Annotated in this window: 57 protein-coding genes, 1 pseudogene and 1 riboswitch (2 of these 59 cut by a window edge); of the genes and pseudogenes, 13 read left to right on the forward strand and 45 right to left on the reverse strand. The window is 70.9% G+C overall.

Annotation, left to right across the window (positions count from 1 at the left end; translation table 11 throughout):
- Positions 1-246: the 5' portion of a class I SAM-dependent methyltransferase gene (locus GKS42_RS12905; protein ID WP_154794195.1), read on the reverse strand. It extends 561 nt beyond the left edge of the window; only the first 246 of its 807 coding nucleotides appear in the window; it begins with the start codon at positions 244-246; its stop codon lies off the left edge, out of view.
- A 171-nt stretch (positions 247-417) separates the two neighbouring features.
- On the opposite strand from GKS42_RS12905, the gene GKS42_RS12910 reads away from it, so the two are divergent.
- The 3 genes from GKS42_RS12910 (at position 418) to GKS42_RS12920 (ending at position 3,157) form a co-directional block, all read left to right on the forward strand.
- Entirely contained in the window at positions 418-942 is a 525-nt protein-coding gene (locus GKS42_RS12910) for a pyridoxamine 5'-phosphate oxidase family protein (RefSeq protein ID WP_232848043.1), read from the forward strand.
- Positions 943-1,087: 145 nt separating this feature from the next.
- A complete protein-coding gene (locus GKS42_RS12915; RefSeq protein WP_232848044.1) occupies positions 1,088-1,816 on the forward strand; it encodes a class I SAM-dependent methyltransferase in 729 nt (242 codons plus the stop codon).
- Positions 1,817-2,149: 333 nt separating this feature from the next.
- A complete protein-coding gene (locus tag GKS42_RS12920) occupies positions 2,150-3,157 on the forward strand; it encodes a GlxA family transcriptional regulator (protein WP_154794197.1) in 1,008 nt (335 codons plus the stop codon).
- 22 nt (positions 3,158-3,179) lie between these two features.
- On the opposite strand, the gene GKS42_RS12925 is transcribed toward GKS42_RS12920, so the two are convergent.
- Positions 3,180-3,731, reverse strand: a complete 552-nt coding sequence (locus tag GKS42_RS12925) for a GNAT family N-acetyltransferase (protein WP_354002712.1) — start codon at positions 3,729-3,731, stop codon at positions 3,180-3,182.
- Between the two features lie 316 nt (positions 3,732-4,047).
- Between GKS42_RS12925 and GKS42_RS12930 the strand changes: the two genes are divergently transcribed.
- The 3 genes from GKS42_RS12930 (at position 4,048) to GKS42_RS12940 (ending at position 6,547) form a co-directional block, all read left to right on the forward strand.
- Positions 4,048-4,596 (forward strand): GrpB family protein, encoded by a 549-nt coding sequence (locus GKS42_RS12930; RefSeq protein WP_210769370.1) that lies wholly within the window; start codon positions 4,048-4,050, stop codon positions 4,594-4,596.
- Positions 4,597-5,173: 577 nt separating this feature from the next.
- Entirely contained in the window at positions 5,174-5,566 is a 393-nt protein-coding gene (locus GKS42_RS12935) for a YunG family protein (protein WP_232848045.1), read from the forward strand.
- 90 nt (positions 5,567-5,656) lie between these two features.
- Positions 5,657-6,547, forward strand: a complete 891-nt coding sequence (locus tag GKS42_RS12940; RefSeq protein WP_154794201.1) for a carbohydrate kinase family protein — start codon at positions 5,657-5,659, stop codon at positions 6,545-6,547.
- A gap of 34 nt (positions 6,548-6,581) precedes the next feature.
- Here the strand turns inward: GKS42_RS12940 and GKS42_RS12945 are convergent, their stop codons facing one another.
- Entirely contained in the window at positions 6,582-7,160 is a 579-nt protein-coding gene (locus tag GKS42_RS12945) for a dihydrofolate reductase family protein (protein WP_154794202.1), read from the reverse strand.
- Between the two features lie 88 nt (positions 7,161-7,248).
- On the reverse strand, positions 7,249-7,860 hold the full coding sequence (locus tag GKS42_RS12950; RefSeq protein ID WP_154794203.1) for a hypothetical protein: 612 nt from the start codon (positions 7,858-7,860) through the stop codon (positions 7,249-7,251).
- A gap of 616 nt (positions 7,861-8,476) precedes the next feature.
- Between GKS42_RS12950 and GKS42_RS12955 the strand changes: the two genes are divergently transcribed.
- Positions 8,477-8,962 (forward strand): GNAT family N-acetyltransferase, encoded by a 486-nt coding sequence (locus GKS42_RS12955; RefSeq protein ID WP_168217830.1) that lies wholly within the window; start codon positions 8,477-8,479, stop codon positions 8,960-8,962.
- A gap of 39 nt (positions 8,963-9,001) precedes the next feature.
- Here GKS42_RS12955 and GKS42_RS12960 read toward each other — a convergent pair whose 3' ends face one another.
- From GKS42_RS12960 to GKS42_RS26525, 8 genes and pseudogenes are all read right to left on the reverse strand, one after another.
- On the reverse strand, positions 9,002-9,409 hold the full coding sequence (locus GKS42_RS12960; RefSeq protein ID WP_154794205.1) for a VOC family protein: 408 nt from the start codon (positions 9,407-9,409) through the stop codon (positions 9,002-9,004).
- Entirely contained in the window at positions 9,406-9,690 is a 285-nt protein-coding gene (locus tag GKS42_RS12965) for an ArsR/SmtB family transcription factor (protein ID WP_174791075.1), read from the reverse strand. Before GKS42_RS12965 ends, GKS42_RS12960 begins: the two co-directional genes overlap by 4 nt.
- A 32-nt stretch (positions 9,691-9,722) precedes the next feature.
- Positions 9,723-10,079 (reverse strand): annotated as a pseudogene (locus GKS42_RS12970) (NUDIX domain-containing protein); the annotation flags it as partial.
- A gap of 227 nt (positions 10,080-10,306) precedes the next feature.
- A complete protein-coding gene (locus tag GKS42_RS12975) occupies positions 10,307-10,693 on the reverse strand; it encodes a VOC family protein (RefSeq protein ID WP_154794207.1) in 387 nt (128 codons plus the stop codon).
- 101 nt (positions 10,694-10,794) lie between these two features.
- Positions 10,795-13,173 carry an ATP-binding cassette domain-containing protein gene (locus GKS42_RS12980; RefSeq protein ID WP_154794208.1) on the reverse strand — a complete coding sequence of 793 codons (2,379 nt, stop codon included), beginning with the start codon at positions 13,171-13,173 and terminating at the stop codon, positions 10,795-10,797.
- A gap of 18 nt (positions 13,174-13,191) precedes the next feature.
- Positions 13,192-13,605, reverse strand: a complete 414-nt coding sequence (locus tag GKS42_RS12985) for a VOC family protein (RefSeq protein ID WP_154794209.1) — start codon at positions 13,603-13,605, stop codon at positions 13,192-13,194.
- 5 nt (positions 13,606-13,610) lie between these two features.
- Positions 13,611-14,054, reverse strand: a complete 444-nt coding sequence (locus tag GKS42_RS26520; protein WP_232848046.1) for a helix-turn-helix transcriptional regulator — start codon at positions 14,052-14,054, stop codon at positions 13,611-13,613.
- Positions 14,055-14,113: 59 nt separating this feature from the next.
- Positions 14,114-17,122 carry a hypothetical protein gene (locus GKS42_RS26525; RefSeq protein ID WP_232848047.1) on the reverse strand — a complete coding sequence of 1,003 codons (3,009 nt, stop codon included), beginning with the start codon at positions 17,120-17,122 and terminating at the stop codon, positions 14,114-14,116.
- A gap of 120 nt (positions 17,123-17,242) precedes the next feature.
- Between GKS42_RS26525 and GKS42_RS12995 the strand changes: the two genes are divergently transcribed.
- Complete coding sequence (locus tag GKS42_RS12995; RefSeq protein ID WP_154794211.1) at positions 17,243-17,947, forward strand: alpha/beta fold hydrolase; 705 nt, start codon at positions 17,243-17,245, stop codon at positions 17,945-17,947.
- Positions 17,948-17,950: 3 nt separating this feature from the next.
- Here GKS42_RS12995 and GKS42_RS13000 read toward each other — a convergent pair whose 3' ends face one another.
- Entirely contained in the window at positions 17,951-18,742 is a 792-nt protein-coding gene (locus tag GKS42_RS13000) for a putative protein N(5)-glutamine methyltransferase (RefSeq protein WP_435529672.1), read from the reverse strand.
- A gap of 15 nt (positions 18,743-18,757) precedes the next feature.
- Entirely contained in the window at positions 18,758-19,216 is a 459-nt protein-coding gene (locus tag GKS42_RS13005; RefSeq protein ID WP_154794212.1) for an Hcp family type VI secretion system effector, read from the reverse strand.
- 257 nt (positions 19,217-19,473) lie between these two features.
- Between GKS42_RS13005 and GKS42_RS13010 the strand changes: the two genes are divergently transcribed.
- The gene (locus tag GKS42_RS13010) at positions 19,474-20,130 is read left to right on the forward strand and encodes a hypothetical protein (protein WP_154794213.1); all 657 of its coding nucleotides are present in this window, start codon (positions 19,474-19,476) and stop codon (positions 20,128-20,130) included.
- A gap of 109 nt (positions 20,131-20,239) precedes the next feature.
- On the opposite strand, the gene GKS42_RS13015 is transcribed toward GKS42_RS13010, so the two are convergent.
- Complete coding sequence (locus GKS42_RS13015; protein WP_154796707.1) at positions 20,240-21,181, reverse strand: aldo/keto reductase; 942 nt, start codon at positions 21,179-21,181, stop codon at positions 20,240-20,242.
- Positions 21,182-21,388: 207 nt separating this feature from the next.
- On the opposite strand from GKS42_RS13015, the gene GKS42_RS13020 reads away from it, so the two are divergent.
- Positions 21,389-21,736, forward strand: a complete 348-nt coding sequence (locus GKS42_RS13020; protein WP_154794214.1) for an RNA polymerase-binding protein RbpA — start codon at positions 21,389-21,391, stop codon at positions 21,734-21,736.
- Here the strand turns inward: GKS42_RS13020 and GKS42_RS13025 are convergent.
- From GKS42_RS13025 to GKS42_RS13065, 9 genes are all read right to left on the reverse strand, one after another.
- Positions 21,712-22,464, reverse strand: coding sequence for a polyprenol monophosphomannose synthase (locus tag GKS42_RS13025; protein WP_154796708.1), 753 nt, complete (start codon positions 22,462-22,464; stop codon positions 21,712-21,714). The two genes, GKS42_RS13020 and GKS42_RS13025, sit on opposite strands and share 25 nt — an antisense overlap.
- A 68-nt stretch (positions 22,465-22,532) precedes the next feature.
- Entirely contained in the window at positions 22,533-24,254 is a 1,722-nt protein-coding gene (gene lnt, locus GKS42_RS13030) for an apolipoprotein N-acyltransferase (protein ID WP_232848049.1), read from the reverse strand.
- A gap of 420 nt (positions 24,255-24,674) precedes the next feature.
- Positions 24,675-27,473 (reverse strand): DEAD/DEAH box helicase, encoded by a 2,799-nt coding sequence (locus GKS42_RS13035; protein ID WP_154794215.1) that lies wholly within the window; start codon positions 27,471-27,473, stop codon positions 24,675-24,677.
- A 10-nt stretch (positions 27,474-27,483) separates the two neighbouring features.
- The gene (locus tag GKS42_RS13040) at positions 27,484-28,425 is read right to left on the reverse strand and encodes a diacylglycerol/lipid kinase family protein (protein WP_154794216.1); all 942 of its coding nucleotides are present in this window, start codon (positions 28,423-28,425) and stop codon (positions 27,484-27,486) included.
- 46 nt (positions 28,426-28,471) lie between these two features.
- Positions 28,472-29,296: a twin-arginine translocase subunit TatC gene (gene tatC / locus GKS42_RS13045; RefSeq protein ID WP_354002654.1), complete on the reverse strand. Its 825-nt coding sequence runs from the start codon at positions 29,294-29,296 to the stop codon at positions 28,472-28,474.
- Positions 29,297-29,302: 6 nt separating this feature from the next.
- The gene (gene tatA / locus GKS42_RS13050; RefSeq protein WP_154794217.1) at positions 29,303-29,587 is read right to left on the reverse strand and encodes a Sec-independent protein translocase subunit TatA; all 285 of its coding nucleotides are present in this window, start codon (positions 29,585-29,587) and stop codon (positions 29,303-29,305) included.
- Positions 29,588-29,650: 63 nt separating this feature from the next.
- Entirely contained in the window at positions 29,651-29,983 is a 333-nt protein-coding gene (locus tag GKS42_RS13055) for a hypothetical protein (RefSeq protein WP_232847644.1), read from the reverse strand.
- A 10-nt stretch (positions 29,984-29,993) separates the two neighbouring features.
- Positions 29,994-30,980 carry a helix-turn-helix transcriptional regulator gene (locus GKS42_RS13060; RefSeq protein WP_154794219.1) on the reverse strand — a complete coding sequence of 329 codons (987 nt, stop codon included), beginning with the start codon at positions 30,978-30,980 and terminating at the stop codon, positions 29,994-29,996.
- Entirely contained in the window at positions 30,980-31,984 is a 1,005-nt protein-coding gene (locus GKS42_RS13065) for a helix-turn-helix transcriptional regulator (protein ID WP_154794220.1), read from the reverse strand. Before GKS42_RS13065 ends, GKS42_RS13060 begins: the two co-directional genes overlap by 1 nt.
- Before the next feature lie 31 nt (positions 31,985-32,015).
- Here GKS42_RS13065 and GKS42_RS13070 point away from each other — a divergent pair, with 31 nt between their 5' ends.
- The 3 genes from GKS42_RS13070 (at position 32,016) to GKS42_RS13080 (ending at position 33,834) form a co-directional block, all read left to right on the forward strand.
- The gene (locus GKS42_RS13070; protein WP_154794221.1) at positions 32,016-33,131 is read left to right on the forward strand and encodes a DUF3866 family protein; all 1,116 of its coding nucleotides are present in this window, start codon (positions 32,016-32,018) and stop codon (positions 33,129-33,131) included.
- A gap of 80 nt (positions 33,132-33,211) precedes the next feature.
- A complete protein-coding gene (locus GKS42_RS13075) occupies positions 33,212-33,457 on the forward strand; it encodes an AbrB/MazE/SpoVT family DNA-binding domain-containing protein (RefSeq protein WP_207632292.1) in 246 nt (81 codons plus the stop codon).
- Positions 33,454-33,834, forward strand: a complete 381-nt coding sequence (locus GKS42_RS13080; RefSeq protein ID WP_154794222.1) for a type II toxin-antitoxin system VapC family toxin — start codon at positions 33,454-33,456, stop codon at positions 33,832-33,834. Before GKS42_RS13075 ends, GKS42_RS13080 begins: the two co-directional genes overlap by 4 nt.
- Before the next feature lie 38 nt (positions 33,835-33,872).
- On the opposite strand, the gene GKS42_RS13085 is transcribed toward GKS42_RS13080, so the two are convergent.
- The 21 genes from GKS42_RS13085 to pyrR form a co-directional block, all read right to left on the reverse strand.
- Positions 33,873-34,319: a PH domain-containing protein gene (locus GKS42_RS13085; RefSeq protein ID WP_154794223.1), complete on the reverse strand. Its 447-nt coding sequence runs from the start codon at positions 34,317-34,319 to the stop codon at positions 33,873-33,875.
- A gap of 11 nt (positions 34,320-34,330) precedes the next feature.
- Complete coding sequence (gene hisG, locus GKS42_RS13090) at positions 34,331-35,176, reverse strand: ATP phosphoribosyltransferase (RefSeq protein WP_154794224.1); 846 nt, start codon at positions 35,174-35,176, stop codon at positions 34,331-34,333.
- An 80-nt stretch (positions 35,177-35,256) separates the two neighbouring features.
- A complete protein-coding gene (locus GKS42_RS13095) occupies positions 35,257-35,520 on the reverse strand; it encodes a phosphoribosyl-ATP diphosphatase (protein ID WP_154794225.1) in 264 nt (87 codons plus the stop codon).
- A 9-nt stretch (positions 35,521-35,529) separates the two neighbouring features.
- Positions 35,530-36,552: an ABC transporter substrate-binding protein gene (locus tag GKS42_RS13100; RefSeq protein ID WP_154794226.1), complete on the reverse strand. Its 1,023-nt coding sequence runs from the start codon at positions 36,550-36,552 to the stop codon at positions 35,530-35,532.
- Positions 36,543-37,280, reverse strand: coding sequence for an ABC transporter permease (locus tag GKS42_RS13105; protein ID WP_232847645.1), 738 nt, complete (start codon positions 37,278-37,280; stop codon positions 36,543-36,545). Before GKS42_RS13105 ends, GKS42_RS13100 begins: the two co-directional genes overlap by 10 nt.
- 84 nt (positions 37,281-37,364) lie before the next feature.
- Positions 37,365-37,497, reverse strand: a riboswitch (FMN riboswitch).
- Between the two features lie 117 nt (positions 37,498-37,614).
- Complete coding sequence (gene rpe, locus GKS42_RS13110; RefSeq protein ID WP_154794228.1) at positions 37,615-38,280, reverse strand: ribulose-phosphate 3-epimerase; 666 nt, start codon at positions 38,278-38,280, stop codon at positions 37,615-37,617.
- Positions 38,281-38,306: 26 nt separating this feature from the next.
- A complete protein-coding gene (locus GKS42_RS13115) occupies positions 38,307-39,869 on the reverse strand; it encodes an RsmB/NOP family class I SAM-dependent RNA methyltransferase (RefSeq protein WP_154794229.1) in 1,563 nt (520 codons plus the stop codon).
- Positions 39,862-40,812: a methionyl-tRNA formyltransferase gene (fmt, locus tag GKS42_RS13120; protein WP_154794230.1), complete on the reverse strand. Its 951-nt coding sequence runs from the start codon at positions 40,810-40,812 to the stop codon at positions 39,862-39,864. Before fmt ends, GKS42_RS13115 begins: the two co-directional genes overlap by 8 nt.
- A 10-nt stretch (positions 40,813-40,822) precedes the next feature.
- A complete protein-coding gene (locus tag GKS42_RS13125) occupies positions 40,823-41,452 on the reverse strand; it encodes an HAD family hydrolase (RefSeq protein WP_154794231.1) in 630 nt (209 codons plus the stop codon).
- A gap of 35 nt (positions 41,453-41,487) precedes the next feature.
- A complete protein-coding gene (locus tag GKS42_RS13130; protein WP_232847646.1) occupies positions 41,488-43,617 on the reverse strand; it encodes a primosomal protein N' in 2,130 nt (709 codons plus the stop codon).
- 80 nt (positions 43,618-43,697) lie between these two features.
- Entirely contained in the window at positions 43,698-44,903 is a 1,206-nt protein-coding gene (gene metK, locus GKS42_RS13135) for a methionine adenosyltransferase (RefSeq protein WP_154794232.1), read from the reverse strand.
- A gap of 44 nt (positions 44,904-44,947) precedes the next feature.
- Positions 44,948-46,186, reverse strand: coding sequence for a bifunctional phosphopantothenoylcysteine decarboxylase/phosphopantothenate--cysteine ligase CoaBC (gene coaBC, locus GKS42_RS13140; RefSeq protein ID WP_154794233.1), 1,239 nt, complete (start codon positions 46,184-46,186; stop codon positions 44,948-44,950).
- A gap of 8 nt (positions 46,187-46,194) precedes the next feature.
- Positions 46,195-46,458 (reverse strand): DNA-directed RNA polymerase subunit omega, encoded by a 264-nt coding sequence (gene rpoZ / locus GKS42_RS13145; RefSeq protein WP_154794234.1) that lies wholly within the window; start codon positions 46,456-46,458, stop codon positions 46,195-46,197.
- Positions 46,459-46,504: 46 nt separating this feature from the next.
- Positions 46,505-47,119, reverse strand: a complete 615-nt coding sequence (gene gmk, locus GKS42_RS13150; protein WP_154794235.1) for a guanylate kinase — start codon at positions 47,117-47,119, stop codon at positions 46,505-46,507.
- The gene (gene mihF, locus GKS42_RS13155) at positions 47,112-47,423 is read right to left on the reverse strand and encodes an integration host factor, actinobacterial type (protein ID WP_133108129.1); all 312 of its coding nucleotides are present in this window, start codon (positions 47,421-47,423) and stop codon (positions 47,112-47,114) included. Before mihF ends, gmk begins: the two co-directional genes overlap by 8 nt.
- Before the next feature lie 104 nt (positions 47,424-47,527).
- On the reverse strand, positions 47,528-48,430 hold the full coding sequence (gene pyrF / locus GKS42_RS13160) for an orotidine-5'-phosphate decarboxylase (protein WP_154794236.1): 903 nt from the start codon (positions 48,428-48,430) through the stop codon (positions 47,528-47,530).
- A gap of 56 nt (positions 48,431-48,486) precedes the next feature.
- Positions 48,487-51,810, reverse strand: coding sequence for a carbamoyl-phosphate synthase large subunit (gene carB, locus GKS42_RS13165; protein ID WP_154794237.1), 3,324 nt, complete (start codon positions 51,808-51,810; stop codon positions 48,487-48,489).
- The gene (gene carA, locus GKS42_RS13170; RefSeq protein ID WP_154794238.1) at positions 51,810-53,042 is read right to left on the reverse strand and encodes a glutamine-hydrolyzing carbamoyl-phosphate synthase small subunit; all 1,233 of its coding nucleotides are present in this window, start codon (positions 53,040-53,042) and stop codon (positions 51,810-51,812) included. Before carA ends, carB begins: the two co-directional genes overlap by 1 nt.
- A gap of 35 nt (positions 53,043-53,077) precedes the next feature.
- Positions 53,078-54,418: a dihydroorotase gene (locus GKS42_RS13175; protein WP_154794239.1), complete on the reverse strand. Its 1,341-nt coding sequence runs from the start codon at positions 54,416-54,418 to the stop codon at positions 53,078-53,080.
- On the reverse strand, positions 54,415-55,401 hold the full coding sequence (locus tag GKS42_RS13180) for an aspartate carbamoyltransferase catalytic subunit (protein WP_154794240.1): 987 nt from the start codon (positions 55,399-55,401) through the stop codon (positions 54,415-54,417). Before GKS42_RS13180 ends, GKS42_RS13175 begins: the two co-directional genes overlap by 4 nt.
- Positions 55,398-55,916, reverse strand: partial view of a bifunctional pyr operon transcriptional regulator/uracil phosphoribosyltransferase PyrR gene (gene pyrR, locus GKS42_RS13185; RefSeq protein ID WP_232847647.1) — the 3' portion only. Its footprint extends 39 nt past the window's final position; the window shows 519 of its 558 coding nt (coding positions 40-558); the start codon falls outside the window, past its right edge — the gene reads right to left on this strand; it ends in the stop codon at positions 55,398-55,400. The genes GKS42_RS13180 and pyrR overlap by 4 nt, the downstream gene beginning before the upstream one ends.

The raw sequence follows: 55,916 nt of genomic DNA on the forward strand, positions 1-55,916 counted from the left end.
CAGAGCGGAGCTGCCGTCGACGCCGTCGACGCGCGCACCGCCGGCGGTGAGCAGCCCGGCGAGCCACCCGTGCCCGCAGCCGAGGTCCCAGATCCGCTGGCCGGTCGGGTCGCCGATCTCCTCGGCGAGGAACGGTTCGAGCCGGCGGTAGAAGGAGTCCGCGTGACCGCCGACCAACGATGCGTACGAGGCAGCTATCGCGTCCCATCGGACACGGTCGGCGCGGGCGTCGGCTGACATCATCATGAGGCTACTCCCAGGCCGGACGTCCCACCGTGCCGATGGATCCCCGCAACCATGGGTGGCGCGGGCTCGGGGCTGCCGCGGGCCGCGCGGATGTCGAGAATGGGAGGCTGGTTACGTCCCAGGTACACGGCGGCCACGAAGGGACCGCTCCGACGAAGTAGGAGATCGACCATGACGACGCCGCGGATCATGCGACCGAACGAGATCACCGAGGTTCTGAACCGACCGATCAGCCAGGCCCTGCTGGCCCGGGACCTGACCCGACTGGCCTACGTCGCGAAGGACGGCACACCCCGCAACGTTCCGATCGCGTTCACCTGGAACGGCGCGGAGATCGTCATCTGCACGACAAAGAACGCCCCGAAGATCCCGGCCCTGCGCGCCAACCCGGCGGTTGCCCTGACGATCGACACCGAGGTGCACCCACCCAAGATCCTGCTCATCCGCGGGCTTGCCGAGCTCGACTTCGTCGATGGCATCCCGGACGAGTATCTGCGGCCGACCAGCACCTACGAGATGACCGCCGAGCAACGGGTCGAGTGGGAGGCGGAGGTGCGCTCGCTCTACCGAGACGGCATGGTCCGGATCGTCGTGACCCCGAACTGGGCGAAGCTGATCGACTTCGAGACGACGCTGCCGAGCGCGGTCGAAGAACTCGCCCGACAGCGCGAGCAGCGTCAGGCGGAAGGTGTGTGAGCGCCCGCGACAGTCCTGGGCAGGCCGACGATCACCGATCCGAGCGGTCGCCAGGCTTGGGACGCCGTCACCGACGACTATGTTCTGTGTCGTGGCGGTGACAGATGGACCTCAGCACCCGACGAGTGCTCACAGGGCACGTGGGGTGGACTCGAGCCAGCCGTGGCTGGAGCTCGCTCCGGACTACGAGCGGGCCCGAGCCAAGGAGGACTCGCTGGATCGGCTGGTCGAGTGGCCCGCGCAGCGAACTGTTCTGGGTGATGTGACCGGGCGGTCGGTGCTCGACGTCGGTTGCGGCAACGGTGGCAAGGTCGCCGAACTGGTTCGGGACGGTGCAACCGACTCGGTCGGTGTCGATATCAGTGGCAACTTCCCCAGTGCCCAACTTCCTGGGCTGGAACTGCTCCAGGGCGATCTCTCCGAGTTGGAATCGGTGCCCGGGCTCGCGGGCCGCACGTTCGATCGGATCCTGTTCCTGCAGTCCTTCGGCTACGCCAAGGATCCCGTTCGCACTCTGCAGGCAGCGCGGGCAATGCTGGCCGACCACGGATTCATCCTGCTGACCAGGACGCAACCGATCCGATACGCCCTCGAACGGGCACATAAGAACGGGACGTCATTGGGGGAGGAGTACTTCTCGACTGCCCAGTTCTCCTACGCCACGGGCTGGAACGACGAGATCACCCTCTCCAAGCGGCCCTACACGGTCTCCGACCTCATCAATGTGTTCAGTGCGGCAGGACTGTACATCGAGTCGGCTACCGAGCCTCAGCTGTCCGAGGACGCCCGACTCCGCTATCCGCACAAGCAGGCGTGGATGGACAAGTACCTCGGCATCCTGATCTTCAAGCTCCGGCCGCATCGCAACCAGTGATCGCATCCCGAGCCCCGGCTCGCCGGGTTCGGGATCGCGGTGCCGTGCCCATCGGTCGGTCGGCGGGTTGATCGGCGCCGTGATGAATCGTCTCGTTACCGTCCTGGGAGACGTCGCCGGCGGCTTCTGGGGCGTGCAGCCAAGCGGCCGCCGTGGACCGCGCCCACCGCTCGGCGTCTCCCGAGAGCAGTCGGTCGGTCAGCCGGCCGACCGCGAGGAGCACGCCGATCGCACACACGTAGACGAGTAGTTGGAGGGCCATGCCTCTCAGTCTCACGAGACCTACCCCGGCCCGCCAGTGGCAGTAATGTCACTATCCGATAGATTATTGCCATGGATGAGCCTGGCGCCCGTCGGCATCGTGTCGCAGTACTGGCCTTCGACCGGGTGCACAGCTTCGACTTGGCGATGCCGCTCCAGGTATTCACCACGGCGCACGCAACCAAGAGGGCACCTGGCGAGCTCTTCGGCGACCGGCTCTACGACGTGATGGTCTGCGGCGACGGTGAAGGCCTCGCCATCACCGGCGTCGGTGACATCGAGCTGTACCGCTACACGCCGGCCCGGCCGCTTGTCGACGCGCTGGAGGCCGACACGATCGTGGTGATCGGTAGGCCGCGCCTGCAGGACCCGCCGGAGTCGGTGCTCGCGCTGCTCAGGGAGGCGCACCGACGACAGATCAGGATCGCCTCGATTAGCGCCGGCGGTGGCCAGGTGATGGCCGCTGCCGGACTGCTCGACGGGCGTCGGATCGCTACCCACTGGTCCCGCGCCGACGTGTTCGCCGCGCAGTTTCCCGAGGTGGTGGTCGACGTCGACGTCCTGTACGTCGACCACGGTGATGTCCTCACCTGCGCCGGGGGAGCCAGTGGTATCGACCTCTGCCTGCACATGATCCGTCAGGACTTCGGTGCGGCGGCCGCGGCCGAGGTCGCTCGCCACATGGTGGTGCCACCGCAACGGAGCGGCGGGCAGAAGCCGTACGTCGTGCACTCCGAACCGGAGGACGATCGCGGTGTACTGGAGCCGACCCTGCGGTGGCTACGGGATCGACTGGACCAGCCCGTGACGCTGGCGCAGATCGCCGCTCGGATTGGTGCCAGTCCGCGGACCGCGAATCGGATGTTCAAGGAACAGACCGGCACGACGCCGGTGCAGTGGCTGTTGCGCCAGCGTGTGACGCACGCGCAGGAACTGTTGGAGACCACGGACCTGCCTATCGAGTCGATCGCGTCACACTGTGGATTCGGCACGGCGATATCGATGCGACAGCATTTCGCCCGCCACGCCGGGACCTCACCAATGGCGTACCGACGCACCTTCCGGACTCCTGCGTCGTAGAGCACGGCGCTCGGGGGAGGGGTCAGGCCGGCTGGACCGTGCGACGCATGACCGTGTTCTTCAGGCCCTTGGAACGGACGAACTCGAAGCCGGCCTGCTCGTACATCGTGCGTGTTCCGTTGTAGACGAACGAGTTGTTCATCCGCTTCTCGCCGATCTCGTGCGGGTACCCCTCGACCACGCCGCCGCCCTGCGCCGCGATCAGATCGAGTGCACCGGCGAGGGCCTCCTTGGCGTAGCCCTGCTTTCGGTGACGCTTGTCCACGAAGATGCATGTGATGCGGTAGTCGGGAATGACGTCGGCCTCGGCGAGGTACTGCTTACGGTGATGGATGGTCGGCAGCTCATCCGGGGTGCCGTACTCCGCCCACGCAACCGCCTCGTCGCCGACGATCACCAGCGCCGCATGAGCCTGTCCGTTCTCGACCAGCCGCTTCTTCATCGCGCGGCTGCCCTCGTACCCCGGCTCCCGCTCGGCACAGTCGGGGTGGAAGTAGGTGCACCAGCAGCCACCGAAGATCCCGTTGTGTCGCTCCACCAGGGCGGCGAACGCGTTCCACGTGTGAACAGTCAACGGCTGGATCGTGTGCTCACCTGTCTCCATGCCACCAATCGAAGCACCGGACACGGACGATCTACGTCCGCATCGTCGGAATGCACCGGTCGGCTCTCGTGTCTGATGTATCGGGGGTGCACGGCGACTTCCGCAGCGACAATGTGTGCGTCGTCGGCTACGCGGGGGAGCGCGATCCCCGGGGCGCCCGTTCGGACGGCTCTTTGCGGGACGCCATGCGGCCGGTGCGCCATCAGCCCTCTTCCGAGGCATGCGGGTGTCCTGGACGACCGTGGCCACGGCGCCTCGGCCAGCGTGGCCGTGGGACGCTGTAGGGGTGAACGACGGGGCGCCCTTGATCGCCGACTACGACCCGCGCTGGCCCGCGGAGTTCGCTGAACTGGCAGGGAAGTTGCGTGCCAGTCTGGGTGGGCGTGCGCTCCGCATCGACCACATTGGATCGACCGCCGTGCCGAGGCTCGCAGCCAAACCGATCCTCGATGTCCAGATCTCCGTGACAACCCTGGAACCAGTCGACGCTTATCGTGAGCAGATCGAGCAGTGCGGATTTGAGTGGCGTTCGGCCAATCCCGAACGGACCAAACGGTACTTCCGCGAACTGCCCGGTCGGCGCAGGACCCATGTCCATGTGCGTCGGGCCGGCAGCTTCTCGGAGCAGTTTGCACTCCTCTTCCGCGACTACCTGCGGGCGCACCCGAAACGGGCGGATGTGTATGCGGTCGAGAAGCGTCACCTGGCACCGCTACTGCGGGTTGACCGCGGGTTGTACGTCAAGGAGAAGGACCCCATCGTCTGGGACATCATCCGCCTCGCGGACGCCTGGGCGCAGAGCGCAGGCTGGGAGCCCGGCCCGAGTGACGGTTGAGTGGGCTTCGACGCATCGACTTCTTGGAGTGAACTGCATGCGCCGCCGTCAAGACGACGACCTGCTTAGCAGCCCCAGCGTTCTGCTGCCGTCTCGGCGAGTGGGCGGAGCCGCTTCCAGCGTTGGCCCTCGGTGGATAGCGGTGAGTCCTACATGCAATAAGCCGCTCTACTGGACACGGTGCGTATCAAGTCCGGTCGTATTCGGCCCTGATCAGACGGATGAGCAAACTAGCTCTTCGCAGTTGAGGGTGTAGTCCGGTCGGCGCGTCGGTGGCCGGGTAGGGGTCGAGGTCTCCTGAGGATGGAGGTGACTATGCCGTCCATGTTGACAGCGGGGTAGTGGATCCAAGCTGCGTGGTGCAATACGCAGACTAGAAAGTGACATAATGTCCATTATCGGCGTTTCCGGTTGAGCGTGAGTTCGGCGCGCCGTCGGTGGCTTCCGCACCGTGTGCTGGTCTGTACAGCCAACACCGGCGCACGGGAGGCATGACGCCCATCCGCGCTGAGTTCCCTTGACCTGAGGCTCGAGCGGCTCCGGGGGTCGGGCCGCGAGGATCGATACGCTGCGCTGTGTGACCGCCGTTGATCTGATCGTGCTCCGGGAGGCGCTCGAAGCGTCGTGGAGTCGCCGGACGTCGTACCGCGGCGTCTGGGACGAACGAAATCCTGCGCTCGGACAGTGCAATCCGACGGCGCGTGTCGTCCAGCACTTCTTGCCGGCCGCCGACATCGTCAAGGGTTCGGTGTGGACCGGCGTCGGGCACGAGGTCCACTTCTGGAACGAGCTCCGTGTCGGGTTTGACCTGATGGCGATCGACCTCACCTGGCAGCAGTTTCCGCCCGGATCCGTGGTGGCGTCTCGGCAGACGCTGGACCGGCACGAGTTGGGCGACACGCCGGCGACCATCGGCAGATGCGACCGACTGCTGGCCGCTGTCGACGCCCGCCTGAACCAGATCACCTGACCCAGCGGCACAGGGTCTGGCCTGGATGGATCCCTGCTCGCTGGCATCGGCGGTCACGGGGTGCCGGCGCGATCCGCCTACCATGGGGCCATGGTCGACGTCGAGGTACTGGGGCCAGCCTCGTGGAACACACTGATTCACCTGGACGAACTGCCCGAACCCCGGTCTCAGACGGTGTTCGCACGGGCGACCTTCGAGACGCTCGGCGGCACGTCCGCCGGCAAGGCCCTACACCTGGCCGAGCTGGGTCGCTCGTCGCATCTGACCACTCTGGTCGGGTCGGACGCTGCGGGCCGATCGGTGACCGACACGCTGTCCCGTGCCGGGATCGACCACGACGCGATCACGGTCGCGGGGGCGAGCGAGCGCCACGCGAACCTGCTGACCGAGCGCGGTGAGCGGGTCTCGATCTACCTGTCGGTCCCGGAGCCTGATCTCGACCCCGCCGTGGTCGCCTCTCGTCTGGCCGCACGAGTTCACGCCGCGCGAGCGGTCGTGGTCGACCTGGCCGGATGGACGCGCGAACTCGTCACGCTCACCGGGTCCAGACGCGACCTCGTCTGGACCGACCTGCACGACTACGACGGGCGGGCACGGTTCCATCGGCCGTTCATCGAGAGTGCCGCACACGTGTTCATGAACGCCGACGGTCTGGACGCACCGGGCGATTTCATGCATGAACTGGTCGACGGCGGAGCGAGCGTCGTCGTCTGCACGCTCGGTGCCGAGGGCGCCCGTGCCGTCGACGCCGAGCACCGCGAGTGGCAGGTGGCAGCGGCACCGGTCGAGCGGATCGTCGACACGAACGGCGCCGGCGACGCCTTTCTGGCCGGTTTCCTCGACGCGACGCTCGACGGTGCCGATGTCGGCACGGCGCTGTCGGCGGGAGCCGGGCAGGCGGCACGCGCGCTGACCTCATGGCACCTCAGTCCCCTGCTCGACGACGTCCGCGACGATCCGGTGGCCGAGCGGACTCCATGACTCCCAGGCGCGGCCACACGATGCCGTCCGGGTGTCACCCCTTTCGGACGCGATAGCCCAGGTGCAACACCCGGTCGCCCTGGATCACCGTGTGCGGGTCGTCCAGCAGGTGCTGGCCGTCGACCGGGCCGAAGTAGCGCTTCCCTGAGCCGAACACGACGGGCACGACGTCCATCGCCACCTCATCGACGAGGCCGGCTGCCAGCGCCTGGCCGCCGACGTCGCCGGCGCAGACAGCGACCACGCCGCTACCGGCACGCCTGCTGGCGTCCGCGACGGCGTCAGGTACGTTCTCGAAGAAGGGGACGTCGGCCTCCGGATGCCATCCATCCGGTTTCGGCCGGTGGGAGACGACCACGAGGTGCTCCCCCGCTGGTGGCTTGGCCTCCCAGCCGTTCGTCAGATCGAACAGGTGCCTGCCCATGATCGTTGCCCCGATCGAGTCCCACATCGGCCGCGTGTAGTCGTAGGACGCCTGCGAGAGGCTCATGCCCATGTGGTCCAGTGGACGGTCGCCGTTGAAGTACCAGTCGAACAGCGGTCCGACGCCGTCGTCGTCATCTGCGATGAATCCATCGAGGGACACCACTGCGTGCATGAGTACGGTTGCCATGCCTGGATAGACAGGACCATCGACCCGAACTCATCGGTGCGCGGGGCGAGAGTGACGGATGGCCGCGCCTACAACGGGTGCGCGGCCCTCACCGCTCGGCAGGGAGTCGTAGGGAGCCCCGGGTGAGGACCTCACGTACCCACGTCACCACGGATCTGGCCACCTGCTCCGGCGTCAATCCGTCCGTATCGACCACGTCGGCCGGCCAGCGGGGGTCGCCGGAGCGCCAGTCCTGCCACCTCTCCCATCGCATCGGCACGGGGCTGTCAACGCGGATGACCTCCGGGTGGAACGTCGGGTCCATGGCGTGTCCGTGGAACCACTCACCGAATGCGATGTGGTGTTCCAGGCTGTCCTCGGGTTCGCGGCGCTCCAGCAATCGGGCTCGACGTACCTCGGGTGAGCAGTGCAGCACGCAGGCAGCGATGCCATCGAGCCGATCCGCCGACGGTGCGGCCAGAAGCTCGCCGATCGGAACCTGACCGCACAGCAGGACGTGGCTGCCTTCATCCTGGGCCGCAAGGGATCGCTGGACCCACTGCTCGATCACGGCGTGCCGCCACGCGGTGTCGGCGTCCGGAGGCACACCCACAGAGTCGAACTCGACGCAGATGATCGGCTGTTCCCAGTTCACTGCAGTCAGGTGCGCCAGCGTGGTCGATTTTCCTGCGCCACTGGCGCCCGTCAGTGACAGCAACATCAGATCTCGTGCCCATCGACGCAGTGGAGCCGCTTCATCAACACAGGGTAGGTGGCGTGTAAACGGGAAATGCGTGGACGAGCTCCCCAAGAGCCGGAGTCCCCCGGTCGAACAGCCCTTCTTCAGACCATCGGGGTGACTCCCCTACCCGTGACCCGAGCGATACCAGGTGGCCGTGGATGTCGGCCGGAACCCGATGCCTTGATACAGCGCGCCCGCCGCGTGCGTCTCGTACGAGACCTTCACCCGCTCGGCGCCTCTGGCGGCGAGTCGGTCGATCCCCGCGCACAGCATCGCCCGGGTGAGACCTCGGCGCTGGTAGTCGTCCTCGACATCGTCCGGAGCGTCGTGGGCTGCGCCACCACCACTGGACGTCCGCGGCTTCCCAGAGGCCCGCCCTGGGATCGGCGCGTCGGGCGCGCTGCAACAGGCTGGTTGCCAACTCCTGGGCCTGTTGCACGACGGCACGTAGTTCGCTGACCGACAAGTCCCGCTCCTCTCCGTGACCGACTCCTACGGTGGGACCGTACCGATGGGCACCTCGCCAGGGCCCGTGGATATCGTCGCCGGTCAACCGTTCCACGATCCGGGGAGCACGGTCTGCCACGATGGTGAGGTGACCGGAACGACACATGACGTCGAGGTGCACCCCGCCCGCGACGACGAACTCGGCCTGGTGGCCTCCCTACGCTGGCACTGGGTGCATGACCAGCCCTACGGCGGGGCGAACCTGCCGAGTCTCGACGACTACGTCACCGCGGCCGTCGCCTGGGGGCGCGCCCACGGCGACTCGCACGTCGCGTTCGTCGCTCGGTCGTCCGGCAGGGCGGTCGGCATGGCCTGGCTGGCGCTTCTCGAACGAGTACCGGCACCGGACCGGATGCAGCGGCTCAACGGCGACCTGCAGTCCTGCTACGTGCTGCGGGAGTTCCGCGGACGTGGCGTCGGGGGTCGGCTCGTCGCGGCGGTCCTGCAGGAGGCTCGCCGCCGAGGGTGTGAACACGTGACCGTCCACGCATCGCCACTGTCGGTGCCGATGTACGAACGCGCAGGCTTCGAGCACAGTCCCGAACTGTTGTGGAGTGTCACCGACGGGCCGTGAGCCGGCCGGAGTCGGCCGGTCCACTCCCCCGCCGCCGGGTCAGCCGGCGGTCACCGTCTCCGGCTTCACCGCGACGATCTGCACGAGGTTGCCGCACGTGTCGTCGAAGACCGCCACGACGGCCGTTCCGATGTCCGTGGGCGGCTGGGTGAACACGACACCACGCCCGGTCAGACGGTCGTGCTCCGACTCGACGTCATCGACGGCGAACTGCACGAGCGGGATCCCGTCCTCGACGAGCGCGGCCCGGTACGCGCGCGCCGCCGGGTGGTCCGACGGCTCCAGGAGCAGTTCGGGACCGTCGGGCACCTCCGGCGAGGCGACGGTCAGCCAGAAGTTGTCCCCGAGCGGGATGTCGTGACGCTTGGTGAAGCCGAGTACGTCGGTGTAGAAGTCGAGCGCAGCCCGCTGGTCGTCGACGAAGATGCTGGTCAGTTCGATCCTCATGGTTCGGTCCTCTGTCCGATCGGCCACCGCCGCGCGATCTCGGCCAGTGGGGCTGGGGTGAAGTAGTGGTACTTGGAACGTCCGCGTCGCTCGGTCCTGATCAGCCCGGCCTCCTCGAGGACTCCGAGATGCTGCGAGATCGCCTGGCGCGTCAGGCTGACGTCGTGCCGAGCCGCCAGGATCGAGCAGATCTCGAAGAGGGTCTGCCCGTCCCGCGACGCCAACTGGTCCAGGACGAGACGTCTCGTCTCATCGTCGAGGGCGCGGAACACATCAGCCATGCGATCACTATAGGCAAGCGGACGCTTGCATATCAAGGCTCCGATCCCGTGCACCGGCTCGTGTCGGCGAGGACAGCCGCGCGAACCTTCTCGATTTCGCCATCCCAACCGAAACCCGGCGTGAGCCCGGGATCGGTCAAGGGTCGGAAGCTCAGGCGGAACAGCATCCCGGCGTCATCCTCCCCCGCACTCACGACGTGCTCCCACCTATCTGGCGTCGCCAGCGGCGCCGTCAGCCGGTAGTAGTGCCGGATCCGTGATGGCGCCGCCTCGTCGTGCCAGAGGTGGGACCCGAGGTACTGCGTGGGTCCCGGCACGCGCACGCCGGTCTCCTCGTAGAGCTCCCGGACCGCCGTGGCGGCCGGATCCTCGCCTGGGTCGACCCCCCCGCCGGCACCTGCACGCCGGCGGTGGGGTAGGACTCGGTGTGCTCGAGCACGAGTACCTCGTCGTCACCCCGGGTCAGATAGATCAGCACCTTCTCACGCCAGCCGTGGCGCCGCGCCAGCTCCCTCGCACGCTCGAAGGGCAGAGGTTCACAGGCTCGCGACGGCATCGGAGCACCGTAGCCCACGTGTTCCGTTCCCCGGATCGGCGGAGGTTCGGGGCCGAGCGGCTACCCGACCGGCGCCAGGACCTCGATCCGGTTGCCGAACCCGTCCCGGCAGTGGAAGCGCTCGTACCCGCCGAACGTCATCCGCTCCGTCCAGGAGACCTCGAAGCCCGCGTCGGCCACCCGCTCCCCCAGCGACTGCAGCTCGGTGGCGTCGCCCACCATGAGGGCCGGGTGCGCCTTCCTTGCCGGCACGAACGGGTCGTCCACGCCGAGGTGGATCTCAGCCGTGACCACCCCGTCCGCGAATGCCCGGAACCAGCACCCGCCGCGGCCGGCCAGTTCGACGGGCTTGACCACCTCGGTCAGGCCAAGGGCCTGTGCGTAGAACCGTCGCGCGAGGTCCTCCTCCCCCGCCGGCATGGAGATCTGGACGTGGTGCAGCCGCATCTGTGGTCCCCTCGTAGATATCTCGACATCAAGATACCTGGTTCCTTCAGCGTTCGTGGCAGTAACGCTGTAGGCGCGGAACCGTGCTTCGAGCACGCGAACTACGAGACCAGCGTTCCCGAGCCGACGTAGTCGGCGAGATGCTCGGCCGTCAGCGTGGACCGCTGTGCCACCAGCTCGGCCGGCGTGCCCTCGAAGACGATCGCCCCACCGTCGTGCCCCGCTCCTGGGCCGAGGTCGATGATCCAGTCGGCGTGTGCCATGACCGCCTGATGGTGCTCGATCACGATCACGGACTTGCCCGAGTCCACGAGCCGGTCGAGCAGCCAGAGGAGCTGCTCGACGTCCGCCAGGTGCAGGCCGCTGGTCGGCTCGTCGAGGATATAGACCTCGCCCCTGTCCCCCATCTGTGCGGCCAGCTTGAGGCGTTGCCGCTCACCGCCGGACAGTGTCGTGAGCGGCTGCCCGAGGCTCACGTAGCCGAGTCCGACGTCGTCGAGGCGCACCAGGATCTTGTGCGCGGCCGGGATCCGGGCCTCGCCCTCGGCGAAGAACCCCTTCGCCTGCGCCACGGGCATCGCGAGTACCTCGCTGATGTCGCGGCCGCCGAGGTGGTACTCCAGCACGGCGGCCTGGAACCGCTTGCCCTCGCACTCCACGCAGGTCGTGGCGACGCCCGCCATGATCCCGAGGTCCTGGTAGACCACCCCGGCGCCCTTGCACGCCGGGCAGGCGCCCTCGGAGTTCGCGCTGAACAGCGCGGGCTTGACGCCGTTGGCCTTCGCGAACGCCTTCCGGATCGGCTCGAGCAGCCCGGTATAGGTGGCCGGATTGCTGCGCCGGGATCCGCGGATCGCGGTCTGGTCGATGGTCACCACACCCTCGCGTCCGGCGACGGAGCCGCCGATCAGGGAGCTCTTGCCCGAACCTGCGACCCCGGTCAGGACGGCGAGCACCCCGAGCGGGATGTCGACGTCGACGTTGCGGAGGTTGTTCGTGTTCGCTGCGCGAACCTCCAGAGCGCCCGACGGCGTCCGTACCGAGTCCTTGAGCCTCGCCCTGTCGTCGAGGTGCTTGCCGGTGATGGTGTCGGCGGCGCGCAGTCCTTCGACGGTGCCCTCGAACATCACCTCTCCCCCGGCCGTGCCGGCGCGCGGCCCGAGATCGACGACGTGGTCGGCGATCCCGATGACCTCCGGTTTGTGCTCCACGACCAGGACCGTGTTGCCCTTGTCCCGCAACTGCAGGAGCAGCCGGTTCATCCGCTGGATGTCGTGCGGGTGCAGGCCGACGCTGGGCTCGTCGAAGACGTAGGTGATGTCGGTGAGCGAGGAGCCGAGGTGGCGGATCATCTTGGTGCGCTGTGCCTCGCCACCGGAGAGAGTGCCGGAGGGCCGGGCGAGGCTGAGGTAGCCCAGTCCGATGTCGACGAACGAGTCGAGGGTGTCCCGGAGGGAGTCCAGCAGCGGGCCGACCGAGGGCTCGTCGAGTTCGCGCACCCACTCGGCCAGGTCGCTGATCTGCATGTCGCACGCGTCCGCGATGCTGATGCCCTTGACCTTCGACGAGCGCGCCCCCTCGTTGAGCCGCGTGCCATCGCACTCCGGGCAGGTCGCGAACGTCACGGCGCGCTCCACGAACGCGCGGATGTGTGGCTGCATCGAGTCGACGTCCTTGACGAGGAACGACTTCTGGATCTGCGGGATCAGACCGAGGTAGGTCAGGTTGATGCCCTCGACCTTGAGCTTGGTGGCCGGCTTGTACAGCAGGGCGTCCAATTCCTTCTTCGTGTACTTCCCGATCGGCTTGTCCATGTCGAACCAGCCGGAGCCGCGGAAGATGCGGCCGTACCAGCCGTCCATGGAGTAGCCGGGGATCGTCAGGGCGCCCTCGTTCAGGGACTTCGTCTCGTCATACAGCGCCGAACGGTCGAAGTCGGTCACAGCGCCGCGACCCTCGCACCTCGGGCACATCCCCCCGACGACGGCAAAATCACGTCGCTCCTTGACGGTCTCGCCGCCCCGCTCGAACGTCACGGCACCGGCGCCGCTGATGGAGGCGACGTTGAAGGAGAAGGCCTGCGGCGATCCGATGTGCGGCTGACCGAGCCGGCTGAACACGATGCGCAGCATCGCGTTCGCGTCGGTGATCGTGCCTACCGTCGACCGCGGATTGGCGCCGATCCGCTCCTGGTCCACCAGGATCGCCGTGGTCAGCCCTTCGAGCAGGTCCACGTCCGGCCGGGCCATGGCGGGCATGAAGCCCTGGACGAAGGCGCTGTAGGTCTCGTTGATGAGCCGCTGGGACTCCGCCGCGATGGTGGCGAAGACCAGCGAGCTCTTGCCGGAACCGGAGACCCCGGTGAACACCGTCAGCCGCCTCTTCGGGAGATCGACGCTGATGTCCTTGAGATTGTTCTCTCGGGCGCCGTGCACGCGGATCAGGTCGTGGCTGTCGGCTGCGTGCGCGGCGGTGTTCATCGGTGTCTCCAACGGTGTCTACTTGCTCTCGAAGATGCGGATCATGTTGCCGGACGGGTCCCGGAACGCGGCGTCCCGTACCCCCCACGGCTGCTCGGTCGGCTCCTGGACGACCTCGCCGGCCGTGCCGGCCTGGACCTTCTCGAACGCCTCGTCGAGGTTCTTGGTCGCGAGGTTGATCCCGGCGTAGGTGCCCTTGGCCATCATCTCGGCGATGACCTTGCGCTCGTCCTCGGTGATGCCCGGGTCGGCCGCCGGCGGGGTCAGCACGATCGAGGTCTCGGGCTGTCCGGGAGGGCCGACGGTGAGCCAGTGCAGGCCCTGGTACTCGACGTCGTTGCGGACCTCGAAGCCGAGCGTGTCCCGATAGAACGCCAACGCGGCGTCCGGATCGGTCTGCGGAAGATATGCCTGATGAATGGTGATGTCCATGCGCCTCACGGTAGTTCCGGTGTCGGTGCGGGCGCTTCTCGAATCCTGATCGGTCGCGCGACGCGTTTCGCGACGCACGCCGGGATGCCTGCGGGCGGCCCGGCATCCTCGCTCCGGTAGACGCTGGGCGGCATGCCGACGAGTTCGGTGAACCGGGTGCTGAACGTGCCGAGGGAGGAGAACCCCACGGCGAAGCACACCTCGGTCACGGAGAGCTCGCCCACGCGCAGGAGCGCCATGGCGCGCTCGATGCGTCTGGTCATCAGGTAGCTGTACGGGGACTCGCCGAACGCGGCCCGGAACTCCCGGCTGAGGTGACCGGACGAGATGTACTCCCCTTGCGCGAGCGCATCCACGTTGAGCGGCTGCGCGTACTCGCGGTCGATCCGGTCCCGGACCCGCCGCAGTCTCTTCAGGTCGTCCAGCCGCTCCGCTTCGTCCTTCGGCACCCCGTAGATCCTGCCATGCTCACCCGCACTTTCCCAGCGCGTGCCCACCGGTGTGCCGGTCACCGGCGAGCGGAGCGGGACCGGTGCGGGGACAGCCTGCCGAGCACGTCGGCAAGGGCCCGGTGGTAGGCGAACGCACGCGGATATCCCGAGTGCGCCATCACCCCGAACAGGTACCCGCCCCGATCGCGCTCCTCCGCGCCGCGATCGATCTCGTTGTCGCGGTAGGAGTGGACCGGGAGTCCGAGCGGATCCGTCCGGCGCCAGAGATTCACCCACGCCGGCTCGTCCCGCCCGGTGCCGGTCAGCAGGGCGGTCAGCGTGTACTCCCCGGTCGGAGGCCGGCCCACTGGAGGAATCGGTTCCGCCCGGTCGCGCTGCCAGGGATCCGCGGCCAGGTAGGACGGTGCCCGGCATGGCGGGTTCCCGGTCGCCACGGAGCCGAGGAGTTCGGGGAAGTAGCGTCCGAAGAAGCCGCGCACCTGGGTGCCGTAGGTGAGCAGGCCGATGCGAGCGGTCGCGGGATCTCGCGGTCGTGCGAGCAGGACGGCGACCGCCAGCACCGCACCGAGGGAGTGCGCCGAGAGCACCACACGCCGCTCTGCCGGCGCAGCGAGGGAGCGCACGTCGTACTCGGCTCCGCCGAGCCAGGCGTCGATACGGCCCCGGAGTTCCGGCACCACCCGCTCCGCGTAGCAGGGCGGCCCGAACGGGTGCGCCGCCCGCGGTAGGAAGCAGATCATGTCCCAGAGGATCCCGAGTGGGCGGGCGCCGGTGCCGACGGCTCCCGCGAGCATGGCCCCCAGTAGCGCCACCGCGGCGGCCCCGACGGCGCTGACGGCCCAGGTGGTGACGTCCTCGGGCAGGGCCCAGGGCGGCAGGGGTATCCCGACGAACCCTGTGCCGGACTCCACCGCTCCGGCGTCTCCGGTCGACTCCCACGCCACGAGGGGCCTCGGCACCCGCGTGAGCAGCGTCAGCGCGAGCGCCAGCGCCGTGCCGACGGCCACCCAACCGACCACCGGCTCCGCGCGCTGGATCGCCGCCGCGACCTGTCGCGAACGCTGGATCTGCGAGTCTGCGGCACTGCCGCCACCGACCCCGCTGGAGCCGTTTCGCCGCGCGCTACTGCGCTCGTTGCCGCGGTCGGGGGTGGCAGCGGCACCGCGGCTGGGGTCCACCCACACACGCGGCGACCTCGGCAGTGGCCGGGTACCCAGCAGCGCCCGTAGCGCGGGCGGGATCACCGCGACCACCAGTACCGCCAACGTGAGGAGCGTCGCGAGGCCGAACTCCGCATACGCCTGCGGCGCCGCCAGCGCGGCAGGCCAGTCCGCCTGGGCAAGGGCGAGCGCGCCCACCGTGGCGACTTCCGCCGTCGGGAGGGTCAGGGCGGAACCGGCCGCGACGGCGAACCGAACCTGTGGACCGGCGCCGTTCAGGAACGCCTCCGTCCCGAGCACGACCAGCGTCGAGAAGATCATCGCGGCGCCCCCGGCAAGCAGCAGGAGCACACCCGGGCCACCCCCGGACCAGCCCTCGCCCGCACCGGACGGGCGCCGCAACGCCCTCAACACCAGCACGAGCAGGGCGATCAGTGCCACCACGCCGGCGCCGAGCAGGAACACGGCCCAGTCGGCGGCCACGCGCAGCAGTGCGAACCCACCGCAACCGACCGTACCGAGGGCCAGCAGCGGCACCCACAGGCGAGCCCGCAGCCCGCCCCGCCAGCCGAGTGCCACGACGGCGATCCCGAGGAGCGCGGCGACGAGCAGCACGGGGATCGCTTCAAGCCCGGCGTAGCCCGCGGACGGCTGCGGGGCCTCCGCACGCCACGTGGAGACGAGCGCACCCGTGAACACGGCCAACGAGGCCAGCAGCAACCAGCCGGACTGGACGCGGCGGCCGCGTCCGGCGCCTCCGACATCCGGGCTCGCCTCCGACCCGATGCACACCCGGGCGACCGCCCAGGCCAGGAGCACCGCCGCGGCCGCCCCGAGTCCGGCCAGCAGTGGGCGCTCCCCCGCCGCGGCGATGGCGCCGTCGGTGCACGCGGTGGTGAGGGCACCGGTCAGGCTCCGGCACGTCGGAACGGCGCCGAGCACACCGTCCCATGCGAGTACTGCGGTGAGCATGGATGCGGCCGCCGCCAGATGGAGGCGACCCGTCGTCACGGTGAGTAGACGGTGGCCCCAGAAGCCCGGCGTGGCCAGGATCGGAACGCCCGGGATCGGTCCCGGAACCGGTTCGGCGGGTCGCGGAGCGAGCGGGACCGCCACCCCCTTGGCCGGGCCGGCCGACCCGTCCGCACGGGCGGCCGACATGCGCTCCTCGTAGCGGACCTGGCCGGTCAGGGAGATCAGCCAGAGCGCGACGACGGCGAGGAGCGGCACGAGGGCGAGCAGCGACGTCCGGGCGCCGGGGTCCCACCCGGCCAGGGTCTGGGCGAACCCGGGCAGCCGCGCGCACGCAAGAGCGACGTCCACCTCGCCTCCCCCGGCCGGCGCGGTCACCGTCTGCGCGGCCGGGAAGCACTGCCCCGCGAGCAGGCCGAGGGTGACCGATGCCGTCGAGGTGGTGAACAACAACGTCAGGAGCAGCGAGAAGACACGGACACTCGCGGCTCCGTTGCCGGCCCGCCAGCCGGCGGATCCGCTGGGCACGCGACGGGTCCAGTAGGCCACGTTGGCCAACCCGAACGGGATGAGTACCGTCCAACCGACCCGGACCAGGCCGCGGGCGAGTGCCCCGATCAGGCCCCACCCCGGCACCGTGGACAGCCGTGCCATCGCACCCCAGGAGTAGGCCTCCCGGCGCGTGTCCGGCCGGATCGCGTGCACGTCCTCGGTGGGCAGTGCGCGGTCGCGTTCGGCGGCGGCGTCCGTCGGCACCCAGAAGCTGCCCAGCGCATCCCCACGCGACTGAATGATCTCCGCGGGCGGCAGGTCGAGCAGCACCGCGGGCGGCGTGTTGCCGATGCCGTGTACCCGCAGCTCCAGGACCGAGATCGTGGCCGGCCGGTCCGGTTCGCCGGTCCTTCCGCGCCCGGGTCGGCACCTGTTGCGCATCGTCACGCTCCCGACCCGGGGTCCGACCCGACTGACTGACGTTGCCACTGAATCTAGTGCGCACCCCCGACATCGCCAGCGATCTTCACGATGTCGCAGGCTGTCCGTACTGTGCTGGCCATGGACATCATCATGATCCCCGGATTCTGGCTCGACGGCGCGTCCTGGGCGGCAGTGGTGCCGCACCTCGAACGCGCCGGCCACACGTGCTTCCCACTCACGCTCCCAGGCATGGACTCCCTGGCCACCGATCGGTCCGAGATCACCCTGGCCGACCACATCGACGCGGTCGTCGCGGAGATCGACGCACACCCGGCCGGCCCGGTCGTGCTCGTCGGGCACTCCGGTGGTGGGCCCATCGCGTACGGCGCGGTCGACGCACGACCGGACCGGGTGGCACGGGTGATCTACGTCGACAGCGGCCCGTCGGGAGAGGGCGCGATCATCAATGACGAGTACCCGGCGGTCAACGGTGAGCTGCCGCTGCCGGACTGGTCGGTGTTCGAGGACGCAGATCTCGTCGACCTCGACGATGCCCTCCGCGCCGAGTTCCGGGAGCGGGCGATCCCCACGCCGGCGCATGTGGCGCAGGATCCGCTGCATCTGAGCGACGAACGGCGCCGTGACGTGCCGGCCACCGTGATCGCGTGCGAGTTTCCCTCAGCCCTCCTGCAGGACTGGATCACCCAGGGCCACCCCTTCGTGCGGGAGCTCGGTCAGCTGCGCGAGGTCGAGTACCGGGACCTGCCGACCGGGCACTGGCCACAGTTCACACGTCCGGAGGACCTGGCCACGACGATCCTGGAGAGTGTCGGCCAGGAGTGAGCCTCAGCAGAGGCGGCGGCCCCGCACCACCGTGGCGCCGACCTCGTCATCGCTGAGCACGTCGGCCACCAGGCCGTGCTCGGAGAAGACGCGGGCCGCCGTCGGGCCCTGCTCGTCGCTCGTCTCGACGAGCAGGTATCCGCCGGGGGCGAGCCACCGAGCGGCTCCGGCGGCGAGCCGGCGCTGGACGCCGAGCCCGTCCGGCCCGCCGTCGAGGGTCACGCGCGGCTCGTGGTCGCGCGCTTCCGGCGGCATCTGGGCGATCGCGTCGGTGGGTACGTACGGGGTGTTCGCGACGAGCACCCGGACCCTGCCCGCGAGTTCGGACGGGAGCGCGGCGTACAGGTCGCCGGAGTGCACCTGGGCGCGGCCGGCCAGGTTCCGGCGTGCGCAGCGAACCGCCTCCGCCTGGATATCGGCCGCGTGCAGGTCGAGGCCGGGAACCCTGGTGGCGAGCACGGCGGCAATGGCCCCGGCCCCGCAGCAGAGGTCAACGGCCACGTCTCCTGGGCGCAACAGGGCGGCGGCCCGGTCGGCGAGGAACTCGGTGCGGGCGCGTGGCACGAACACCCCTGGCTCGAGGAGGATCCGCAACCCAGCGAACCCCGCCCAGCCGAGGATCTGTTCGAGGGGGTCGCCGCCGACTCGCCGGGTCAGGAGTTCCTCCAGTTCGGAAGCACCTACCGCGGCCTCGTGCAGGAGACGAGCCTCGTCCTCCGCGAAGACACAGCCGGCTGCGCGCAGACGCAGCACCGTCTCGGACCGGTCGGCGATCTGTGGGTTCAACGGGCGCACCGCCACAGGCGGGCGTCAACGGGCACGACGCCCCTCCAGTTCCACTTCGTGGGTTCCGTCATAGACGAAGGACACCGACCGGTAGGTGAACGTGATGGACTCCTCGAGTAGGTCCGGCTCGGGCGCCGGGCGCAGGTCGTAGCCGATCACGCCGGCATCGGTGAGCGTGACCACGAGGTAGTCGGAGGTGTCGCCGTCGACCGTCCGAGTCATGGCGAAGACCGCCTCCCGGACATGCTCACCGCGGAACAACACCTGTTTCAGTGCCGGAGAGGACACGTCGTAGTGCTTCACGACGCGGATCGGCTCGAGAGTCACCCGTCCCACCCGCGCTGCTCCGACGCCACCTCCACCCGGCGCCTGCGCCGCAGCCATCCCGAACTCGATCCCGTGGAACTCGATCTCGTCCTCGTGACCGTCACGAACGCTCGCCCCCGGGATGCCGGGGATCTTGAGAAAGCCCTGGATCGCCATGATTCCCTCCTGCGATCGCCGTTCGCGGGTGTCGTCTGAGGACGGCACGTGGGCCGATGGCGGTCGGTCACCAGTATCGACCGCTCCGGGGCCGTCCGTGACGATGTCTATCGTCCACAGGCTGGGTCTGAGCGTTCGGACGTCCACAGAGCGAGTTCGGGCGCAAAGGCGTCCAGAGGGACAGTCCGGACGCGGAGCCGTCCTCCCCCAACCGCGGTTGACGGAGTTCGGCTCCGGATTGCCGTCATGGTGTCGGAATGAGCGAGCGCCTGCGAAGGATGAACCGGGATGACGACGAGCCGGTCGAGCAGACCGGCATCGAAGAACTCGCTCACCTGGACGACGACGACGGGGACGAGTACGCGGACGAACTCGATGACGACCTCGACATCGATACCTTCGATGACGACCTCGACATCGGTCCTTTCGATGATGACCTCGACATCGGTCCGTTCATGGAGGCGACCTACGACGAGATCAGCGGCGCCGTCGACGACGGCGTGCCGTGGCGCCCGTGGCCCAGCACCGGCCTACCGGTCGCGGACGACGCGATGCTGCTGGCGGTGCTCGCGGCGTGGACCCGCATCCTGGTCACCGCGGGGCCACCCGGAGTGTGGTGCTTCGCCACGGACGACCGCGACACGATGACCGAGATGCTGCTACCGATGGCGGTCGGTGGCGCGCGGCCCGACCGCAAACGGCTCGACCAGTTCTTCGTCGAGTTCCGCGAGGTCCTGGACACCGCCGAGGGGGGCTTGTCCAGCCTCGTCATCGCGATCGCGCGACCCGACGGCGGCGACCGGGGCGGCTACGAACGGCTCTGGTACACAGCGGTCACGGAGGCTGCGAATCGCCACCGGGTACGGCTGCGGGCCGTGGCTGCCCTGGGATCGCGGCGTGCCAGCCTGCTCTGAGCCGCCAACCGTCCCGCGGCCGGCCCAGCCATGTCAGGCCGATCGCAGTGGACGGCCCGGCCACGCCCCGGTCCATCCCTGTGGAACGGGCCGGGACGCGGCCGGTGAGTCAGGCGGGCGAGGTGAGCTCGTCCAGCTCGACCAGATCCTCGGCCGAGGGGTCCCAGAGGGCAGCGGCGTTCGTCCGCACCTGGTCCGGGCGCGATGCGCCGGAGATCACCGAGCCCACCGCCGGCTGGGCCGCCAACCAACCGATCGCGACCTGGATGAGGCTCAGGTCCCGGGCCCGAGCGAAGTTCTGGAGACCCTCGATCACGTCGAAGTCCGCGCGCTCGAGCCGGTCCGGTCGCGTGGCCAGCCGGGTGCCCTCGGGCGCAGGGGTATTGCGCGCGTACTTGCCGGTGAGCAGGCCCGAGGCGAGCGGGAAGAACGGCAGGACGCCGGCGCCGACCTGTTCGACGGCGGGGACCACCTCGTCCTCGAGGCGGCGGTTGAGCAGGGAGTACTCGTTCTGCGCCGAGATGAACGGCGTGTAGCCGGCGGTCCGGGCGGTCCAGTCGGCGTCGACGACCTGCCAGCCGGCGAAGTTCGAGGAGCCCACGTAGCGCACCTTGCCCTCGACCACGAGCTCGTGCAGCGCCGCCAGAGTCTCCTCGATCGGGGTGTGCGGGTCCGGCTTGTGCATCTGATAGAGGTCGATGTGGTCGGTGCCGAGCCGGCGCAGGGATCCTTCCACGGCTCGCCGGATGTAGCGACGGGAACCCCGTACGCCCCAGTCGGCTCCGTTCAGGCCATTGGTGTCCATTCCGAACTTGGTGGCGACCACGACCTCATCGCGGTGGCTGCCGAGCGCGGCGCCGAGAAGTTCCTCGCTGACCCCGGGCGTGGCTCCGTAGGTGTCGGCCGTGTCGAACAGGGTGACACCTGCGTCGAGTGCCGCTGCGACCAGTGCCGGGACCTCCGGGCCGGGGGTGTTCCGGCCGAAGGAGTTGCAGCCCAGGCCCACGGCTGAGACCGTGAGACCAGAAGCGCCGAGTTGTCGGTATTCCATCGAGTGTGTGCTCACGTCGCCCGAGCCTATGCGAGGTCGGAGGGCGCAGGCACCATGCCTGGGGCGAGCGCGGGATGAGAACCGCGCCGGCTCCGGCCACGTTCTCCCTGCGCGAACTTCACACCACCTTCACCCCGCGGCGGAACAGCACCGACATCTCGGCCGTTGGACCAATTGGAACGCACCACTGACACAAGGAGGAGTGCGATGGCTGACCGAGCACTGCGCGGCATGAAGATCGGCGCAAACAGCATGGAGACCGACGAGGGTGTCGAACTGGCACCGCGGATCCAGGCGATCTACGACTGCCCGGATGGCCGGGTCATCGTGATCCCGTTCGCAGCGGAGGCCGAGATCCCCGCCGTCTGGGAGGCCCCCGGCGGTGGCGAGGCCCTCCTGCGCGACGCGACTCGCCCCGAGGCGAAGCCCACCAAGCACGTCCGTACCCACTGGGACATGCTGCTGGAACGACGCACCATCAAGGAACTCGAGGTACTCCTCGACGAACGGCTGGCCCTGCTCCGCAGCGGTCAGGCCCGCCGTCGTAGCGCCTGAGACATCCCGGACACGACACTGCCGAACTGCCTGGAGCGCGCTTGCGCGCCCCAGGCAGTGACGCGCCAGAGGGCCTCCACAACGATGTCGCGGCTCATCTTCGACTCCCCCTCCACGCGCTCCACGAACGTGATGGGCACCTCCACCACGGTGCCGCCGGTGCGTCGGATCCGCCAGGTCATGTCGATCTGGAAGCAGTAGCCGGCCGAGTTGACGTGCTCCAGGTCCATCGCACGTAGCGTGGCCGCCCGGTACACCCGGAAGCCCGCTGTCGCGTCCTTCACCCCGAGCCCGATCGCGAGGTTCGCGTAGGTGTTCGCGCCGCGGCTGAGCAGTGCCCGAGACAGCGGCCAGTTCTCGGTCGTGCCCCCGGGGACCCACCGTGACCCGATCACCAGATCCACCTCCGGGGCCGCCGCGGCCAGGAGCCTGGGCAGATCCTCCGGCCGGTGCGAGGAGTCGGCATCAATCTCGACCAGCTGGTCGTAGCCACGGTCCAGGCCCCACCGGAAACCGGCGATGTAGGCCCGGCCAAGGCCCTCCTTGGCGGCCCGGTGCAGGACGTGCACCTGCGCGTCGCCGGACGCCGCCTCATCGGCCCACTGCCCCGTGCCGTCCGGGCTCCCGTCGTCGACGATGAGAACGTCAGCTGTTGGCACCGCGGAACGTAACCGGGCCAGGGTGCCGGGCAGTGCGCTGCGCTCGTTGTAGGTCGGGATGATCACCAGCGTGGCGTCGCCGGAGCGATCGGACCCGTCGCCTCCGGAGCCTCTGGAGTGCCCCGGATCAGCTGGCCTCACGCGGGCTCTTTCGCCGGTGCGCCAGCGTCTGTCGCCGAGTCCGTCGGGCCCGTTTCCGCGGAAGCGCCGTCCGCGCCGGCCGCTTCCGCGGAAGCGCCACCGGTCACCTCCGCTTCCGCGGAAGCGTGCTGGGCAGCATCCGCGCCACCCGGGGTGTCCGCGACGAGTCCGGCCCCGTCCTCACGGCGGCGCCGGATCGTCGAGGCGATCCCGGCGAACAGTCCGAGCAGGGTCAGTGCGAGGGCTGCGATGACCGGCCAGTCGCCGAGCCGGTCCGCGATCGTGAGCGTCGTGCGCAGCGGGACCGTCGCGGACAGCTGCGCCGGGGTGAAAAGCTCCGTGTCCTCCCAGACCGAACCGTCGGGCCCGATCACGCCGCTGACCCCGACCGTCGAGATCTGCACCGTGGCCCGGCCGTGCTCGACGGCCCGCAACCGGGACATCGCGAACTGTTGGGTGGACTCCTGCGTGTACCCGAACGAGGCATTGTTGGTCGGCACGACGAGGACCTCGGCGCCACCGAGCGCGGCCTCCCGGATGAGCGCGTCGTAGGCGACCTCGAAGCAGATGATCGTGCCGACGTCCACGACCCGGTCCAGCCGGGCCACCGGCACCGGTACGACGGCGATCTCGGAGCCGGGTGCCATGTCCGTGCGCACCAGGTCCACCGCCGAGGAGAACACCCGCGCGATCGACCGCATCGGGATGTACTCCGCGAACGCGGCCGGGATCTGCTTGGAGTAGGAGAACACCGGGCCGCCGTCGGGCATCCAGAGCACCATGTCGTTGTAGCGGGCGTCCTCGGTGTAGGAGTCCGTGCCGAACAGCAGGGGTGCGCCGACGGCATCGACGGCGCCGTCGATCACGTCGGCCGCGTCGGCGTCGACGCGCGGATTGATGTCGGAGGAGTTCTCCGGCCACACCACGAGGTCGAACCAGCCCGCGGGCCGGGACTCGGCCAGCTCCTCGGTACCGGAGGCATGGTTGTTCAGCACCTCGCGGGCGTTGTTGAACGCACCCAGGCCGGGCTCGGACACGTTGCCCTGCACCGCACCGAGATTCAGGTCACCGCTCTCGGCCTGCGTCGGCAGCGGGATGAACCCGGCAGCGGCGACGACCGCCGCCCCGGCAAGGGCCGCCGTCGTCGCCTGCAGTACCTGCACCCGGCGGAACCCGACCACCGCCTGCGCGAGCAGGAACCCGACGATCACGACCGCGGCCGAGACCAACGGCGCACCCGCCACCGAGGCCAGGGCCAGCAGCGGGCCGTCGGTCTGGGAGAAGGCCAACCGGCCCCATGGGAACCCACCGAACGGCCAGACCTGCCGTAGTTGCTCCAGCGTGACCCAGACGATCGCGAAGGCCACGGGCTGCGCGATCCGGTGCCGCTCGACCCAGCCGATCCGCCGCACCCAGATCCAGGTGGCGCACGCCAGCCCGGCGATCCCCGCCTCCGCCACGGACAGGGCCACCCAGGGGATCACCCCGACGGCCTCGTTGGCCCACCAGATGTGCGGCAGGAAGAACGCCAGGCCCCACGTGAAGCCGACGAGCCACGCCCACCGGGCACTGTCCCGCCCGAGGGCGAGGACCAGCAGCGCGATGCCCACGAACGCCATCGGCCACCACGAGCGCTGCGGAAAGGCCGTGTCGGTGAGCAGGCCACCGACGAGCGCGAGCAGCAGTGTGAGCCACCGGGGCGAGGAGAGCAGGGACACCGTTGCAGGATACGTGCCCGAGCGGGCGATCCGTGACCGGGCCGTCGCCCCCCGGTGCGCGACCACCCACCCGCATCTACCACCGACCGGCCCGCGAATCCTTCGGTCCGCGACCGCAGCGAACTGCCGCCCCGTTGTCTAGTGAACCCGCGGGCCCAGTCGGTGCCCACCTGCCTCCCCGGCGAGGTAGTGACAAGTGAACCTACTCGTCTCCTCGTGCCCAGCCAAGACGGCATCGCCGCAGGTCACGGATGTCTGCGCAGGTCAGCGCATCCCCTATCGATCACAAAAAGATCTCGGTTCACGGCGTGTCGGGCGGGTGTGTCGGAGGATCGGGCACCGTCCATCCAGCAGGGGAAACGGGCGCGTCTCACATCCTGACCCCGCGCGCTCCCGAGTGGCGCGTCGGGGCATCTGGTGTCAGAGCGTGCCGTGGGCCACGATGCCGCGACGCACCGATTCGATCGCGCTGCGGGCCGTGCTGCGCAGCGCCGGGGTCGGCGCAGCGAGGGTGAGCTGGTCCAGCAGGTCGATGACCTGCTTCGCCCAGCGCACGAAGTCGCCGGCTGCGAGGTCGGTGCCGTCGAGAACGTCCTCGAGGCTGGATCCGATCGCCCACTGATGGATCGAGCGGACCAGTCCGAGGTCGACCGGTTCGGCAGGCTGGAGGCCGTGCTCGTGTTCGAGGAGCTCCAGCTCCTGGGAGATCAGGACCGTCGCCTCGACGGCGCGGGCGAGCGAGCCGTTCGGGCCGCCGGGCATCCGGGGCGCGGGCCGCTCATCGTCGGACCGTGAGGAGAAGAGCACCGTGGACACCACGGCGGCCAGGCCCGCGGCGTCCAGGTCCGCCCAGGAACCGGACCGCAGGCACTCCGCGAGCACCAGGTCCTTCTCCGCGTACAGGCGGCGCAGCCAGGCCCCCTGGTCGGTCACCGAGGTCTCCTCGCCCGCCCCGTCGAGGTAGTGCAGCGACCCGAGGACCTCGCAGACCTTCTCGAAGTCGCGTGCGATCGAGGACGTGCGGCCCTCGATCCGGCGCAGCAGTGCGTCGTGCTCCTCCGCGAGCTTGGCCCGCCGCTCGGCCCACCGGGCGTGGCTCTCCCGGTCCGAGCACCCGTGGCAGGGGTGGGAGCGTAGCGCCTTCCGGAGCGCGCCGAGCTCGGAGTCGGTCGTGGCGGTCGACGGCGGCCGCTCGCCATGGCGGGTGCGTGGCGCGTCGTCGGCAAGCGCTCCGAGCGCGTTGCGCATCGAGGAGGTCAGGTCCCTGCGGTCGGCCGGCCTGCGGGCGTTGAACGCCTTCGGGATCCGGACCCTGGTCAGCGAACTGGTGCCGTAGGGCACGTCCGCGCCGGAGAGGCGGCGAACCTTGCCGTCCCCGGTGAGCAGGGTCAGCGCAGGCCCGTCCAGCCCGCCCGGGCCGGGCGGCTCGATGACCACCGCGTACCCGGCGCGCCGGCCCGTCGGGATCTGCACGACGTCGCCCCGGTGCAGCTGGGACACCGCCGAGTTGATCGCGTCCCGCTGGGCCCGCGACCGGGAGCGGGACAGCTCGCCCTCGCGAGCCTTGATCGCACGCCGCAGCTCCATGTACTCCTCGAAGTCGCCGAGGTGGCAGGTCATCGACTCCGTGTAGCCGGCCAGGCCCTCCGACAGCGTGCGCGCCTGTCGGGCCAGTCCGACCACACCGCGGTCCGCCTGGAACTGCGCGAACGAGGTCTCCAGCACCTCTCGGGTCCGGGTCCACCCGGACGCGGCGATCAGGTTCACGGCCATGTTGTAGGTGGGCCGGAACCGGGACCTGAGCGGGTAGGTGCGCCGGCTGGCGAGACCGGCCAGGGCCACCGGATCCAGGCCCGAGGTGTACAGGACGACGGCGTGTCCCTCCACGTCGATGCCTCGTCGCCCGGCGCGGCCGGTGAGCTGGGTGTACTCCCCCGGAGTCACCTCCGCGTGACCGCGTCCGTCCCACTTGGTCAGCTTCTCGAGCACCACCGAGCGGGCCGGCATGTTGATCCCGAGGGCGAGCGTCTCGGTGGCGAACACGACCTTGACGAGACCTGCCGTGAACAGGGCCTCGACCGTCTCCTTGAACACCGGGAGCAGGCCGGCGTGGTGGGCCGCCACCCCGTGCAGCAGGGCCTGCTGCCAGGACCAGTAGTTGAGGACGTCCAGGTCCTCAGCGGGCAGGCTGGCGCACCGCTCCTCGACGATCGCGGTGATCTGGGCACGCTCGGCAGGTGAGGTCAGGGAGATCCCGCTGAGCAGGACTTGGGTGACGGCCGCCTCGCAGCCCGCCCGCGAGAAGAGGAACACGATCGCCGGGAGCAGCCCGGCCCGGTCCATGCGGTCCACCATGACCGGTCGCGACGGTGGCCGAACCAGTGGACCGCGCTGGTAGTAGCGGCCCTTCCCACCACGGCGGTCCCCTCGTGCTCCCCGGCTGCGCTCCCCCGGCCGCCCACCCCGCTCGGATGCCCGGATGGCCTCCACCAGGTCGGGGTTGATCGGCGGGTTCACCCCGGGCCTGGTCGGGTCCACGTTCGAGCTGTACAGGTCCAGGACGGTCTTGTTCACCATGACGTGCTGCCAGAGCGGCACGGGCCGGATCTCGGAGACCACCACGGCGGTGTCCCCACGCACCTCGGTGAGCCAGTCACCGAACTCCTCCGCGTTCGAGACGGTCGCGGACAGGGAGATCACCTGCACGTCGTCTGCCAGGTGCAGGATCACCTCCTCCCAGACCGGCCCACGGAACCGGTCCGCCAGGTAGTGCACCTCGTCCATGACGACGAACCCGAGGCCGGTCAGAGCCGGGGAATCGCTGTAGAGCATGTTCCGGAGCACCTCGGTGGTCATCACCACGATCGGTGCGTCACCGTTGATCGAGGTGTCCCCGGTGAGCAGGCCGACGTGCTCGGGCCCGTACCGGCGCTGCAGGTCGGTGAACTTCTGGTTCGAGAGGGCCTTGATCGGCGTCGTGTAGAAGGCCTTGCGGCCGGTCTTCAGACCCAGCTCGACGGCGAACTCGCCCACCACGGTCTTGCCCGCCCCGGTCGGGGCTGCGACGAGCACGCCGCGACCGGCCTCGACGGCCTCGCAGGCCTCGATCTGGAAATCGTCGAGGGGGAACTCGAGGGTGGCCCGGAACGCGCCGAGCCTGCTGAGCGCATCCTGTTGCCGCTTACGGGCCGCCGCGTATCGCTCGGCTGGTGAGGTCATGCCTGAAAGACTATGCGTCCGCCGGGGTCAACAGCCGCAGCGCGCCGGGGCGCAGCCGGGCATGGATGGGCAGCGACCCGAGCGGCTCACCGTCGGCGAACACCTGCGGCGGGGCGTGGTGGCCCGGCAGTGCCTCCATGATCACCTCACGCGCCCGGACCACGTGCACCTTCTCCTCGCCGAGGTGCTTGCCCTTGAGGAGTTTGCCGAACAGCCGGAGCAGCTGGCCGCGGCTCATCGCGTCGCCGATGACGACGTCGATCAGCCCGTCGTCGACCTCCGCGTCCGGCGCGATCGGGATGCCGCCGCCGAAGGACTTCGCGTTCGCGAGGGCCACGAGCGTCGCGTCCTGCTCGCGCACCACGCCGTCGATCGTGAGGCGGTAGCCGTACGGGCGGAACCGGATCAGCTCGGCCGCCACGCCACGCAGGTACCGGCCCTCGCCCTTCGGCCAGGCGAAGTCGTTCGCCCGGCCGTTGACGGCGGCGTCGAAGCCCGCCGAGAGGATGCAGGCCGTCCACTCCACGGCGGTCTCCTGCTCCGGGGCCGCCTCGGGGTTGTGCACCCGGGTGGCGATCGCGTCGATGATCCGCGGCGGCCGGTCCAGGGCGTCGACGATCACGTCCACGGCGGCCGGGACGTCGTGGATCGGCAGTCCGATGCACCGGGCGAAGTCGTTGCCGCTGCCGTAGGCCACGATGCCGAGCGGCAGGTTCGTCCCGGCGACGGCGTTGACGCCGAGGTGCACCATGCCGTCACCACCGACCACGACGACGGCGTCGATCTCCCAGAGTGCGGCCCGAGCGTTCGCGAGGGCCCCGATGGCGCTCGGTCCGGACAGGTCGATGACCTCATGTCCGGTCCTGGCCAGCCCGGCGATCGCGTCGCGTCCCCCGGTGCTGCCCCGCCCGTGCCCAGCAGAGGGATTGACGAGGACTCCGAGCCTGCTCACCGGCCGGTACGCCGGGGCTCAGAACTCCGCGCCTGACGCGGGTGCCTCACGCCGCGGACGTGGTGTCGTCCGCGAGGGCCGCGTCGAGTTCGGCGTCCTCCTTGGCGCGGCGCTTGTCGGCACGCTTGTCGTGCTGGAAACAGATGAACACGGCGATGAAGTAGAGCCCGACGATCGGCAGTGCCATCAGGATCATCGAGATCGCGTCCGGCGTGGGGGTCGCGAACGCGCAGAACGTGAAGATCCCGACGATCGCCCAACGCCAGCCCTTGAGCCAGGTCTTGCCGCGGACAAGTCCGAGGAAGTTCACGACGACCATGATCAGTGGCATCAGGAACGCGATGCCGAACGCCAGCATGAACTGCATGACGAACTTCAGATAGACGTCGGCGCCGATCCAGTTCACCGAACCCTCGGGGGTGAACTCGGTGAGGATCCGGACGGCGTTCGGAAGTACCGACCACGCCAGGTAGGCGCCGGCGAAGAAGAGCGGGACCGCCGCGGCCACGAACCCGAGGGCAGACCGTCGCTCCTTCGTCGTCAGTCCCGGAGTGATGAACGCCCACACCTGGTAGAGCCACCACGGCGAGCTCACCAAGGCACCGACGAAGAGTGCCACTCGGATCTTGATGTCGAACGAGGTCGCGATGCCCCCGAAGTTCAGGGCTGCGACCCTGCCCTCCTCGGCGAGCCGGTCGATGGGTGCCTGCAGGGCCTGGAACACCGGATCGAAGAGGAACCAGCCACCGATCGTGCCCACCGCGAGGCCGATCGCGGCCAGCACGAAGCGCTTGCGAAGTTCGCGTAGGTGCGCGGTCAGGGCCATCCGCGCTTCCGGATTGCTCTTGCGCGCCCCAGTGTTCAGGGCCACGGGAGGTTAGCGGTTGGCGTCGCCGGGCGTATCACCCGGTGCTGTGCCACTACTGCCCTGCTGGGTGCTGGTCGGCACGCTCTGGGTCTGCGAACCCTGCGGAGCCGCTGGGGCGTCCGTGGTGGAGTTCGGGTCGACGGCGTCGACGTCGTCACGCAGCTCCCTGACCTCCTGCTTGAAGATCTTCATGGACTTACCCACGTTGCGCGTGATGTCGGGTAGCTTACTTGCGCCGAAGATCAGGAGAACTACGACGAGCAGCACGATGATGTGCCAGAGTTGCGGCCGCATGATTGGCCCTCCGCCTTGAGGTTGGGTTCTGTGTGGTCATTCTAACGTCTGTCTGACGCGGTGCTAGAACGGCATCCCGATCGAGCGCCACCTGGCCAGAGTACGCGACCGCCGCTCGTGTACGCGCCCGCGCCGCGTGGCGAGATTCTCGGCGCGTCGGGACCGCCAGGTCTCGCGTTGTTCCTCGGTCGCGACCAGGTCGGGCCGGAACGTGCGCGCCGGCCCGGCAGCGGCCTCGAGCTCGGCCATCTTCGCGGACAGCTCGCCGAGCACCTGGGACGTCGTTCCCGCCTGCGCCATCAGCGCCTTCGCAGACCGCCACAGGCGCCGGCCGAGGAAGAAGGCACCCACGAGGGTGGCGAGGACGAGGACCGTCCACACGCTGAACCAGAGCACGTGCGCCAGCCTACTGGGTGACGCCCGGTCCGCCGTCGACGGCCGCATAGGCGTCCAGGGCCGCCCGGGCCCGCTCGGCGATCGAAGAGGCGACTTCGGGCGGGTGCACGGCCCGCACGTCCCCACCCAGGCCGAGCACCAGGTTGTGCAGCCAGGCCAGGTTCACCACGTCCAGCTCGACGGCGAACCAGCCCTCCTCGAGGTCCGTCACGGACGCGCTGGGGTACTTCTCGGCCACCCAGCGGGCCCGGGAGGCCAGTTCGAGGCGCACGTGCCACTGCGCGGTCGTCAGTTCGGGATCGGTGCGCTCGCTCAGGGCCACGTCCGGGTGCGCCGGCGCTTCGGAGTCCAGCACCGTCACCTCGAGCATCCGGTCGAGCCGGAACTGCCGGACGCCGTCGGCCCGGTGGCACCACGCGTAGAGGAACCAGCGCTCGGCGTCGGTGAGTAGTTGCAGCGGGTCCACCACGCGTTCGCTGACCACGTCGGAGCCGGACACGTAGCGCAGCCGCACCTGCCTGCCGTCGGCGAGGGCCGAGCGCAGTGCCGTGAGCCGCTCCCCGACGTCCTCGGCACCGACGTACACGTCCACGGCGTCGGCGGCACCGGCCGCCTCCCCCGCCGCGGCCCGGAGCTTGTCGATCGTGGAGACCAGCACCGGGTCCTGCGCCAGCGCGGGCGTGGCCTGCAACGACCGCAACGCGACCAGCAGGGCCACCGCCTCCTGTGGGCCGAGCCGCAGCGGCCGGTCCATCCCCCGTGCGTCGGTGAGCGTGAGCAGGTTCCGCTCGTGATCGTCGACGGCGAAGTCGATCAGGTCATCGGGCAGGTAGCCGGGGGTGCCGGAGACCCAGAGCGTGCTGATGTCCAGGAGCACCTGCCCCTCGGTGACCCCGAAGTGCGCCGCCACGTCCGCGACCGGCACGCTCGGGTGGCTCTCGAGGTAGGTGATCAGGGCGAGCATGCGGACCAGCCGGTCCTCGGCGGTCTCGGCCATCAGGACTCCCCTCCAAGGCTCGCGGCCGGCCGCAGGCGCGCCAGCACCGCCTCACGAAGTCGCGGCGGGTCGAGCACCAGGACCGCGTCGCCGTAGCCGGCCAGCTCCTCCGCGAACAGGTCGAGATCGCTGATGTCGACGGCGATCACATCCCGGTCCGAGGGCCGGGGTACCTGCGCCGCCGGTGCCGCCGGCACCGGCCCGGCCCCCGCCGTCGGGCCCTCGATCTCGACGGCGCGGGCGCGCAGCGCCGACGCGCGCTCGGGGCGTAGCGCCAGCGTGGCGCGGATGATCGGCGCCTCCCGGTGCGCACTCGCCCGGTCGGGCACCTGGACGGACCCGGGCTCACCGATCCGGCTGACCCGCCCCACGATCCGGGACAGCCGGAACTCACGCTCGGCGGCACGCTCGATGTCATGGCCCACCAGGTACCAGCCGCGATCCTTGGCGTACAGACGCCACGGCTCGACCGTGCGCTGCTTGGTCCGGCCCGTGTTCGCGGCCCGGTAGGTGAACCGGACGGTGATCCGGTCCGCGATCGCGTCCAGCAGGGCCCCGAAGTTCGCGTCCGGACCGCGCACCCGCAGCGCCAGGCCGGCGTGCAGGGCGGCGTCCTCGAGCTCGCTGACCGCTCGCACCTTCGTCAGCGCCCGGCGTGACTGCGCGGACAGGGTCGAGTCCTGCCAGACCTCGGCGGCGAGTGAGAGCGCTCCGACCTCGGCCGGCGTGAACGCCACCGGTGGCATGTCGTAGGAGTCGGTGTCGATCCGGTAGCCGATGTCGTCCTCGTGGGCCGCGTCGGTGAGGGTGACGATCGGGACGCCGAGGGTGCGCAGCGCCTCCTTGTCCCGCTCGAACATCCGGTCGAACGCCGCGTCGTTCCTGGCGTCCGCGTAGCCGTTCACGCCGCGCCGGATCTGTGACTTCGTCATCCGATGGGGCGTGTTGGCCAGCGCGATCACCAGATCCAGCAGCCGTTCGGCGGGTTCGACACGCTCACTCATACTGCGAGGCTAGTCGCGATAGGTTGCCGGGATGATCAACTGGCGCGACGGCGTGGTGCGCTCGCTGGGCAGGAGCTGGCCGGGGGCGCTCGAACTCGAGATCGACATCGAGGGCGGGCCGAGCGGGATCCGCGCCCTTGCCTACCCAGAACTGGTCGGTTCGCCGGAGGTCGGCGACCGGGTCAGCGTCACCACCACGGCCCTCGCCCGCGGCCTGGGCACCGGCGGCTACGCACTCGTGGCCGCGCTGCCCGACCGCCTGCCCGCTGACCCGCCCGTGGGGCCCGGGCACATCGTCAAGGCCCGGTACACGCCGCTGCAGACGATGGTGCTCGGGGTGGATGAGCAGGAGTCCGCCCACCACGAGCTCCTGCGCGAGGCCGACGACCTCGCCGGCCTGCCCGTGGTGGTCGCGGATCTGCACTCCGCGCTGCCCGCGATCGTTGCCGGGGCACGGCTGGAGGCCTCACGGGCAGGGCTCGTGGCGCCGCGCGTCGCGTATGTGATGACCGACGGCGGGGCGCTGCCGGCCTGGTTCTCCCGGACCATCGGGGCGCTGCGCGAGGCGGGCTGGGTCGCGGCGACGATCACCGTGGGGCAGGCGTTCGGCGGGGACCTCGAGGCGGTCACGGTGCACACCGGCCTGCTCGCCGCCGCCCTCGTGGTCGAGGCCGATCTGGTGGTCGTGGCACAGGGCCCCGGGAACCTCGGCACCGGGACGCGGTGGGGCTTCTCCGGCGTCAGCGCCGGCGAGGCGGTCAATGCCGCCGCCGTGCTCGGCGGCCGCCCGATCGCATGCCTGCGTGTCTCCGGGGCCGACGCGCGCGAGCGCCACCTGGGCATCTCGCACCACAGCCTGACGGCGTACGGTCGGGTCGCGCTCGCGCCCGCAGACGTCGCGGTGCCGGTGTTCGACGGCGAGCTGGCGCCGTTGGGTGTGCGCGTCGCGGAACAGGCCGCGCTGCTCGAGGCGGCCCCGGCCGGCCACCGGCTGGTGCGGATCGGCACCGAGGGTCTGCTGCCCGCGCTCGCGCAGACGCCGGTGCGGCTGTCCACGATGGGCCGAGGGCTCGAGGAGGACCCTGCGTCGTTCCTCGCGGCTGGCGCCGCCGGGGTGCACGCGGTCCGGATCGCCGAAGGACGCTGACGGGCGGCTCGCGAAACTGCACCGGGGTCTCTCCATCGCCCGACGTGGCACGTTTACGATGATGGTGCCACAATGGAGCCATGGATGCCACACTCGTGCTGGGTCAGCAGGGCCGCCTCGTCATTCCGGCTGAGGTCCGTGCGGCGCTCGGGCTTGCGGCAGGAGACCGACTTCACCTGCAGCTCAGAGGTCAACGCGTTGTACTGGAACGGCCTCAGGACGCCGTCGCCGAGTTGCGCGGGTTGGCCTCCGAGGTCCCTGAAGAACGCTCCCTCGTCGATGAACTGCTCGCCGAGCGGCGGCTCGCAGCGGCTGCCGGCGAGTGACGGTCCTCGACGCGTCGGCGGTCCTCGCACTGCTGCACAGCGAGCCCGGCGCCGAGATGGTGGCCACCGAGCTTGACGGGGCGTCCCTCGGCGCGGCCAACCTGGCCGAAGTGATCGGCAAGCTGGTGGACGCCGGAGTCGATCCGAGTCGGGTCCGTGAGTTGCTGCTCACCGCCGGCGTGCGAATCCAGCCAGTGCTCGAAGAAGACGCCGAACTGGCCGGAGCCATGCGGGCGCTGGACGGAGGCAGGAGCCTTTCGCTCGGCGACAGATGTTGCCTCGCCCTCGCGGTACGCAGCGATCCCCCGGAGGTCCTCACCGCAGATCGTGCCTGGGCCGACCTCGACCTGCCTGTACGAGTGCGGCTGATCAGATAGCGGTCGGCCAGAGCGCTCACTGCGTCGTAACGGCACCATCAGCGCGCGTCGCCACCCTCATGAGCGGCGACCAGACTCGCCAGCCGGCCGGCGGCGGCCCTGCCCCGCTCGCCGTCGACCCGCTGGATCGCCATGACGGCGAGCGTGCGTCCGTCGGCGAGGTCGAGCTGGACCCAGTCCCTCTCCCCGAATCGCACGGAGACGATCTCGGCCCAGTCCAGGCGATGCGTCAGGATGACGTTGCGGACGGTGAGTCCGTCGGGGTCGGGCACGGCCCGGACGCCGGCCTGCCGGGCCAGGAAGGCACACACGAGCGCGACGATCACGGCGGCGGCGACCTGGTCCGGCACCCGGGGCTCGTCCAGCCGGTTCAGGACCACCACGAACACGACCAGGCCGGCGACGAGCCAGACCACGATCACCAGGCACGCGATCCGGGTCGCCCGGGGGCGGAACGGCGCGTAGGGGTCGGGGTCGGTGGCCATGACGCGCAGCCCTACAGGCGACTCGCGGTGATCGAGGTGACGATGATGGCGCGGGCGCCGACGTCGTACAGCTCGTCCATCACGGCATTCGTCCGCTCGCGCGGGACCATCGCCCGCACCGCCGCCCACCCGCTGCGATGCAACGGCGAGACCGTCGGGGACTCCAGGCCGGGCGTGATGGACACGGCCGCATCCACCTTCTCGACCGGGCAGTCGTAGTCCATGAGCACGTACCTGCGCGCCACCAGGACACCGTGCAGGCGCCGGTCGAGCACGGTCAGGCCGGGCTTCGGCTCCGCGTTCGGCCGGATCAGGACCGCCTCGGACTGCAGGATCGGGTCACCGAAGACCTGCAGTCCGGCCGCCCGCAGGGTGCTGCCGGTCTCCACGACGTCGGCGACCAGATCGGCGACGCCGAGCTGGACCGTGGACTCGATGGCACCGTCGAGACGCACCACGTCGGCCGTGACGCCCCGGTCGGTCAGGTAGTTGCGCACCAGCACCTCGTAGGAGGTGGCCACGCGCTTGCCCTCGATGTCCTCGAGCCGGCTCACGCTGCCCTCCGGTCCGGCGAACCGGAACGTCGAACCGGCGAAGCCGAGCGCCCGATGTTCCAGAGCGTCCACGCCGGAGTCCAGGAGCAGGTCCCGTCCCGTGATCCCGGCGTCGACCACGCCGGCACCGACGTACACGGCGATGTCCCGGGGACGCAGGAAGAAGAACTCCACGTCGTTCTCCGGGTCCGGCAGGACCAGTTCACGACCACCGTCGCGGCGCTGGCGGTAGCCCGCCTCGCGGAGCATGTTGGTGGCGGGCTCGGAGAGGGAGCCCTTGTTCGGCACGGCGATTCGCAACACGTCGTCAACCTTGTTGGTTCGTGCCCCGGCGAACGGGGCGAAGTTTCGGTGGCTTGCTTCCAGGCGTGCGGTGCCGCCGCTCAGAGGTGGCGGTACACGTCCTGCGGGGTGAGGCCCTTCGCGACCATGAGCACCTGCAGGTGGTAGAGCAGCTGGGAGATCTCCTCGGCCGTCTCGGCGTCGGTCTGGTACTCCGCGGCCATCCACACCTCGGCGGCCTCCTCGACGATCTTCTTGCCGATGGCATGCACGCCCGCGTCCAGCTGCGCCACCGTGCCCGAACCCTCGGGTCGGCTGATGGACTTCTCCCGCAGTTCGGCGTACAGGTCGTCGAAGGTCTTCACGCCCCGAGCCTACTCGGCACCGATCAGGTCGTTGGTGTACGCCTCCGATGCTGAGACGGGCTCGGTGATCAGCCCGGTCCGCGTCATGAACTCCGCCATCTGCTCCCAGGTCGCGTCGTCCTGGGTCCCCCACGGGCCCTCGAGGTCGCCGTAGAGCGGGATGGTCTCCTCTGCGGTGGCCAGGGTGATGGCCTCCTGCTCGGCGGTCACGGTGCCCGGGACCTCCTCGGCGGCGGCGTCGACGGCGACCTGCGGGTCCGCAGCGATGTCGGCGACCGCACGCCCGACGGCGGTGATCACCGCTGCGAGTGCGTCTGGTTCGGCGGCGAGCACGTCGTCCGTGGTGCCCAGGCCGATGCCGACGAGCGGGATGTCGGTCCCGATCGGGACGCCGCGGACCGCCAGGCCGGTGGCCCGGAACTGCGGGATGTCGTTGTTGGCGTAACCCATGACGGCGTCGACGTGCCCCTCGGCCAGGGCGCTCTGCTGGGTGAACCCGACGTGCTCGATGGTGACGTCGTCGGTGGTCAGGCCGGCGGCGTCGAGCATGGCGAGCAGGCCGAAGTAGGTCTCGCCGAACGGGCCCGGGACCCCGATGCTGTGCCCGGCGAGGTCGGCCGCGGAGGTGATCTCGGAGTCCTCGGGGACGATGAGCGTGACCGGGTAGGTCTGGTAGAGGGTTGCGATGCTGACCACCGGGGTGCCCTGGGAACGGGCCTGCAGCATCTCGTCGCCCCCGGCGACGACGACGTCCTCGGTGCCACCGGCCAGGGCGCCGAACAGGTCCTCCGACTCGCCGTGGTGCCGCAGGGTCACGTCCACCCCGGCCTCCTCGAAATAGCCCTGCTGCGCCGCGACGTAGAACGGGGCGAACTGGACGTTCGGCACGTACGTCAGGCCGATGGTGAGCTCGGGCAGAGCAGTAGCCCCGCCGTCGGGCTCGTCGGCGCCGCAGGCACCGAGCGCGAGGGTGAGGGCCGCGGCGCCGGTGAGCGCCGCGAGGATGCGGACGGGGTGCGCGGTCAGAGCCATTGGATGCGCCTTTCGAAGGAGCGGATGAGGTAGAAGACGCCGATCGCGAGGGCGACGAGCGCGACGAGCACGGCGAACATGCCCTCGATGTCGGAGCGGTCCCGGTAGACGGACAGCAACAGGCCGAGGCCCTGGCCGCCCATCACGAACTCCCCCACCACGGCCCCGGTGACGGACAGCACGAAGCCGTTCCGGATGCCGGCGAGCAGGGCGGGCAACGCGAGGGGGCCCTCGATGTGGACGAGCAGGCGCCAGCGCCCGGCGCCGTCGACCTTCGCGGCGCCGATCACGTCCGGGTCGAGGGTGCTCAGGCCGAGGGTGGTGTTCACGAAGATCGGGAAGAAGACCAGCAGGGCGCACAGCAGTGCGGTGGGCAGCAGGCCGTAGCCGAACCAGACCACCAGCAGCGGGGCGAGGGCGACGGCGGGGATCGCCTGGGAGGCGGCGAGGTAGGGCCCGATCGCGGAGGCCACGAGGCGGGACCGGGCGACGAGGTAGCCCAGCGGAACGGCTACGGCCAGCCCGAGCAGGCTGCCGAGCACGGCCTCGGTCAGGGTGTGCCCGGCGAAGCCGAGCAGGCCGCCCTCACGCAGTTCGAGGACGAAGCGGGAGGCCACCGCGGTGGGTGTCGGGAGGACCCGGTCCGGCAGCACTGTTGCCAGTCCCTGCCACGCGAGCAGTCCGAGCGCGCCGAATGCGACGGGTGCGACGAGTTCCTCGCGGGCCACCTGCCGTTCTCCTTCCCCAGGCGTACCCCGGGGAAGGACGGCGCACCGCGCGTCCGTCCGTCGGCGCCGGGATCGACCCGACGCCGCGTGCATCCTCCCATCCGGACTTTAACCGTCGGTCCTGGAGTTCCACCAGGTCAACCGACCACCGACGAGCAGTGGCCGGGTCGCGGACTATCACCGCCGGCTCGGACTTTCACCGACCCCGGAGCACGTTCTTGCTGATCCGATTCTGACACACTCGGGCAGCCCCACGCGTATGAGGACGGTCACGCCCGGATCGCGAGACGCCCTGTGCCGGGGTTGCGGGCAGGCAGCGACGCCGGGTTCGGCGTCAGCCCTGGTACGCCGCCTCGGCGAGCTCGCGCAGGGCGGCGATCTCGGCGTTCGGGTCGTCGGCCGAGTAGACGGCGGAGCCCGCCACGAACATGTTCGCGCCGGCCTGCGCGGCGGCGCCGATCGTGGTCCGGGACACGCCACCGTCGACCTGCACCCAGATGTCGGCGCCGAGCCCGGTGATGGCGTCCCGGGTGCGCCGGATCTTCGGCAGGGTGCCCTCGATGAAGGACTGACCCCCGAACCCGGGTTCCACCGTCATGACGAGCACCATGTCGAACTCGGGCAGCAGGTCCAGATAGGGCTCGATGCCGGTGCCGGGCTTCAGCGCGATCGCCGCCCGGGCGCCGCGCTTGCGCAGCTCGCGCGCGAGCCGGACCGGTGCGCTGGACGCCTCCACATGGAAGGTGACCGACCGTGCGCCGGCCTCGGCGAACGCGGGGGCCCAGGTGTCCGGGTCCTCGATCATCAGGTGCACGTCGGCGGGCAGCTCGATGCGGGCGAGGAGCCGCTCCACCACCGGAAGCCCGAAGGTGAGGTTCGGCACGAAGTGGTTGTCCATGACGTCCAGGTGCACGAAGTCGGCGGCGGAGATCCGCCCGACCTCACCGGCCAGGTCGGACAGGTCGGAGTTCAGCACGCTGGGAGAGATGAGGATGCCCATACGGGCGAGCGTAGTGCTGCGCGAGGTCAGGCCCGGATCAGTGCCAGGAACATCGCGTCCGTGCCGTGCCGGTGCGGCCAGAGCTGCACGTACGGGCCGTCCAGGTCGCCGAGCGGTTCGGCGCTCACGCCGGCGAGCACCTCGACGGCGTCCAGGAGCGTCGCGCCGTCGGTGCGCTTGAGCACGTCCTCGACGACGAACCTGGTCTCGGCCAGGTGCGGCGAGCAGGTGACGTACGCGACGACCCCACCGGCGCGGGTGGCGGCCAGGGCGGATGTGAGCAGTTCTCGTTGGAGCTGGCCGAGGGCCGACAGGTCCGACGGCGAGCGGCGCCATCGCGACTCGGGTCGCCGCCGCAGCGCCCCGAGGCCGGTGCACGGCACGTCGACGAGGACCCGGTCGTAGCGTCCGGGCTCGGTGCCGCCGATCTCCCGCCCATCGCCGGTGCGGACCTCGATGCCGGGCAGCAGGCCGCGCACGGCGGTCATGGACTGTTCGACGAGCCTGGCCCGGTGCTCGGCGACCTCGTTGGCGACGAACAGCCCGTCCGGCGCCCGCTGGGCCAGCAGGGCGGCGGACAGCGCGGCCTTCCCACCCGGGCCCGCGCACAGGTCCAGCCAGGTGCGGTCCGGACCCTCCACGGGCACGGCCGCGGCCGCGAGGGCGACGAGCTGGCTCCCCTCGTCCTGGACGCCGATGCGCCCCGAACGCACGGCTTCGAACGCGCCGGGGTCACCGCCGCGAAGCACGAGAGCGGTCGAGGCCCACCGGCCGGGGTCCGCGTCGGGCACGTCCTCGGGCGCGGCCAGACCGGGACGCACCACCAGATTCACCGCCGGGGAGGCGTTGTCGGCCTCCAGCAGTGCCTCGAGGTCGCCGTCACCGGGACCGGTCTGCGCGAGTGCCGAGCGCATGGCCCGGACCACCCAGGCCGGGTGCGAGTGGACCGCGGCCAGGCGGGCGGTCTCGTCCTTCGCATCGGCGCCGATCAGGTCCAGCCACTCGGCGAGGGGGCGTTCGGTGATGCGCCGGAGGACGGCGTTGACGAGTTGGGAGGGTCCGGTGCCGCAGGTGGACCGGGCCAGACCGACGGTCTCGGAGACGGCCGCGTGACCGGGCACCCGCATGCCGAGGACCTGGTGGGCGCCGAGCCGCAGCACGTCGAGGACCTCGGCGTCGAGGCTCGTGGCGTCGCGGCGGGAGGCATGGGCGATGATCGCGTCGTAACGGCCCTGCATCCGGAGCGTGCCGTAGGTGAGCTCGGTCGCGAACGCCGCGTCCCGGCCGCGGATCTGCCGCTCGGTCAGGACCGGGGGCAGCACCAGGTTGGCGTAGGCGTCGGTGGCCGCGACCGACCGCAGCACGTCGTATGCGGCGCGGCGTGCGGGGTCTGTGCCGCGGTTGCGCTCGGAGGGGCGGGAGGAGGTGCGCTGTGAGTCGGGGCGCCGGCCGCGGTCGCGCGAGCCCCGGCCCTGAGCCGGCCGGCCCGATCCACGGCCGCCCCGCTGCCCGCCGCCCGAGCCGTGGCCACTGTCCCGGTCCCCGCCGGGGTCACGGCCACCGCCCTGGTTCCCGCCGCCCTCAGACATCGGAGCCGACCTCCACCCGGTCGAAGGAGGCGTCCGCGGGCAGCCGTGCGCCGCGCAGCCAGTCCGAGGCGGCCATCCAGCCGCGACCCGGCGGGGCGATCGCGTCGAGCCGGACCGCCTCCGAGCCGGTCCCGACCAGCACGGCGCCGTCGACGTCCGCGAGCTGCCCCGGGGCAAGGCCGGCGTCCTCGACCACCGGCAGCACCGGGCCGAGCTTGTACCGATCGCCGTCGCGGGTGGTCCAGGCACCGGGGGCGGGCGTGCAGCCGCGGATCCGCCGGTCGATGGCAAGCGCCGGCAGCGACCAGTCGACGCGCGCGTCCGCGCTGTTCAGGCGGGGCGCGAGGCTGATCCCGTCGGTGGCCTGGGGCACCGGCCGGGCGGTGCCGGCCTCGATGGCGTCCAGCGTGGCCAGCATCAGCGCGGGCCCGGCCTCGGCCAGCCGGCCGAGCAGGTCCGCAGCCGTGTCCCGTCGCCGGATCGGCTCGGTGAGGGTGCCGTAGACGGGTCCGGTGTCCAGCCCGGCCTCGATACGGAACGTGCTCGCACCGGTCATGTCGTCGCCGGCCATGATCGCGTGCTGCACCGGGGCGGCGCCGCGCCAGGCGGGCAGCAGGGAGAAGTGCAGGTTCAGCCACCCGTGCCGGGGCAGCGACAACGCGGGGTCGCGCAGCAGCGCACCGTAGGCGACGACGGGTGCACAGTCGATGTCCAGCGCGGTCAGGGCCGCCAGCGTCTCCGCCTCGTGCGGCCGCGAGGAGGTGATGACCGGGACGCCGCGCTCGTCCGCGAGGGCGTGCACGGGACTCCGGGTGATCACGCGCTTGCGGCCGACCGGTGCCGGCGGCCGGGTGAGCACGCCCACCACGTCGTGGCTGGAGTCCAGCAGGGCCGCCAGGGTGGGCAGGGCGACGGCGGGGGTGCCCGCGAACAGCAAACGCATACGGGGCAGTCTAGGAGTCCGGGATGCCCAGCCCGAGCGCGACCAGGTCCGCGCGGAACGCCTGCGCGTCCGTGAACAGCAGCGCCTGGAAGCCCAGGTCCGCGGCCGCGGCCACGTTGGCCGGTGAGTCGTCGATGAATACCGTCTCCTCGGGCACGAGCCCGGTGGTGCGGATCAGCAGTTCGAAGATCGCGTGGTCCGGCTTCGCCAGGCCGACGGCGCCGGAGACCAGGATGTCCTCGAACTCGGTCAGCACCGGCGCGGCCCTCGGGGCGTGCTCGAACGTCTCGGCGGACCAGTTCGTCAGGCCGAGCACCCGCACCCCGGCGGCCATCAGGTCCCGTGCGATCTGCGCCGTGCCCGGGACCTCGCCGACCAGGGAGCGCTCGAAGTCACGCAGGTAGGCATCCATGTGGTGGACGTGGTCCGGCGCCCGGTCCGCGACCTCGGGCCGGGCCTGCGCCCAGGTGCGGCCTGCGTCCAGGGACCGGTTCAGGGTCGGGAAGTCGACGGCTGCCATGAACTCGGCGACCTCGCCCTCGCTGAGCCGGCCCTCGAAGACCGCCACCGGGTCCCAGCGGATCAGGACGTTGCCGAGGTCGAACACGACGGTGGTGATGGTCCGGTCGATCTTGGTCACGCGGGGGCCTCCTGGCCTGGGCGGTGTGATGGAACTCACCACAAGTGGTCGGGGTCGATGCGGACCCGAACGACGCCGGGTTCCTTGCGGGCACTGCGGATCGCCTGCGCCTGGGCCAGTGCGACGCTCAGCTCGTCCCCGGCGCGGCGGTCGATGCGCACCAGGGTACGCAGCATCTCCTCCTCCGCGGCCTGTTCCGGGCCGCCGGCGTCCTCGACCGGCACCGGGCCGAGGACCTCCGCCTCGGCCGGCAGACGCAGGTGCCGCATCATCGAAGCGAGCGCGCCCGAACCGCCGGTGAGGGTGGCGAGCCGCACCAGCGGCGGGAACGAGAGCTCCTGCCGCTCGCTGAGCTCGCGCCCGGCGTGCCCGACGGGGTCCCAGCGCACCAGGGCCTGCACGGGCACCGGGGCACCCTGGCCGAGGATCATCACCTCTCCCCCGTCACCGGAGGACCGGACCAGGGCCGCGGCACGCAGCCAGCGGCGCAGCGCCTCCACCCCGGCCGAGAGCTCGGGCCGGTTCGTGATCAGGGCGGCGTCCAGGAGCAGGGCGCCGGTGTACCCGCCGTCCGCCGATGGTTCCGCGCCGGGCGTGGCGACCACGAGCCGGGGTGCGGCGGGCACCCGGTCCAGCACGCCGCCGTCGCGCCCGGAGACCGTCACCGGCACCCCGGGGAACGCGCGGCCGAGCTCCTCGGCGGTGCGGCCGGCGCCGGTCCGCATCGCGCGCACCGCCGTGGCGCCGCACTCACCGCAGGCCCACGCGGTGGCGTGCCGGCCGCACCAGCGGCACTGCGGCGGCGCGTCGGCGCGATCGAGCCGGAGCGGGCCGTGGCAGTGGCTGCAGCGGGCGGGGGTGCGGCACCGGGCGCACGCCACCACCGGCAGGTACCCGGCCCGGGGCACCTGCACCAGGACCGGCCCCCGCGCGAGGGCCCGGCGCGCCAGTGCGATCGCCGGCGCCGGGATCCGGGCCCGGCCACCTTCGCCCTCCCGGGCCAGGTCCGCCTCGCCGGGGGCGATCACCCGGGGCGCACGGGCGCGCACCATGGCGCGGTCCGCCTGCAGTGAACGGGCCCACCCGTCGGCGACGAGCAGCTGGGCCTCGGGGGTGCGGGCGAATCCGCCGATGAGCGCCGCGGCGCCCGCCAGGTCCGCCCGCTGGACCAGGACCTCGCGGGTGTGCGGGTACGGCGCGCGCGGCTCGGCGAGCAGGTCGTCCCCGTCGTCCCAGCAGACCACGAGACCGAGGTTCGGCAACGGCGCGAACGCGGCGGACCTGGTCCCGACCACCACATGGGTGCGCCCGGTGAGGGCGCGCACGAACCGCCGGTAGCGGGCCGAGGCGCCCTGCTCGGCGGTGAGCACCACGTGCTCGATCTCCAGGGCGTCCAGCGCGGCCCCCAGGGTCGCGACGTCCCGGGCGTCGGGGACGCTCACGATGGCGTCGCGCCGGCCGGCACGGGTCGCGAGGACCGCCACGGCCACGGCAACGGCCCAGTGCGGGTGTTCGGTGCCGCCGAGCTCGACCCGTCCGGGCAGCGCGCACCAGGCGGCCCGCGGTGAGTCGCCGGCGCCGATCCGGCGCAGGAAGGCGGCACCGCCCGGGTAGTCGGCCCAGTGCGCGAGTCGGTCGGCGTCGAGGACGACGTCGGCGCTGGTCGGGTCGGGCAGAGGTGCCTGCCCGACGGCGGAGCCCGCCTCGGGTGCGGACGCCGGCTGCTCGGGAACGGCCTCCGGCTGCGCGAGCACGGCCTTCTCCGCGGTGGCGTGCCGCGGTGGAACGGCCAGGCGGAGCACGTCGGTGCTGGTCCCGGCGTAGCGCCTGGCCACCGCGCGAGCCAGCTCGTGGACGGCCGGGGTGAGCACGGGCAGCGGCGAGACCACCTTGCGCAGCGGCGCGAGGGTGCCGGGGTGCGTCGTCCCGGACGTCCGTCCGATCAGGTACCCGTCCCGGTCGGTGCCGGCGAACCGCACCTTGACCCGCACGCCCGGCTGCGCGGCGGCGTCGAGGGCGTCCGGGATGCCGTAGTCGAAGGTGTGGTCCAGGTGCGGCAGCGGCATGTCGACGAGCACCTGCGCCACCGCTGCGAACCGGGTGGAAGCGGGCGCGGGTGCGACGAGCCCCGGGTCGAGGAGGCTGGGTTGTTCCGGTGCCGGCACAGGACTGATCCCATCATGAACGACGGACACCCCACGTCCGGGGTCCACAGGGACCCGGGCGTGGGGTGTCGGCGCAGCGATCAGGCGACTGCAGCCTTGAGGGCGTCGACCCGGTCGGTCCGCTCCCAGGTGAACTCCGGCAGCTCGCGCCCGAAGTGGCCGTAGTTGGACGTGAGCGCGTAGATCGGCCGGAGCAGGTCCAGGTCCGCGATGATGGCCCGCGGACGCAGGTCGAAGACGGACGTGATCGCGTCGGTGATCTTCGCCGTCGGAACGGTCTCGGTGCCGAAGGTCTCCACGTACACCGCGATCGGGTGGGCACGACCGATCGCGTAGGACACCTGCACCTCGCAGCGGCGCGCCAGCCCGGCGGCCACGATGTTCTTCGCGACCCACCGCATGGCGTAGCACGCGGACCGGTCGACCTTCGACGGGTCCTTGCCACTGAAGGCGCCACCGCCGTGACGGGCCATGCCGCCGTAGCTGTCGACGATGATCTTGCGGCCCGTCAGGCCGGCGTCGCCCATCGGGCCACCGACCACGAACGTGCCGGTCGGGTTCACGTAGAGCTTGTAGGAGGAGACGTCCAGACCGGTCTTCGCGGCGTACTCGCCGAGGACGTGGTCGATCACGTGCTCGCGGATCGCCGGCTCCAGCTGGTCCGCGAGGCGGACGTCGGCCTCGTGCTGTGTGGAGAGCACGACCGTGTCGACGGCCACCGGGCGGTCACCGTCGTAGGCGACCGTGACCTGCGTCTTGCCGTCGGGCCGCAACCCCGGCACGATGCCCTCCTTGCGGACCTGGGTCAGGCGCGCGGAGAGACGGTGCGCGAGCACGATCGGCAGCGGCATCAGCTCGGGCGTCTCGTCGGTGGCGTAGCCGAACATCAGGCCCTGGTCGCCGGCACCCTGGAGGTCGTTGGGGTCGTCGTCGGTGGCGTCCGTGCGCACCTCGAGGGCCTTGTCCACACCGACGGCGATGTCCGGGGACTGCTGGCCGATGGAGATCGAGATGCCGCAGGAGTCGCCGTCGAAGCCGATGTCGGAGGAGGTGTATCCGATGCCGTTGACGACGCCGCGGATCAGTCGCGGGATCTCGACGTAGCTGTCGGTGGTCACCTCCCCCGCGACGTGCACCAGACCGGTGGTCACCATCGTCTCGACCGCGACCCGGGAGGTCGGGTCGGCGGCGAGCATCGCGTCCAGAATCGAGTCGGAGATCAGATCGCACACCTTGTCGGGGTGCCCCTCGGTCACAGACTCCGAGGTGAAGAGGCGAGTAGTCATGGGGGCGAGCCTAACGGCAACCGGGCCCCACGGTTGCGCATCGTTCAGTCCGTGAACAGCGGACCGATCACGTCCCAAAGTCCTGCGGCCACCTCGTCCTTGGTGCCCTGGACGGTCGCGACCTCGGCACCGGACGCGTCCAGCACCACCACGTGGTTCGGCACGTCGCCGAAGCCCTGGCCGTTGCCGACCTGGTTGACCGCGAGCAGGTCGGCCCCCTTGCGTCGTGCCTTGGCACGACCGTGGTCCAGCACGCTGCCGCCGGCGTCGCCGGTCTCGGCGCCGAACCCGACGATCACCTGGCCCGGGCGTCGCCCGGCCGCGAGGGCGGCGAGGATGTCCGGGTTCTCGGTCAGCTCGATCGGCGCGACCGATCCGTCCGCGGTCTTCTTCGTCTTCGACCCGGCCACCTGGACCGGTCGGAAGTCGGCGACGGCGGCCGCCATGACGAGCACGTCGGCGGTGCGCGCGCGGTCGGTCATCACGTCGTACAGCTCGGCGGTCGTCTCCACGGCGGTGACCCGGACGCCGTCGGGCAGGAGCGCGGCGTCCACGTTCGCGGCGACCAGCTCGACGTCGGCGCCGCGGGCGGCGGCGACGGCCGCCAGGGCGGCGCCCTGCCGCCCGGAGGACCGGTTGCCGATGAACCGGACCGGGTCCAGCGGTTCGCGGGTGCCGCCGGCGCTGATCACGACGCGACGTCCGGTCAGCGAGCCCGACGGCGTCGCCCCGTCCGCGGTGGGCGCGGCAGCTGCCGGGTCGGTCACCAGGGCGAGCGCGGCGAGGAGGATCTCCTCGGGCTCCGGCAGCCGGCCGGGCCCGGAGTCGGCGCCGGTGAGCCGCCCGTCGGCCGGGTCGAGCACGTGCACGCCACGCTCGCGCAGCGTCGCGACGTTCGCCCGGGTCGCCGCGTGATGCCACATCTCGGTGTGCATGGCCGGCGCCATCAGTACCGGGGCGGTGACCGTGAGCAGCGTCGCGGTGAGCAGGTCGTCGGCGTGGCCGCCGGCGGCACGGGCGAGCAGATCCGCCGTCGCCGGGGCGACGATCACGAGCTCGGCCGCCCGGCCGAAGCGGACGTGGTCGACCGTGTCGGCGCCGTCGAAGACGCTCGTGGTGACCGGGTGCCCGCTGAGGGCCTCCCAGGTCGGTGCGCCCACGAACGCCAGGGCGGCGTCCGTGGGCATGACGCGCACGTCGTGCCCGGCCTCTCGGAGCAGGCGCAGCAGCAGGACGGCCTTGTAGGCGGCGATCCCCCCGCCGACCCCGAGGACGACGTGCACGCTCGGGCTCAGTCCTCGGTCGGCTCGACCGTAAGAAGACCCTCGTTGATCTCGCGCATGGCGATGGAGAGGGGCTTCTCCTGCTGCTTGGTCTCCACGAGCGGGCCCACGTACTCGAGCAGCCCTTCGTTCAGCTGCGCGTAGTAGGCGTTGATCTGACGCGCACGCTTGGCGGCGTAGATGACCAGGGCGTACTTGGAGTCGGCTGCCTCGAGGAGTTCGTCGATCGGCGGATCGGTGATGCCCTCGGGTGCGGCAACGGTTCCTGACATGTCGGGAGAACCTCGTGTGTGCTTGGGGGTGTTCGAACGCTCTAGTCTAGCGGTTCACATCGTCGGTGTGTGTGAGGCGCTCGCGAGGCTGGGGCGCGCACCCCATCAGGGCCACGAGCTCGTCGGTGGCCCGGTGCACGTCGTCGTTGATGATCGTGTGGTCGAACTCAGCCGCAGCGGCCAGCTCCACCTGAGCGGTGACGAGCCGTCGCTCGCGCTCCTCGGCGTCCTCCGTGCCGCGGCCCTCGAGCCGGCGGACCAGTTCCTCCCAGCTCGGTGGAGCAAGGAACACGAACCGCGCCTCGGGCATCGTCTGACGCACCTGCCGGGCGCCCTGCAGGTCGATCTCCAGCAGCGCCGGCTGCCCGGCGGCGAGCCGCTCGGCCACCGGCTGGCGCGGGGTGCCGTAACTGTTGCGCCCGTGCACCACGGCCCATTCGAGGAACTCCCCGCCCGCGACCATGGCCGCGAACTCCTCCGGCTTGAGGAACAGGTAGTGCACGCCGTCGATCTCGCCGGGGCGGGCCGGGCGGGTGGTGGCGGAGACGGACAGCCAGATGTTCGGGTAGCGGGCCCGCAGGTCCGCGGAGACGGTGCCCTTGCCGACGGCGGTCGGACCGGCCAGGACCGTGAGCCGAGCGGGGGTGGTCTGCTCAGCCAAACCGCTCGACCAATTTGGCGATCTGGTTCGGTCCGAGGCCGCGTACCCGGCGGCTCTCGGAGATGCCCACCTCGGTCATCACGGCGCGCGCGGTGATCTTGCCCACCCCGGGCAGGGACTCCAGCAGCGAGAGCACCTTGAGCTTGCCGACGGCGTCATCCGTTGCTCCCTCGGCGATCACCTCGGAGAGCTTGCCACCGGAGTACTTCAGCCGGTTCTTCACCTCGGCGCGGGTGGCGCGGGCAGCGGCGGCCTTCGCGAGCGCATTCGCGCGCTGCTCCGGTGTCAATGGGGGAAGAGCCACGGTGATTACCTTCAACTCTCGAAGCGGTGGTCGGCGAAGTCGTTCCTAGGCAACCTAGCGATGCGAACGCCGCAGATCAATCGCGGGCGTGGTGGGCGGGCCCACTATCCGGCGACGGCGCGGCGCAGTTCCTCGTTGATCGCCCGGGCGGCCGTGAGCAGGTCGCCGGCGTCGGGCCCGGCCCGCAGAACGTCCCGGGAGCTCGACGGCAGCACCGCGCCGAGGGCGTCGGCGAACACGTCGCGGATCTGCGCCGCACCGCCGCCCTGGGCGCCGACCCCGGGTGCCAGGAGCGGGCCGCGGACGGCGCCGAGGTCCACCCCGAGCTCGCGGGCCGCGGAGCCGACGGTCGCCCCGACGACCAGCCCGACGCTGCCGAGCGGGGCACCCGCCTCGATCTCGGCGGCGTTCGCCGCAGCCGCCTGCCGCGCGATCAGCGCGGCGACCGGGACGCCGTCGGCCAGGGCGTGCTGCACCTGGGCACCCTCCGGGTTGGACGTCAACGCGAGCACGAACACCCCGCGGCCCGTTGCCAGGGCCGCGTCGATCGCGGGCCGCAGGGTCTCGAACCCCAGGTAGGGCGAGAGTGTGACGGCGTCTCCGGCCAGCGTGGAGTCCTTGCCGAGGAAGGCGTCGGCGTAGCCGTCCATCGTGGAGCCGATGTCACCGCGCTTGGCGTCCACCACGCAGAGCAGGTCGGCGGCGCGGCAGGCCGCGATCGTGTCCTCGAGAGCGGCCATGCCGGCGCTGCCGTACCGCTCGAAGAACGCGGACTGCGGCTTCACGGCGGCGATCTGCCCGGCGAGGGCCTGGACGACCCGCAGCGAGAACTCGCGGACCCCGCTGGCGTCGTCGGGCAGACCCCAGCGCTGCAGCAGACCCACGTGCGGGTCGATCCCGACGCACAACGGGCCACGGGCCGCCATCGCCTCGCTGAGCCGAGTGCCGAACCCGGCTCCCGCGAACGTCTCGCCCGCGCTGGTCGTCGACGTCGTGATCGCACTCATGTCCGCTCCCTCGTTCCCTGGTGGTTATTGTGCCGGTCCTGTTCGGTGTGGCCCAGTCAGGCGCGCCCGGCGGCCTCGACCCGGTCCGCCCTGGCGGCGTCATGCTCCTGGAGCGACCGGACCGCGAACGGCCCCCGCCGGATCGCCTCGATCGCCTGAACAGCTGCCGTGAACTGCTGCGTGGTGGTCGAGATTGCCTTGTCAGCGGCCGTGGTCGCGGTCCGGATGTCGTACCCGTCCGCCCGGGCCCCCTTGCTGCCCGGGGTGTTGATGACCATGTCCACCTGCCCCGCGTTGATCAGGTCGATGATGGTCGGCTCCCCGTTCGGGCCGGGACCGTCGGAGGCCTTGCGGACCACCTCGGCGGCCAGGCCGTTGCGGCGCAGCACGCTCGCCGTGCCGGCCGTCGCGAGGATCCGGAACCCGAGCTCGATCAGGCGGCCGGTCGCCATCGTCAGGGACCGCTTGTCCCGGTCCGCCACGGACACGAACACGGTGCCCTCGGTGGGCAGGCCTCCGAACGCCGCGGCCTGCGACTTCGCGAACGCGAGCGGGAAGTCCACGTCGTAGCCCATCACCTCACCCGTCGAACGCATCTCCGGCCCCAGCACGGTGTCCACGACCTGACCGGACGCGGTGCGGAACCGCTTGAACGGCAGCACCGCCTCCTTGACGGCGATCGGCGCGTCGAGGTCGGTGTGGCTGGCGTCCTGCTCGGGCAGGACGCCCATCGCCCGCAGGTCGGCGATCGAGTGGCCGCTCATCAGCAGCGCGGCCGCCTTCGCCAGCGGCACGCCGGTGGCCTTCGCGACGAACGGCACGGTCCGTGACGCGCGCGGGTTCGCCTCGAGCACGTACAGCACGTCCGCGGCGAGGGCGAACTGGATGTTGATGAGCCCGCGCACGCCGACGCCTTCCGCGATCGCCTCGGTGGACGTGCGGATCCGGTTGATCATCGAGTCCGAGAGGGTGACCGGCGGCAGCACGCACGCGGAGTCCCCGGAGTGGATCCCGGCCTCCTCGATGTGCTCCATCACGCCGCCCAGGTACAGCTCGGTGCCGTCGTAGAGGGCGTCCACGTCGATCTCGATCGCCTGGTCCAGGAACCGGTCGACGAGGACCGGTGCGGGCAGCAGCGCCCCGGCGTCGCTCGCGCCGGTGGCCCGGCGTACGTAGTCGACGAGCTGGTCGGCGTCGTAGACGATCTCCATGCCGCGTCCGCCGAGCACGTAGGACGGCCGTACCAGGACCGGGTAGCCGATCCGGTCGGCGATCTCGGTGGCCTGCGCCAGGGAGATGGCGGTGCCGAACGCGGGGGCCGGCAGCCCGGCGTTGAGCAGGACCTGCCCGAACTGGCCGCGGTCCTCGGCCGCGTCGATGGCCGACGGCGGGGTGCCCCAGATGGGCAGGCCGGCGGCGGCGAGGCGGTCGGCCAGTTTGAGCGGAGTCTGGCCGCCGAGCTGCACGATCACCCCGGCCACCGGCCCGACTGCGACCTCGGCCAGGTAGACCTCGAGGACGTCCTCGAACGTGAGCGGTTCGAAGTACAGCCGGTCCGCGGTGTCGTAGTCGGTGGAGACCGTCTCCGGGTTGCAGTTGATCATCACGGTCTCGTACGTGCCGGAGAGCGCCAGGGCGGCGTGCACGCAGGAGTAGTCGAACTCGATCCCCTGCCCGATCCGGTTGGGCCCGGACCCGAGGATCAGCACCGCGGGACGCTCCCGGCCGGCCACCTCGGTCTCGGCGTCGTAGCTTGAGTAGTGGTACGGGGTCTGGGCGGCGAACTCGGCGGCGCAGGTGTCCACGGTCTTGTAGACCGGCCGAAGTCCGTAGGCGTGCCGCATCTCGCGGACGGTGGCCTCCCCCAGGCCGCGCATCTGTGCGATCTGGGCGTCCGAGAAGCCGTGTCGCTTCGCTCGGGCCAGGACGTCTGCCTGGAGGGTCGGTGCGTCGGTGATCTCGCGGGCGACCTCGTCGAGCAGGAAGATCTGGTCCACGAACCACGGGTCGATGCCGGTGGCCGCGGTGATCTCCTCGAGGGTGGCGCCGCCGCGGATCGACTGCTGCAGGTCCAGGATCCGGTGGTCGGTGGGGACCCGGATCGACTCCAGGAGCAGCCCGGTCTCCTCGGCGTCCGGAACCGGCCCGGCCCAGGAGAACGAGGAGTTGTCGGTGTCGATCGAGCGCATCGCCTTCTGCAGCGCCTCCGTGAAGTTGCGACCGAGGGCCATCGCCTCCCCCACGCTCTTCATCGTGGTGGTGAGCGTGGGGTCCGCGGCCGGGAACTTCTCGAACGCGAACCGCGGAACCTTGACCACGACGTAGTCGAGGGTCGGCTCGAACGACGCCGGCGTGGAGCCGGTGATGTCGTTCGGGATCTCGTCGAGCGTGTAGCCCACCGCGAGGCGGGCAGCGATCTTCGCGATCGGGAAGCCGGTGGCCTTGGAGGCCAGGGCGCTGGACCGGGACACCCGTGGGTTCATCTCGATGACGACGATGCGCCCGGTGCTCGGCTCGACGGCGAACTGGATGTTGCAGCCGCCGGTGTCGACGCCGACCTCACGGATGACCGCGATCGAGATGTCCCGCAGCCGCTGGTACTCGCGGTCGGTCAGGGTGAGCGCCGGGGCCACGGTGATCGAGTCTCCGGTGTGCACGCCCACCGGGTCGAAGTTCTCGATGGAGCAGACGACCACCACGTTGTCCGCACGGTCCCGCATGAGCTCGAGCTCGAACTCCTTCCAGCCGAGGATGGACTCCTCGAGGAGCACCTCCGTGGTCGGTGAGTAGTGCAGCCCGGCGCCGGCGATCTGACGCAGCTGGGTCTCGTCGTAGGCGATCCCGGAGCCCAGTCCGCCCATGGTGAAGGACGGTCGCACCACGACCGGGTAGCCGAGGTCCTCGACGGCGGCGAGACAGTCCTCGATGGAGTGCGCGATCGCGGAGGCGGCCACCTCGGCGCCGCACCGCTCGACGACGCCCTTGAAGAGCTGCCGGTCCTCGGCCGCGTTGATGGCGGCGATGTTCGCGCCGATCAGTTCCACGCCGAACCGTTCCAGCACCCCGGCCTCGTGCAGCGAGATGGCCGTGTTGAGCGCGGTCTGTCCGCCGAGGGTGGGCAGCAGCGCGTCCGGGCGTTCCTTCTCGATGATGGACGCGACCACCTCGGGCGTGATCGGCTCCACGTAGGTGGCGTCGGCGAACTCCGGGTCGGTCATGATCGTGGCCGGGTTGGAGTTGACCAGGATGACCCGCAGGCCCTCCTCGCGCAGGACCCGGCAGGCCTGGGTGCCGGAGTAGTCGAACTCGGCGGCCTGGCCGATGACGATCGGGCCGGACCCGATGACGAGGACGCTGGAGATATCGGAACGACGGGGCATCAGTTGGCGTCCTTCTGGGTCTGCGGGGTCGTGGCCCGGTCCGGCGTGGCGGTGATCAGGTCGACGAACCGGTCGAAGAGGTAGGCGGCGTCGTGCGGCCCGGCTGCTGCCTCCGGGTGGTACTGCACGGAGAACGCCGGGATGTCGAGGCACTGCAGGCCCTCCACCACGTTGTCGTTCAACCCGATGTGGGAGACGATCACGCGCCCGTACCGGCCGCCGTCGTGCGGGGCGATCGACTCGCCGTCGATCGGCGCGTCGACGGCGAACCCGTGGTTGTGGGAGGTGATCTCGACCTTGCCGGTGGTGACGTCCTTGACGGGCTGGTTCAGGCCGCGGTGGCCGTACCCGAGCTTGTAGGTGCCGTACCCGAGGGCCCGGCCGAGGATCTGGTTGCCGAAGCAGATCCCGAAGTACGGCAGGCCGGCGTCGAGGACCTCACGCAGCAGCGCCACCTCGTGCACGGAGGCCTCGGGGTCACCGGGGCCGTTGGAGAAGAATACGCCGTCCGGGTTGAGCGCGGTCAGGTCGGCGATCGTGCTGCGCGAGGGCACCACGTGCACCCGGACACCCCGCTCGGACAGCCGTTGCGGGGTCATCGCCTTGATGCCGAGGTCGACGGCCACCACCGTGGCGAGCGGCTCACGGCCGGCGAACGCGCCGGCCGGCTCCACCACGTAGGGCTCGGGAGTGCTGACCTCGCGGGCGAGGTCCGCGCCGGCCATCTGCGGGCTGGCCAGGACCTGGGCGAGCAGCTCGGCCTCCCCGTGGGTCCCGGGCAGCGTCGGCAGGGCGTCGCCGGAGAAGATCCCGGCGCGCATCACGCCCTCCTCGCGCAGGCGGCGGGTCAGGGCGCGGGTGTCCACGTCACTGATCGAGACGATCCCCTGGGCGGCCAGTTCGTCCTCGAGCTCGCGGCGCGAACGCCAGCTGGACGCCCGGCGGGCCCGGTCCCGCACGACGAAGCCGGCGACCCAGATCTTCAGGGACTCCGGGTCCTCGTCGTTCACGCCGGTGTTCCCGATGTGTGGGGCCGTCATGACGACGATCTGGCGGTGGTAGGAGGGGTCCGTGAGGGTCTCCTGGTAGCCGGTCATGCCGGTGGAGAAGACGATCTCGCCGAACGTGACGCCCCGCGCGCCGTAGGCGCGCCCGCGCATGACGGTGCCGTCCTCGAGGACGAGCAGGGCGGCGTCCGCCGCCCGGTGGCCGGCGCTCTCGCTGGACGTCATCAGTGTCACCTCGGTGTTCGTTCGCTGCTGGTGGGTCATGAGCGGGAGTCCACTCGCGCTCGGGGTTCGCCGTCGAGGACTGTTGCCCTGCCGCGCCAGAACGTGGCGACCACGCGGGCGGGGAGCTCGTCGGAGGCGAACGGGGTGTTCTCGCTGGCCGTACGCAGCGCCGCCGGGTCGACCGTCCAGGTGGCGTCGGGGTCCACGAGGACCAGGTTCGCGGGCTCGCCGACCTCGAGCGGCCGGCCCTGCTCGGCGACCCGGCCGATGGCCGCGGGGGTGGTGGACATGGTGCGGGCCACGTCCGCCCAGTCGAACTCGTACTCCGGGTTGTCCACCATCGCGGCGACCACCACGGACAGTGCGGTCTCCAGCCCGGTCATGCCCATCGCCGCGGCGGCGAACTCGCAGTCCTTGTCCTCGTCCGGGTGCGGCGCGTGGTCGGTGGCGACGATGTCGATGGTGCCGTCGGCCAGGCCGGCCCGAACGGCGGCGACGTCGGCGGCCGTACGCAGCGGGGGGTTCACCTTGAACTGAGGGTCGTAGCCGCGGACCGCCTCGTCGGTCAGGATCAGGTGGTGCGGGGTGACCTCGGCGGTCACATCGATCCCGCGGGCCTTCGCCCAGCGGACGATGTCCACCGAGCCCGCCGTCGACAGGTGGCAGATGTGCACCCGGGAGCCGACGTGCTCGGCGAGCAGGACGTCCCGGGCGATGATCGCCTCCTCCGCGACGGCCGGCCACCCGGTCAGCCCCAGCTCCGCGGAGACGACACCCTCGTGCATGAGGGCGCCCTCGGTCAGGCGCGGCTCCTGCGCGTGCTGGGCGACGACACCGTCGAACGCCTTCACGTACTCCAGGGCCCGGCGCATCAGGACCGGGTCGTCGACGCACTTGCCGTCGTCGGAGAAGACCCGCACCGCGGCGGCGGAGTCTGCCATCGCGCCGAGTTCGGCGAGTTGCTCCCCGCGCAGGCCCACCGTCACGGCACCCACCGGGCGCACCTGCGCCCAGCCGGCATCCTCGCCGAGCCGCCAGACCTGCTCCACGACGCCGGCGGTGTCCGCGACGGGGTCGGTGTTCGCCATCGCGTGCACGCAGGTGAACCCCCCGACGGCGGCCGCGCGGGTCCCGGAGGCGACGGTCTCGGCGTCCTCGCGGCCTGGTTCGCGCAGGTGCGTGTGCAGGTCGACGAGGCCCGGCAGGGCGATCAAGGTGCTCGCGTCGATCTCGACGACGTCCACGCGGTCGGCGTTCGCCGTGGTCGCAGCCGCGGCCGCGTCGGCACCGAGTGCGGCGATCACGCCGTCGGCCAGGTACAGGTCGGAGCGCTCCCCCCCGAGCACGGATGCGGCACGGATCAGGTAGGTGGTCATCGGGATCCTTCGGTCTCGGTGCCGCCGGCGAGCAGCAGGTACAACACGGCCATACGTACGGCGACGCCGTTCGCGACCTGTTCGACGATGGTGGATCGGGGCGAGTCGGCGGCCTTCGCGGAGATCTCCAGGCCACGGTTCATCGGCCCCGGGTGCATCACCACGCAGTGCTCGGGCAGCGCGGCCAGGCGCGTGCCGTCGAGCCCGTAGCGGCGCGAGTACTCCATCGGCGACGGGAAGAAGCCGCCGCCGGCGCTGGACATCCGCTCGCGCTGGACCCGCAGCATCATGATCGCGTCCGGGCGGACGTCGGCGATGGTGGCGTCCAGGTCGTAGGACACCGCGCACGGCCAGGTGTGCACGCCCACCGGCAGCAGGGTGGGCGGCGCGACGAGGGTGACGTCCGCGCCGAGGGTGTGCAGCAGGTCCACGTTCGAGCGGGCCACCCGGGAGTGCAGCACGTCCCCGACGATGACCACCTTGGCGCCGGCCAGGTCACGACCGACGCCGTCCGTACCCGCGTCACCGCCACCGGCAAGGTGGCGACGCATCGTGAACGCGTCGAGCAGCGCCTGGGTGGGGTGCTGGTGCATGCCGTCGCCGGCGTTCACCACGGGGGTACGGACCCAGCCGGACGTGGCCAGCCGGTGCGGCGCACCGGAGGCCTGATGCCGGATCACGACGGCGTCCGCGCCCATCGCGGCGAGGGTGAGGGCGGTGTCCTTGAGGGACTCCCCCTTGGACACCGAGGAGCCCTTGGCGGAGAAGTTGATGACGTCCGCGGACAGCCGCTTGGCGGCCGCCTCGAACGAGATCCGGGTGCGGGTGGAGTCCTCGAAGAAGAGGTTCACCACGGTCAGCCCGCGCAGGGCCGGCAGCTTCTTGATCTCCCTGGACTGCGTGGCCGCCATCGTGGCGGTGGTGTCCAGGATCTCGATCGCCTCGGCGCGGCTGAGGTCGGCGGCGGAGAGCAGGTGCCTCATGAGGACAACACCACCGAGTCGGTGCCGTCGAGCTCGGTGAGCCGGACGCTGACCCGTTCGCTGCGCGAGGTGGGCAGGTTCTTGCCGATGTAGTCGGCGCGGATCGGCAGCTCCCGGTGGCCGCGGTCGACGAGCACCGCGAGCTGGACGGCGCGGGGCCGGCCGAGGTCGGAGATGGCGTCGAGCGCGGCCCGGATGGTGCGGCCGGAGTAGAGCACGTCGTCGACGAGGACGACGACCTTCTCGTCCAGGCCGCCGACGGGGATCCGAGTGGGTTCGAGCGCGCGGGTCGGGTTCCGGCGCAGGTCGTCGCGGTGCATCGTGATGTCCAGGGTGCCGACGAGATCCTCGAGCGGGGCGTCGGGGCGCCCCTCGGCCGTGAGGATCCGCTCCCCAAGCCGCCGCGCCAGCGGCGCGCCTCTGGTCGGGATCCCGAGGAGGACCAGATCGGCCCCGCCCTTGTTGCGTTCGAGGATCTCGTGAGCGATCCGGGTCAAGGCCCGGGAGATGTCGTT

This window comes from Occultella kanbiaonis, assembly GCF_009708215.1.
Taxonomy (GTDB): domain Bacteria; phylum Actinomycetota; class Actinomycetes; order Actinomycetales; family Beutenbergiaceae; genus Occultella; species Occultella kanbiaonis.

Bases quoted from the DNA above. Each gene is read 5' to 3' on its own strand.
- GKS42_RS12910 (WP_232848043.1), top strand. From the start codon at position 418: ATGACGACGCCGCGGATCATGCGACCGAACGAGATCACCGAGGTTCTG.
- GKS42_RS12920 (WP_154794197.1), top strand. From the start codon at position 2,150: ATGGATGAGCCTGGCGCCCGTCGGCATCGTGTCGCAGTACTGGCCTTC.
- GKS42_RS12940 (WP_154794201.1), top strand. From the start codon at position 5,657: ATGGTCGACGTCGAGGTACTGGGGCCAGCCTCGTGGAACACACTGATT.
- GKS42_RS12945 (WP_154794202.1), bottom strand. From the start codon at position 7,160: ATGGCAACCGTACTCATGCACGCAGTGGTGTCCCTCGATGGATTCATC.
- GKS42_RS12950 (WP_154794203.1), bottom strand. From the start codon at position 7,860: ATGTTGCTGTCACTGACGGGCGCCAGTGGCGCAGGAAAATCGACCACG.
- GKS42_RS12960 (WP_154794205.1), bottom strand. From the start codon at position 9,409: ATGAGGATCGAACTGACCAGCATCTTCGTCGACGACCAGCGGGCTGCG.
- GKS42_RS12965 (WP_174791075.1), bottom strand. From the start codon at position 9,690: ATGGCTGATGTGTTCCGCGCCCTCGACGATGAGACGAGACGTCTCGTC.
- GKS42_RS12975 (WP_154794207.1), bottom strand. From the start codon at position 10,693: ATGCGGCTGCACCACGTCCAGATCTCCATGCCGGCGGGGGAGGAGGAC.
- GKS42_RS12980 (WP_154794208.1), bottom strand. From the start codon at position 13,173: ATGAACACCGCCGCGCACGCAGCCGACAGCCACGACCTGATCCGCGTG.
- GKS42_RS12985 (WP_154794209.1), bottom strand. From the start codon at position 13,605: ATGGACATCACCATTCATCAGGCATATCTTCCGCAGACCGATCCGGAC.
- GKS42_RS26525 (WP_232848047.1), bottom strand. From the start codon at position 17,122: ATGCGCAACAGGTGCCGACCCGGGCGCGGAAGGACCGGCGAACCGGAC.
- GKS42_RS12995 (WP_154794211.1), top strand. From the start codon at position 17,243: ATGGACATCATCATGATCCCCGGATTCTGGCTCGACGGCGCGTCCTGG.
- GKS42_RS13005 (WP_154794212.1), bottom strand. From the start codon at position 19,216: ATGGCGATCCAGGGCTTTCTCAAGATCCCCGGCATCCCGGGGGCGAGC.
- GKS42_RS13010 (WP_154794213.1), top strand. From the start codon at position 19,474: ATGAGCGAGCGCCTGCGAAGGATGAACCGGGATGACGACGAGCCGGTC.
- GKS42_RS13015 (WP_154796707.1), bottom strand. From the start codon at position 21,181: ATGGAATACCGACAACTCGGCGCTTCTGGTCTCACGGTCTCAGCCGTG.
- GKS42_RS13020 (WP_154794214.1), top strand. From the start codon at position 21,389: ATGGCTGACCGAGCACTGCGCGGCATGAAGATCGGCGCAAACAGCATG.
- GKS42_RS13035 (WP_154794215.1), bottom strand. From the start codon at position 27,473: ATGACCTCACCAGCCGAGCGATACGCGGCGGCCCGTAAGCGGCAACAG.
- tatA (WP_154794217.1), bottom strand. From the start codon at position 29,587: ATGCGGCCGCAACTCTGGCACATCATCGTGCTGCTCGTCGTAGTTCTC.
- GKS42_RS13060 (WP_154794219.1), bottom strand. From the start codon at position 30,980: ATGGCCGAGACCGCCGAGGACCGGCTGGTCCGCATGCTCGCCCTGATC.
- GKS42_RS13065 (WP_154794220.1), bottom strand. From the start codon at position 31,984: ATGAGTGAGCGTGTCGAACCCGCCGAACGGCTGCTGGATCTGGTGATC.
- GKS42_RS13070 (WP_154794221.1), top strand. From the start codon at position 32,016: ATGATCAACTGGCGCGACGGCGTGGTGCGCTCGCTGGGCAGGAGCTGG.
- GKS42_RS13075 (WP_207632292.1), top strand. From the start codon at position 33,212: ATGGATGCCACACTCGTGCTGGGTCAGCAGGGCCGCCTCGTCATTCCG.
- GKS42_RS13085 (WP_154794223.1), bottom strand. From the start codon at position 34,319: ATGGCCACCGACCCCGACCCCTACGCGCCGTTCCGCCCCCGGGCGACC.
- GKS42_RS13100 (WP_154794226.1), bottom strand. From the start codon at position 36,552: ATGGCTCTGACCGCGCACCCCGTCCGCATCCTCGCGGCGCTCACCGGC.
- rpe (WP_154794228.1), bottom strand. From the start codon at position 38,280: ATGGGCATCCTCATCTCTCCCAGCGTGCTGAACTCCGACCTGTCCGAC.
- GKS42_RS13115 (WP_154794229.1), bottom strand. From the start codon at position 39,869: ATGTCTGAGGGCGGCGGGAACCAGGGCGGTGGCCGTGACCCCGGCGGG.
- fmt (WP_154794230.1), bottom strand. From the start codon at position 40,812: ATGCGTTTGCTGTTCGCGGGCACCCCCGCCGTCGCCCTGCCCACCCTG.
- metK (WP_154794232.1), bottom strand. From the start codon at position 44,903: ATGACTACTCGCCTCTTCACCTCGGAGTCTGTGACCGAGGGGCACCCC.
- rpoZ (WP_154794234.1), bottom strand. From the start codon at position 46,458: ATGTCAGGAACCGTTGCCGCACCCGAGGGCATCACCGATCCGCCGATC.
- pyrF (WP_154794236.1), bottom strand. From the start codon at position 48,430: ATGAGTGCGATCACGACGTCGACGACCAGCGCGGGCGAGACGTTCGCG.
- carB (WP_154794237.1), bottom strand. From the start codon at position 51,810: ATGCCCCGTCGTTCCGATATCTCCAGCGTCCTCGTCATCGGGTCCGGC.
- carA (WP_154794238.1), bottom strand. From the start codon at position 53,042: ATGACGTCCAGCGAGAGCGCCGGCCACCGGGCGGCGGACGCCGCCCTG.
- GKS42_RS13175 (WP_154794239.1), bottom strand. From the start codon at position 54,418: ATGACCACCTACCTGATCCGTGCCGCATCCGTGCTCGGGGGGGAGCGC.
- GKS42_RS13180 (WP_154794240.1), bottom strand. From the start codon at position 55,401: ATGAGGCACCTGCTCTCCGCCGCCGACCTCAGCCGCGCCGAGGCGATC.